Below are 57,671 nucleotides of genomic sequence, written 5' to 3'. Positions count from 1 at the left end.
TTACCAAGAAGTAAAAGGTCCATTAATGATGGATCGCGTACTTTGGGAACGTTCTGGTCACTGGGACAAATACGCGGATGCGATGTTCACAACCTCTTCAGAGAACCGTGAATACGCAATCAAGCCAATGAACTGCCCAGGTCACGTACAGATCTTTAATCAAGGTTTGAAGTCGTACCGTGATTTACCATTGCGTATGGCAGAGTTTGGCTCATGTCACCGTAATGAACCATCAGGCGCTTTACATGGCATTATGCGTGTACGTGGCTTTACACAAGATGACGCGCATATCTTCTGTACGGAAGACCAAATTCAAGACGAAGTAAAAGAATGCATCAAAATGGTGTATGACGTTTATAACACCTTTGGTTTTGATAATATCGTGGTTAAATTGTCGACACGTCCTGAACAACGTGTCGGTAGCGATGAAATTTGGGATAAGTCAGAAAGTGATCTGAAACTGGCTTTGGAATCGATGGATATCCCATACGAGATCCAAGAAGGTGAGGGGGCGTTTTACGGACCTAAAATTGAATTTACATTGCATGACTGTTTAGATCGCGCATGGCAATGTGGCACGGTTCAACTTGATTTCAATTTACCGGGTCGTTTAGGTGCTACTTACGTGGGTGAAAATAACGAACGAGTCGTTCCAGTTATGATTCACCGCGCAATTTTGGGTTCATTAGAACGCTTTATCGGTATTTTGATTGAAGAATATGCTGGTTTCTTCCCAACTTGGTTAGCACCTGAGCAGGCAGTCATCACCGGAATTACCGATAAACAAGCCGATTATGTGCAACAAGTTGCACAAAAACTGCAAAAATCTGGCTTTAAAGTGAAAGCGGACTTGAGAAATGAGAAGATTGGCTTTAAAATCCGCGAACATACTTTAAAGCGTGTACCATATATGCTTGTTTGTGGTGACCAGGAAATGGAAGCTGGCGAAATAGCTGTACGTACACGAAAAGGCAAGGACCTCGGTAAATTCAAAGTTGAAGATTTCATTTCTTATCTTCACGCCGATGTTTCAAGCCGTAAGCTCAATCTGGAGGAATAACCTATTAAAGGCGGAAGAAAAGGCCAACAACCGGCCAAGCAAAATCAGCATCGTTTAAACGATGAAATTCGCGGCGTCAAAGAAGTACGCTTAACAGGTGCAGACGGCGAACCAGTAGGTGTTGTCACGACTGAAGAAGCACTTGAAATGGCTGTTGAAGCTGGTATGGATCTGGTAGAAATCAGTCCAAACGCTGAACCACCAGTCTGTCGTGTGATGGACTATGGTAAATTCCTCTTTGAAAAGAGCAAAGCTGCTAAAGAGCAGAAGAAGAAGCAAAAACAGGTCCAGATTAAGGAAATTAAATTCCGTCCTGGGACTGATATCGGAGACTATCAGGTAAAACTACGCAACCTGACACGTTTCCTTGAAGACGGCAACAAAGTGAAAGTAACTATTCGCTTCCGTGGTCGTGAAATGGCCCACCAAGAAATTGGCGTGGACGTTCTAAACCGTTTGAAAGCCGACACTGAAGAGTTAGCAGTGGTTGAATCTTTCCCAACGCGTATAGAAGGTCGCCAAATGATTATGGTATTGGCGCCGAAAAAGAAGTAATTAACGGCCTACAAGTAATGAAACCTCACTGCCTACTGTAATAGGTTAGGTGGAGGGGTTTTATTCGCCCTAATTACATATTATTAACCGATATGTTTATTAACACTGCGTTTTTTAAAGCTATTTTTAGCACGTAGAACGATTAATACATACAATGCGGAGTTATTCATCATGCCTAAGATGAAAACAAACCGAGGCGCTGCGAAGCGTTTCAAAAAAACTGGTGGCGGCTTTAAATTCAAGCACGCTACAAAACGTCACATCCTGACTAAACGTACTACTAAAAACAAGCGTCAGCTTCGTCCAAACGCCATTCTTCCTAAATGTGAAGTTGCTGGTGTTAAACGTATGCTTCCATACGCTTAATTTTTTTAGTTTATTTAATAGTTTAGGAGAAGCATAATGCCTCGCGTAAAACGTGGTGTACAAGCTCGTGCACGTCATAAGAAAGTTCTAAAGCAAGCTAAAGGTTACTACGGAGCACGTTCACGTGTTTACCGCGTAGCTTTCCAAGCAGTTACCAAAGCTGGTCAATACGCATACCGTGACCGTCGCAATAAAAAGCGTACGTTCCGTCAATTGTGGATTGCTCGTATTAATGCTGCATCTCGTCAAAATGGTCTATCTTACAGCCGTTTCATCAACGGTCTTAAGAAAGCATCTATTGAGATCGATCGTAAGATCCTTGCTGACATCGCTGTATTCGACAAAGTTGCTTTCGCAGTACTTGTTGAAAAAGCGAAATCTGCTCTTTAATTAGAACAGTAAAGCTATATTGAAAAGGCAGACTTCGGTCTGCCTTTTTTTATGCTTTTGGTTTTGTTGGTGATGTTAACTCACCATGCTCGCTAATTCTTTTAAAGCAATTATGTCTTTTCTCAATCAGGCAATGGCATTAATGGACAGATAATAGCCACAGATGTACTGTTAAATTTGTCGTTACTCCCACAAGGAATAGCAATGAAAATCATCAAAGTAAGCATGGAAGAAGTCGGCTTAGTTACTCCTTTATTTGATATGTATCGAGTATTTTACGGCCAAGAATCAGATATAAAACTTGCTGCCTCATTTATAGAAGAAAGAATAATTAATAATGACTCGATCATTTTTCTTGTAAAAGATGATCAGGGATTGAGCATAGGTTTCACACAGCTTTATCCATGTTTTTCTTCGGTATCAGCAAAACGCACTTGGATACTGAATGACTTGTTTGTGGTTCCTAAATCACGAGGGCTCGGTGTAGGAAAATTGCTATTAAATACAGCCAAAGAATTTGCAAAAAGTACTCATTCAAAAGGGATAGCACTAGAAACAGCTCATGATAATGTGGGTGCTCAAAAACTTTACGAGTCGTTAGGATATAAACGAGATAGTGGGTTTTACAGCTATTATTTAAGTTTGAATACCGAACAATAATATTGAGTAAGCGTAAGTAATATGACATTTGAAGAGTTTAATCAGTTTTGTGGTTCATTTGCCGCATCAACCCATGTGATTCAATGGGGGAACTCTCATGTTTGGAAAGTAGGTGGCAAGGTGTTTGCTATTGGTAGTCAGCACAATACTAAGCAGCCTGCCTATACATTCAAAACATCACCGTTAAACTTTGAATTTTTGAGTGATCACCAAGGCTACAAGCCTGCACCATACCTCGCGAGCCGGGGGTTTAAATGGATTCAGCAAGTTGATTCATCAGATGAAAGGTCGGAAGAATTAGAATATTACCTCACAGAATCTTATCGTCTGGTGGTGTCTGGTCTTTCTAAGGTCAAGCGAAAAGCGTTAGGTCTCGAGGGTATGGACTGAGTTTGCTCGAACTCTCGTCGGTCCTGTCATTACAAGTTTGATTAGCGTACCATGCAACAATCAATCTCAATCTAGTATTTTATGACTTTAGATATAAAAAATATCACCGAAGCTGTACCACATCCTGAACTGACGTGTACGACATGCCATGCTTGTTGTTGTCGCTTAGAAGTGATGATTATTACCGACACAGGCGTGCCTGAAGAGCACATTGCTTATGATAAGTGGGGTGGCGAAACCATGCTTAGATTAGACGATGGTTGGTGTTCGGCATTAGATCGTGAAACGTATATGTGCACCATTTATGAAAATCGACCATGGATTTGTCGAGAGTTTGAAATGGGATCTTATGAATGTAAAACCGAACGTACCGAGCAGATGTAACAAGCACGATAAATACTAATGCCTCGCTATTTTGATTTAGTCTTTAAATAGCGTGTTAATACAGACCGATTGGTAAGCCTTAATAATCGGTTGAATTATTTCTGATTGGCTCAGTAACATGCGTTGGTAATGCTGAAGTGTTTTAGTTAAGTATTGTTGCGCGATTTTTTCTTGTTGTGGGGTGCTAGCATCCCAAATCCGTTTTCCGACTAAGCTGATTTGTTCAGATGATTCAAACGATGCTACAGGGTGGCTCGAAAGTAAAATCACTTCATAAAAACGCTGATTGTCTTCGATCAGTACTTCATCTAGTAAAGATAAGTTGAGCATGTTGAGTTGTTTGCGTACTGCGTATTGTTGATACACAGGGCAAATCAAAAAATCAATATCTAGGTGTGAATATTGCACCTGTAAGGCGTTGATAAAGCGTGTCATCAAATCACCACCTACGCCAGCAATAATTACCAGATGCCTTCCTGAATAAGTTTCCAATGGCAAGGCCGCGACATCTAAACAATGGGTATGCCACGTTGATGCTGAATTAGAAAAAAACTGTTCTAAACGAGTTGCTACGTTTTGCATTAATTCAGGGACGATATCCACAAAATGAATATTAGGTGCCGCATGGCGAGTCAGTAACGCCGCACCTAGAAAACCATGGTCACAACAACAATCCCAAATATGGTCATAATCATCGGCTACCATGTCATCAATTTGCTTTAATCTTTTGCTTAATTTCACGTACTGCTCATTAGATTGGGAAACCGCAGTATTGTAATGGGTTTGATGAGGTAAGCGAAGGGAAAATGAGGAAATAAAGGCTGTGATTCTGACCGTAGTTTCACTGGTTCATCATGTCAATTTTAACGCGTCTCATCTATTATCAATATGTTATTAATACCGATAATGGTCAAAATTAAGGAATAGCATGATTAAGAAAGTCGGGAATACGGATATTTTATCTAAGCATAAAGCTACCTGTCATTGTGGCACGGTTGAGTTAGAACTGAGCTTACCCAATGGTATTGAAAAACCGAGACGTTGTGATTGTTCCTTATGTCGCCGTCGAGGAGCTATTGCGGCTTCTGTGAAATTAGATGGTATTAAGATTATTAAAGGGCAAGAAGCTTTACGTTTATATCAATTTAATACCCGTACGGCGAAACACTATTTTTGTTCTGTTTGTGGTATTTACACTCATCATCAAAGACGTTCTGATCCGACGGAATATGGGTTTAATGTTGCTTGTCTTGAAGGTGTGAATCCATTCGATTTGGGTGACGTTGTCACTAGTGATGGAGTGAATCATCCATCAGATCGATAACGGAATCAATAACGGCGCAATTGACAACATGAAAAGAAGAGGTTGCTAAAATGAAAATCGATTTTCAACATTCGAATGTGAATGCGTTAATTTTAGGTTTGTTTATTTGTGTAGGGTTAAGTGTATTAGGTTACCAACTTGGTAGCGCTGCTATTCAATACAAACAATTTGAACGTAGCGTAACAGTGAAAGGTTTGGCAGAAAAAGAAATGACGGCAGATGTAGTCATTTGGCCGATACAATTTACCGCCGCCAATAATGACTTAGAAGGTTTGTATAATGATGTTGATCGTAATACCGAGAAGATTAAAGCCTTCCTATTATTAAAAGGGGTTTCACCCGATGCGATCAGTTTTAGTACGCCCTCTATTGTCGATAAATCCGCGCAACAATGGGGTAATGATGCAAGAGCTGAGTTTCGTTATTCAGCGACTCAATCTGTGACGGTATATTCAAATAACATCGGTATCGTGCGAAATGTGATGGCTGAACTTTCAGAATTAGGTAAGCAAGGCATCGTTTTTACTGGAGACAGTTATGCTGCACAACCGGAATACATTTTCAGTGACTTAAATGCAATTAAACCTGCAATGATCGAAGAGGCTACTAAAAATGCTCGTGTTGTGGCAGAAAAATTTGCGAAAGATTCAGACAGTCAATTAGGTAAAATAAAAAATGCGTCACAAGGGCAATTTACAATTTCATCCAGAGACAGAAACACGCCTTATATAAAGAAAATCCGAGTGGTTTCTACGGTTCAATATTACTTGTCTGATTAAGGCTAAATAACGAGAGTTTTCTATGAAAGAAATCATCACATTGAGCTCAACCGTCGTCTATCAAAATAAATGGATGACGGTAAGAGAAGATAAAATCAAGCGAGAAAGTGGAGCCGAAGGGATTTTCGGTGTGGTTGAAAGGCCTGATTTTGTTGTGGTTATTCCCATTGATGGTGATGATATTTACTTAGTTGAACAATATCGTTATGCCGTTGAAGAGCGTTTATTAGAGTTGCCGCAAGGGGCTTGGGAAAGTGAGCCCAATGCCGATCCATTAACTCTCGCGGTCGGTGAATTGAAAGAGGAGACAGGTTTAGTTGCCGAAAAAATGCAATACGTTGGTTTTCAGTATCTAGCTTATGGATATTCCAATCAAGGTTATCACATATACCTTGCCACAGGCTTAACGCAACAAACGACTCAATTGGATTGTGAAGAAGAAGGCTTAGTGGCGAAAAAAATACCGTTATCGGAATTTGAGCAACGGATTATTTCCGGTGAAATTAAAGATGCAACCAGCGTGAATGCGTATGGTTTAGCTAAGTTGAAGGGATTGTTAGTATAACTCACAATAATCACTTAATTATGAAACCCAAGAGTAAGCCGTCTTGGGTTTTGTTTATTCAAATATCAACTATCCCTGTGGCGTGATTCGATACAACTTACCGCTATCAGTCGAAAAATAAATCCAGCCTTGATCATCAATAATGATATCTCGAACTCTTTGCTTAAGATCTTCAACCAGTCTTATTTCTTGCTTAGGCTGTAACTGTTCATCGAAAGTCACCACATTGATATGAGTGCCCGCTAAAGCGCCGATAAGCAAAGCACCATTGAGTTCAGGAAAAGCGTTACCTTGATAAATCACCGCCGAACTTGGGGCAATGGAAGGGATATATACCTTTACTGGATCTTCAATATTCGGCAGTGTTTTTGCATCGCCAACATCCAGTGGCCCCCAATACTCTTTTCCATGTGAGGTTTTCGCCCAGCCGTAATTTAAGCCGGGTTTAATAATGTTGATTTCATCGCCTCCACGCGGGCCGTGCTCGATTTCCCATAATACTTTTCTATGATGGTCATACACTAACCCTTGAGGGTTGCGATGGCCATAACTCCATATTTCATCTAATGCCTTTTTATTACCGATAAATGGATTGTCTTTCGGTATAGAGCCATCAATGTTTAAGCGCAGTAATGTTGCCGCATGGTTTTGAGGGTTTTGCCCATTATCACGCTCACCACGATCGCCAACGCCAAAGAAAACGTGCCCAGAATCATCAAAAGTAATTCGACTGCCAAAGTGTTTGCTGCTGTTGTTGGCAGAATTCGTTACTAATAAATCTTGCCAGTGAGTCAGCTTTTTATTGGTAGTGTCCAATTGGGCCCGCGCAAGAGTGGTCGCAGAATCGCCGTTGTTTAATGGCTTAACGTAAGTAAAATAAAACCATATTTTCTTGTTGGAATCGGTAAAGCGAGCGACATCTAATAAGCCGCCTTGTCCTGATACTTTGATATCAGGAAGCCCATTAATTTCAATTTTTTGCTTACTTTTTAGATCGAACAGATACACATGACCGTTACGTTCGCTCATCAGTAACTGTTGTTCATCTACCCAATCCATCCCCCAAATAACCCCTAAATCATCGGACACCACCGTGGTGGTATAGGCTTGCTTGAGATCGGAATTAGCTTGAGCGGTGGAAAATGAAAATAAAAGGGTTGTGGCACTCAAGACAGCAATAGCGGAATAGTGTTTACATTGAGAAAAGACAGAAGGCATCGACATAAAATCACTCGCAGTTTCATTCTGGATATTATTACTTTGGTCGCTCAGTGGGTAAAAATCGAGCGCGAAATCGTAAATAGACGTGACAATTTGAATTGCAGCGAAAATAAAGCCTTATTTCTGATGATTTCGGTTTGGCTTTAGGGGCCGCATTCATTACTATATAGGGCTATTTTTATCGGCTTTTTATCATTCCAGATTTTATCTGAAGAGTCAGTTTGCCATTTTGCATAACTTTTTGATTCGTAAGTTAACGATAAAGATGTTGAGCAAAATGGCAGTATAAATCGCCTTATTTATGACATTACCCACAAAACTACCCATCGGTAGGTGAGGAAACGATGCAATTAGAACAAATCATTGCCAACGCAACGGCAGCAATTGAACAGGCACAGTCTGTCGCAGCACTCGAAGATGTGCGTGTTCAGGTTCTAGGTAAGAAAGGGGATTTAACCCTACAACTTCAAAGCCTAGGTAAACTTCCACCAGAAGAGCGTCGCACTGCGGGTCAAGAGATCAACAAAGCGAAAGGTGTCGTTCAACAAGCCATCGCGGATCGTAAAGATGCACTGCAACGCGCAGAACTTGAAGCCAAGCTTGCAGCTGAAACGATTGATGTTTCTCTGCCTGGTCGTCGTATCGAAAATGGTGGTTTACACCCGGTTACGCGTACTCAAGAGCGTATTGAGCAATTCTTTGGTGAACTTGGCTTTAGCGTAGAGTCTGGTCCTGAAATTGAAGATGCCTTTCATAACTTTGATGCATTGAATATCGCACAAGATCACCCAGCACGTACGGATCACGACACCTTCTTCTTTAACCCTGATTTAATGCTACGTACGCATACGTCAGGTGTTCAGATCCGTACCATGGAAAATGGTAAACCACCATTTCGTTTCATCGCTCCTGGTCGTGTATATCGTAACGATTATGACCAAACTCACACGCCAATGTTCCACCAAGTGGAAGGCATGTTAGTGGATGAAAATGTTAACTTTGCTCAACTAAAGGGCATTTTGAACGACTTCTTATGCAATTTCTTTGAAGAAGAAGTGGAAGTGCGTTTCCGTCCGTCTTATTTCCCGTTCACAGAGCCTTCAGCAGAAGTGGATGTAAAACGTAAAGATGGCAAATGGCTAGAAATCTTAGGCTGTGGCATGGTTCACCCTAACGTGCTTCGCAGTGTTGGCATTGATCCTGAAAAATATTCAGGTTTTGCATTCGGTATCGGTATTGAACGTTTAACCATGCTTCGTTATGGCGTAAATGATTTACGTGCGTTCTTTGAAAACGATCTTCGTTTCCTTAAACAATTCAAATAACCGATAGGATTAATCACAATGAAATTTAGCGAATCATGGCTTCGTGAGTGGGTTAGCCCAGCGGTTACGACTGACGAACTAGCACATCAAATTACAATGGCAGGCTTAGAAGTCGATGACGTGCTTCCTGTAGCTGGCAGCTTTACTGGTGTTAAAATCGGTAAAGTAGTGGAGTGTGGTCAACACCCAGACGCCGACAAATTACGCGTAACTAAAGTTGATGTTGGCGCAGAAGAATTATTAGATATCGTTTGTGGTGCATCAAACTGTCGTTTGGGTATCAAGGTTGCAGTTGCCACTGTTGGCGCAGTATTGCCTGGCGATTTCAAAATCAAAAAAGCCAAATTACGTGGTCAACCTTCACACGGTATGTTGTGTTCATTTAGTGAGCTAGGTATTGATGTCGAATCTGACGGTATTATGGAACTGGCAGAAGATGCGGTTATTGGAACCGATTTCCGTGCATTCCTTGGCCTAGATGACGTGACCATTGATGTGGATCTGACCGCAAACCGTGCCGATTGTTTCAGCATCCGTGGTATGGCGCGTGAAGTTGGCGTATTGAACCGCACAGATGTTGCTCAACCGAATACCGATGCCGTGGCAGCAACCATTAACGATACGGTTTCAATTGCAGTGAAAGCGTCAGCTGCGTGTCCACGTTACCTTGGCCGTGTGGTTAAGAATGTCAACGTACAAGCGCAAACCCCACTTTGGATGCAAGAAAAACTGCGTCGTTGTGGTATTCGCTCTATCGATCCAGTGGTTGATATCACGAATTTTATCTTGCTTGAGCAAGGCCAACCAATGCACGCATTCGATCTTGCTAAGATCGATGGCGGCATCGTGGTTCGTATGGCGGAACAAGATGAAAAACTGACGCTACTTGATGGCACAGAAGCGAAGCTTAATACCGATACACTCGTGGTGGCTGATCACTCTAAAGCACTGGCGATTGCCGGTATCTTTGGCGGTCAAGATTCAGGTGTGAGCACAGAAGCCGAAAGCGAAACGAAAGACGTTCTATTAGAATGTGCGTTCTTTGCACCGGATCATATTCGTGGTCGTGCTCGTAACTATGGTTTGCATACGGATTCTTCTATGCGCTTTGAACGTGGCGTGGATTACGCACTGCAAGCAAGCGCAATGGAACGTGCAACAGCGTTATTGGTTGAAATCTGTGGTGGTGAAGTGGCTCCAGTGGTTGCGGTTGAATCAGACGTTGAATTACCAACACCAAATAAAGTGGCTTTACGTCGCACCAAACTAGATAACTTATTAGGTCATCGTATTAGCGACAGCGATGTGGTTGAGATCCTTGAGCGTCTAGGCATGAGCGTTGAAACCACCAATGAAGGTTGGACAGCGGTTGCGCCAACATGGCGTTTTGATATTGCAATTGAGCAAGATTTGATTGAAGAAGTGGGCCGTATTTACGGTTACGACAATATTCCAAATCAAGCACCTGTTGCAGCGCTTAGCATGAATGAACATAAAGAAGCGAATCTACCGCTGAAACGTGTTCGTAATCTGCTGGTTGACCGTGGTTATCACGAAGCGATCACATACAGCTTTGTTGAACCAGAGCAACAAAAATTGGTTGTGCCAAATGTTGAGCCATTGATCTTACCATTCCCAATTTCTGCGGATATGTCAGCAATGCGTCTTGGTTTGATCCAAGGTTTGTTGAACACAGTGGTTCACAACCAAAAACGTCAACAACCTCGTGTTCGTTTATTTGAACATGGTTTGCGTTTTATTCCTTGTGAATCAGCTGAAAATGGCATGCTTCAAGAACCAATGCTGGCGGGCGTCATTGCCGGTACTCGCAGCGAAGAACATTGGGATATTGAAACTAATACTGTCGATTTCTTTGATTTAAAAGGCGATCTAGAAGCGATTCTTGAATTGTCGGCGAATGATAAAGCTTATAGCTTTGCGTCGGTCAGTCACCCAGCGCTTCATCCTGGTCAATCGGCAGCAATCATTGTTGATGCAGGCTTGGAAACTGAGCGTCCTGTTGGTGTGATTGGTACGGTTCACCCAGAGCTTGAGCGTAAGTTTGGCTTGAATGGTCGCACTATCGTATTTGAAATTGAATGGTCTGCGATTGATTCTCGCGTGATCCCAGAAGCCGTTGCGGTTTCTAAGTTCCCTGCAAACCGTCGTGATATCGCTGTTGTAGTTGATGATTCTGTCGCCAGTGGTGATGTCGTTAATGCTTGTCTTACACATGGTGGCGAGTTATTAACGGGCGCGCAATTGTTTGACGTTTACCAAGGCAAAGGCGTAGAAGAAGGTAAGAAGAGCCTTGCTATCGCACTAAGCTTGCAATCGGTTGAACGTACACTGGAAGATGCGGATATTGCATCATCCGTTGATGCGATTGTAGCGGCGTTAAGCGAGCAGTTTGGTGCTCACTTGCGTGATTAGCTTGTATATAAATTGAGATGATTGGTTTTGCTATCCGATTTATCTGAGTAAATACGATAACTGGATAGTTACATAAATCTTGGTTACATCGAACCCGCTTTTGTTTCGACAAAAGCGGGTTTTTTATTGTATGCGTTAAGAAGTTGCGACCATTAATTGGAACAGAACGACAATTTAGAAATAAGTAATAAAACTGAAAGTTCTTTGTTAACAATTATGTAACATATATCTCAGTTACTTGAATTAAAAAAAGATATAAAGTGACCGCAGTTTTCATTAGGAAGTTGAACAACTGTCAGCATTGCTGTTCATCGAACGAAGAGTCGAGAGGGTAATGTGATTTTGCTGTACTTAAGAAAGTGCTAAGTATGAGCTTAAAATATAATAAGGAAATCAGATGCAAAAAATAACAAAAACGCTATTAGCCACAGCCATTGGTTTGTGTGTTACCGCGCCCAGCTTTGCCGCACAAGTGCCTGAAGGGGTGCAATTAGCGGATAAGCAAGAATTGGTGCGTGGAAATATGGATGAAGTACCCACGCTTGATCCTAGCATGTCTTCAGATACAGCAAGTTCACGAGTGATTGTCGATATGTTTGATGGGCTAGTCACTGAGGATTTACAAGGGAACGTCATTCCAGGCTTGGCTCAAAACTGGGATATCTCTGAAGATGGTACACAGTATACTTTTCATTTACGTGATGCAAAGTGGTCGAATGGCGATCCGATCAAAGCCAGTGACTTTGTGTTCAGCTTCCAGCGTGTTGTTGATCCTAAGACTGGAGCACCATATTCGTGGTATGTGTCAATGGCCAGCATTGTGAATGCCGATGCAATTACCAAAGGTGAAAAGTCAGCAGATACTTTAGGTGTTAAAGCTTTAGATGATCAAACTCTGCAAATTACGCTGACCAAACCAGTACCGTATTTTACCAAGATGCTTGCCCATGAAACCACGTTTGCATTGCCAGAAAAAATAATAAAACAATATAAAGAAACTTGGACAAAACCTGAAAATATTGTGGTGAGTGGGGCATATAAACTCTCTGATTGGGTGATTAATGAAAAGGTGGTTTTAGAGCGTAATAGCCGCTATTGGAATGATAAAGAAACGGTTATTAATAAAGTTACTTATCTACCGATTTCAGATGTGAATGCAGAGTATAATCGTTTCCGCACTGGTGAAATTGATATTACCTCAGTTGTTCCACTTGAACTTTATCAAACGATTAAAAAAGAACGACCTGATGAATTGCTAACGATGCCATCGTTAGGAACCTATTACTATTTGTTTAATATGAATAAAAAGCCGTTTGATGATCCAAGAGTTCGTAAGGCGCTGGCTTATTCTATTGATAGAGATGTTGTGGTTGAACGTATTTTAGGTCAAGGGCAATTACCCGCTTATAGTAATACACCTCCAGCCGTTGCAGGGTTTGAAGTACCAAAGCTTGAATGGGCTGAAATGTCACAAAAAGATCGTAACCAAAAAGCCAAAGATTTATTAAAGGCAGCTGGGTTTGATAAGGACAATCGACTTAAGTTTGAATTAGACTATAACACCAGTGAAGCTCATAAAAAGCTCGCTATTGTTGCTGCTTCTATGTGGAAAAAGAACTTGGGTGCAGAGGTGGTGATTGCAAACCAAGAATGGAAAACCTTTTTACAAACCTTATCTTCAAAAAACTTTTCTGTTGCACGATACGCGTGGATTGGCGATTACAATGAAGCCTCCACTTTCCTTTCTTACTTTGATTCAACAGGGTTGAATTATGGTGGTTGGAGCAATCCTGACTATGACTCTACGTTGAAAATGGCCTCATTTGCTAAAACAGAAGTGGAGCGAGCAAAACTTTATCAACAAGCAGAAAAAATCTTTGTGAAAGAAATGCCTGCGATTCCGGTCTATTTTTATACTCGTTCCGTATTAAAGAACGCAAAAGTAGGAGGGTACAGTAAAAATAATGCTTCTGAACGTCGGTACACTAGGGACTTATATATTGAAAAATAAGAGATAATTGACGGTATGCTAACCAATCACTTACTTGACTTGCGTAAGGTGTCTTTTTACAGCATTTATAATTTAGCTTTTTTATGAATAGATTGTAAGGCGAATCTGACTTTCAACTTTTTGTTAATTAGATCTCAATTAAGCAATTGAAAAAACGCTATAAAATAGTTGGTCTTATAGCAAAGTGGCCTCAAGGGACTTTCCCCAGTTAAGGTTGGAAATTGTCTCTTCCGATTGCTTGGCTAATTATTTAGATGATGAATATTTAATATTTTAGTTTTTTAGTCAAACTTTATTAACGTGTTAATTATTTTATTGCTCTGAGTAAAGATCAAACGAAGTGAATGATTTAATAGTGAAAATTTTGAGCTGTCAGCGGTAAGTCTCAATATTGAGCATGTGGATAAACAAGACGAGTTTCATGATGTTCGGATAGGACTATGAACATAAAAATGGAACTTTATTCACGATGATTACTCACACTATTTTGCTTTAGTAGTTAGTGAAATGCTAAATTTAAGTATTTGCTTTTATTAGTGAAGTTGGTATAAAAGCAAGATTTTTTTTGCTGTAGTATGAATTTTTAATGAATTTGATCTTGATCGCCTGGTTATGACAATTAGTATTTAATGTTGTTAATTTAATTATTGTCGTGTTAATTATCTAACTATTACGGTAAGTGTGGTTTTAAGTATATAATTTCCGCTTAATTTTAGCTTAATTTGAAACTTATCACTAATGACGAGAACCATGCGTAATTAAAAAAATTTGGCGAAAATCATAAGGTTGGCATACACTTTCGAGGTTATATTCAGCTTTAAGCTTGCTGACTATGTTAATGCTATAAATACCACATAATCTGTGGTGATAAATGAGGGATGTTTTATGGCGCTCACTAAGGCCGATTTGGCTGAAAACCTGTTTGAGAAACTTGGTTACAGTAAACGTGATGCCAAGGATACTGTTGAAGTGTTTTTTGAAGAAATTCGTAAAGCTCTAGAGGATGGAGAACAGGTTAAATTGTCTGGTTTTGGTAACTTTGATCTTAGAGATAAAAGTGAACGACCAGGACGAAACCCTAAAACTGGTGAAGATATTCCAATTTCTGCACGCCGGGTTGTAACGTTTAGACCGGGTCAGAAACTTAAAGCTCGTGTTGAAAATATTAAGATAGAAAAATAACACAGACTGAGATTGGAACTAAAGAAGGTCACTACGGTGGCCTTTTTCTTTAACTTTTTTAAATATAGGTTTGGAATATGCAAGATCAAGAATTTTGGCATAGCCGTTGGGCTGAAAATCGTATTGGCTTTCATTTAGAGGATGTGAACCCATTATTACCAAAATTTTGGCCGCAACTTGCGCCAACCAATGAACAATCCGTTTTAGTCCCTTTATGTGGTAAATCGGAAGATTTAATTTGGTTGGCTAATCAGCATTCTTCCGTCACGGGTGTTGAACTGAGCAATATTGCAGTTCGTTCATTTTTTGCTGAACATTTTTACACACCCATGGTGGCCTCTTTAAATGGTCAACATGAGTTGTATCAATTTGATGAGCTCTCTATTTTTGCGGGTGATTTCTTTACAGCACCACTTGAAACTTACGATTTAATTTATGATCGTGCGGCTTTGATTGCTTTGCCACCTGCAATTCGATTGCAATATGTTCAACGCATTCGCAGTGTCTTAAATTCAAACGGTAAAATACTACTCATTGGGTTAGATTACGTTCAAAGTGAAATGCAAGGACCTCCATTTAGTGTGCCTGAAAACGAAATTGCTGAACTTTTCTCGGGCATGAAGATTACACGTTTAAATCGTGATGAAGCCAGCGCTAACCATCCTAAAATTCAAAATGGACTCTCTCGTTTTGCAGAAGAAGTATGGTTGATTGAACGTTAAATTAACCTCCGATTTGGGTTGTGATGTTTTCATCGATCCAAATCGGAAACTAAGAAACTAAGAAACTAAGAAACTAAAAAGTTAAAGAAGCGAAATAGTGACGAATGTTAAAAACTTACTTTCACTTTGCTAGCCGCATTGACCGCATCTTTTATGGCCAAATCGATAGAATCTCGACGTGTCAGTGCAACACCTAAGCGACGACGGCCTGCAATCTCCGGTTTACCAAATAAACGAACTTGAGTTTGTGGTTGAGAAAGGGCATCCGTTATTCCACTAAAGGTCATAGAGGTTGAGGTTCCTTCTGCTAGCACAACAGCTGAAGCGGATGGGCCGTATTGGACTATCTCGCTGATTGGCAATCCTGTAAAGGCACGTACATGAAGCGCGAATTCTGATAACTCTTGAGAAATGAGCGTTACCATTCCAGTATCGTGTGGACGTGGTGAAACTTCACTAAAGATGACATTATTGCCTTTGATGAAGAGTTCGACGCCAAATAGACCAAAACCGCCGAGTGCATTAACCACTTTTTCTGCCATTGCTTCTGCAGAGCGCAGAGCTGTCTCTGACATAACCTGTGGCTGCCATGACTCACGATAGTCGCCATCTTCCTGACGATGGCCAATAGGGGCGCAGAAATGCACACCATCAACGGCACGTACAGTCAATAATGTGATTTCATAATCGAAGTCAACAAACCCTTCGACAATCACACGACCAGCACCAGCACGGCCACCTTCTTGTGCGTATTGCCATGCAGCTTCAATATCAGCTTCGGTTTTAATAACGCTTTGACCTTTGCCTGAAGAGCTCATGATAGGTTTGACTACACATGGCATTGAAACAAACTCGATAGCTTGCTTGAATTCTTCAAAGGCGTCACAAAATCGGTAAGGAGAGGTCTCTATAGAAAGCTCTTCTGCAGCCAAGCGTCGAATACCCTCACGGTTCATTGTGAGTTTAGCGGCATTGGCCGTTGGAACGACATTTAAGCCTTTTTGTTCTAGTTCAACGAGTTTATCCGTTGCGATGGCTTCAATTTCAGGAACGACGTAATCAGGCTTTTCTTTTTCAATGATAGCTTCAATCGCTTCGCCATCTAACATATCAACCGTGTAGCTACGATGAGCTACTTGCATGGCTGGTGCATTGTCATAACGATCAAGAGCAATGACTTCTAAGCCAAGTCGCTGACATTCAATGGCAACTTCTTTTCCAAGCTCGCCTGAGCCTAGTAATAATACTTTTGTTGCTGAAGAGGTGGTTGCGGTTCCAAACATTTCTCGGCTTCCATCGTTACGAATTGACTTTGATGGGAGGGATTCTAACGCCCAAGCAAACGTTTGCGCAATAATTTACAAGGAGTTTTTTCTAATTGATTAAATATTACCCACTCATGATTATGGTGGGCAATGTTTTATAGGGAAAGATAAGTGACGGTGATGTCTGGATTGATGGCTTCAAGTGTGGATTGTGTTTCCGCAAGGTGACTGATTGTGGCTTTAGAGTTTTCAGCTAATACTGCGCTTTGTATGTCATCCAAGGAATAACCAGATAATAACAAAAGGTTAATCGCTACTTGAAGTGGAGGTAAGCTTGGGTTGAAAGCCGCATTTTCTGCGTAACTACCTTGGAATATTTCACCGCTTGTCAGCATAAGTGCGACACCACTGTGATTATTGGTATAAGGAGCATGGCTTATATTTAATGCTTTGATGGCTTGTTGTATGAAAGATGAGGCTTCGCTAGATTGATAATTATGTCTAGTGCTGTCCATCAGGCGAGCTTTGATCCCAAGATCTTGTGGGCCAAAAGAATCTGGCAATAAGTCTTGTAACGTATAGGCAGGGCGATTGGGTAACTGAATCGCTAATTGTTCTATACCGTTTAATTCATTCATAAACTGACGGCAATGACCACATGGTGTGTAGTTTATCGTGATATTTTTAATCCCGGTTTCGCCTTTCATCCATGCATGACTAATGACGGATTGTTCAGCATGAACCGTTTGTCCTAATTGGACGCCCGGAATTTCGATATTAGCGCCGAAATATACAGAGCCAGAGTTGCCTTCTGCAATTGCACCCACGTGAAAGTTAGAAATAGCGCAGTAAGCTCGTGAGGCTGCGATAGGCAATAGTGCCAATTTCAACTCAGTATCGGATAAATTCGAGTTATTAAGAAGGTTTGAATATTGCTCGGCGGTGAAGTGACCAGTAAAGTGCTCACTTTCTAATAGGTCTTTTAATTGTTTTGCGATGTCACTTGGTAAATGATCAAATACACAAGATTCAGTTTTAATGGTCATGTCCGTTCTCTTTAATTTTATCGCCAAAGTAGTGACTATTCTCACGTTTATTGTGTAATAAATGTATAAGTTGCATTGTAAATCAAATTTAGATCAAAATATGGGGTCCAGCCGATAATTTTACTCATTCATCGCCGCAAAATTTTATCTGCGTCTAAAAATATTGATTTACCTACCTCATTGTAGCTTTTAAATGATTGAAGCTTCTAAAATACAAAAAGGAGCCGAATAGGGCTCCTTTGATAAGGTTTAAGCTTATTTATGATTAATTAGTAAATACATTATCCAATAATACCGCCTACCCATAAACAAAATGCAAAGAATAAAGGTGCGAGTATCGAGGTGATGATCCCACAAGTCACTAAAGCCAACGAACTGAAGGCGGCATCTTCAGCATTTTTTTCTGCGCAAGTTGCGGTTCCTAGTGCATGTGAAACAGTACCCATGGTTAATCCTCTTGCAATCGGGTGTGTTACCCCTAACGCACTATAGATTGGATAGGCGAATACCGAACCAAATACCCCAACGATTAACACTAATATCGCAGCAATCGCTGGTTCTCCACCTAAACTACTACCAATTTCCATGGCAATGGGAGTGGTGACTGATTTCCCCATAAGACTAGCAACTAAAGTGGGATCAGTGTGCAATGCTACGGCAATTAAACCAGCGGAAAGCATCGACATACAGCTCCCCACACCGCACGCAAGAAATATGATTTTCCAATTTTGTCTTATTTGAGGAAGTTGTTCATAAAGCGGATAAGCCAATGCAACCACAGCAGGTTGTAATAAGTAAGTCATCCAATCGTTTTGTGCATAGTACACTTTATAAGGTACATCTAACGCCATCAAAATTGGAATAATGATGATAATGCTCAGCAAGAGTGGATTGGCTAAAGGGCTTTTTACTTTGTGGGCAAACCAACGGACAGCAAAAAAGACTACAAAGGTAAGAGCTAACCACATGATCAGGATTCCTTATTCGTCTTAGCTGTTAGGATTTTTTGTAATCCTAATGCAAGTAAAACGAGTACTAAAGTCGTCGCGCCAACACTGCTGGCAAAAATAGATAGTGCATTAGCAGCCAGTAAAGGGAAGTGATCCATTAGGCCAACGCTGATAGGCACAAATAAAACGATCATATAACGGATGAAGAATTGTGCACCTGGTTTGATCCAATCAACTTTAATCAGCCCTGAAACTAAGAGAGCGAATAAAATTAACATACCAAAAATACTGCCCGGAACGGTCAGTGAAAAAAAGTGTTGGATAGTATTTCCTGCCCATAAGCACATCATGATGAGTGCAAAAGAAAGGGCATAATTTAAAATTTTCTTGGGCAAGTTAAACCCCTTGGAAACAAAACGAATAAAAATAGTGCTCTGATGAGAGTGAGCACCAGTGAGTATTACTTAACACCTGTTTTCTAATCGGTATGTTCTAATCATATTGCCTAAGAATACTTAAGAGAATAAATACGTTATAGAAAACAAAGACTCAAATTAAGAAACTAAAGACTCAACATACTGATAGACCGATTTTAAAACATCAATTTTTGCAGCATCACTTTCATGCTCATGAGCTAAGTTTTCCAAGTTCAACATATATTCTTCGATGTTGCCTTCGTAGTATTCACGGCAATGAGCAAGCCATTTTTGCTGTTCGGTTTCTGTGAGAGTCCACGGAAAGTGACGCGCACGATAGCGGAATAATAATGGCTCAATACGGTGGTCTTTTACCGATAAATCTAACGCCCCCAATTTATCAGGCTCTGTTTCACGAATAATATCAATGGTTGCTTTGTCGGCAGGCGAGAAAAAGCTACTGTACAGTTGTGTATCAACATTATTATTTTGAGCATATTCACGCTCGATATTGTAGATAGTAATGAGTTTCTCTCTGATCTCTGGGTGTGATTTTAAGCGTGCTAGATTATCTAAACATTGTTTACGATCAATCCCAATGCGCTCTGCGTTCTCGGCGGTCAGGGTTTTTGCCGGTGCAAGAACAGGGCATTTATTAATGTGAACCAGTTTTAATGGAACGGGAAGCTCATCAGGTGCAAGTTCATCACGCTTTGTGTATAAACGTTGATGCAAGGCTTCCGCATCCATTTCAATTAACGGTGTTGGATCCATTGCAAGATTCACAGTAATGACAGCATTGTTGTTTGTTGGGTGCCAAGCCATAGGAACAATCCAACTAATATTGGAACATTGCACGCCAAACATGCCCGAAACATGCACTAAAGGGGTCATATTCACAATATCAATTAACTCATTGAGTTTGCGTTTGTGGCGCATACTTAATAAGTAATTAAACAGTTTAGGCTGCGCTTGTTTAATTTTCTTCGCTAATTCAATGGTAGCAATAACATCTGCCATAGCATCGTGGGCATTCTCATGCTCAATGCCATTAGCTACGGAGAGATGTTCTAGCTTAAAGCTTGGGAAACCTTCATCATTCTCTGGCCAGTGAATCCCTTCAGGTCGCAAGGCATAACAAGTACGCATAATATCGAGTAAGTCCCAACGAGAATTACCATTTTGATAAGCCCAAGCATACGGATCGTAAAAGTTACGATAAAGCGTATAGCGAGTGACTTCATCATCAAAGCGAATGCTATTGTATCCTAACGATATGGTATTGGGGGTTGATAACTCGTGATGAATACGACGAATAAATTCAGGTTCTGGAAGACCATCTTTAACCGCTTTTTGTGGTTTTATACCAGTGATTAATGCAGCTTCAGGTGAAGGCAGGTAATCACTTGGTGGTTGACAGTAAATAACCAAGGGTTCGCCAATGATATTGAAGTCCATGTCCGTTCGAACGCCAGCAAACTGACTCGGTCGATCTTTCGCTGGACTGACACCCCAAGTTTCGTAATCTAAGAAGAAAAAGGTTGGGGCGTTTTCATTGCTCATGCGGGCTTCCAGAATGTTAATATCTTTAATAATGGTATATTACCTGTATCCACACCGTAAAGGAATGGCACAGCGAAGGTTCAAAGCGGTAGGTGCTTTTATGCTGACGGTGCAACTGACAATTTGGCACGTATAAAGTCACTGTGATTAACATACAACAGTTCTGCTACTTTTCGGATAATAGCTTCTTCTATTGGGTCTAGGTGATCATCTGCATACGCTACTTGCCACATCGATTGGATAAGTTCAAAACGCTGCTGATGTTCCAGATCACGTAGTTTATCGGTGAATTCGTATAGTGATGCTGAATTTTCAGAACGAACAGAAGCTTGGGAAAGCAATTCAGTTGCCTCTTGCTCGGTAATCGTCAGCAATTTTGTGAGCATAAGCGTTTGAGCTTGCAGTTCGGTATCATCAACGTTGTGATCAGCTTGTGATACTTGGCACAATAATGCAGCAATGGCAAGGTTGCTGTCGGCTGCATTCATTGTATGACGTTCACTCGTATCAACCATTTGGTTAAAGAGAGACTTTAAGGATTTGATCATAATTATCTTCAACGTTGTTCATAATATTTACACACTAATGTTTTATCAGCAGAATTCAAGAAAACTCTTATTATTCTCATTGAAATTATCCTCAGACATGTCTGATAAGCATTAACGGTCATTAATCTATTGATTCATGAATTTTATCGAGTGTATATATAACCTTAGGTAGTGTAAAATCCCTTTTTTGTTACCCATTTTGGAATAGTATGTTCGAATTAGATAGCACCGTTTTTATCGCAATGGGAATCATCTTTCTCGGTTCTTTTGTGCAAAGCGCAATTGGTTTTGGTTTGGCGATAGTGGCAGCTCCCTTGTTGTTCTTAGTGTCGCCAGATTATGTACCAGCACCAATTGTGATGATGGCTTTGTTTAATTCATTCTTTAACGCTTATAAGTACCGTAAGAACATTGCGATTGGTGGCTTGAAAATGGCCATTTATGGTCGTATTCCGGGATCTATTGCTGGTGGGGTTTTATTGCTTTATGTCTCAAGTTCAATCTTATCTTTATGGCTTGGGGGCATGGTATTAATTGCGGTGTTAATTAGTTTACTGCCCATACGCTTTGAACCAACTTCTGGCCGAATGGCGGCCGCGGGTTTCTTTTCTGGCTTTATGGGAACCAGTTCTAGTATTGGCGGGCCACCTATGGCGCTTATTTTACAACATCAAGATGCTCATTCGTTACGCGGTAACTTGGCGGCATTTTTTGTGTTTAGCTCTACAATGTCTTTGATTGTGCTTTATTTTATTGGCCATCTTACGTGGAATCATGTGCTCTTAACGATGCCATTATTGCCAATGGGGTGGCTCGGTTATGTGGCGGCCCAAGTGGTGGTGAAGTATGTGTCAAAAGAGTGGATTCGAATCTTTACTTTAGTCATTTGTTTAGTGAGTGGGATCACCGCGATTGTCCGTGGTCTGCAATAAAACTCAGTACCGTTAAGCTTTCTTATTCATTTATTTTTTAGATAGATTGCTATTAATATCGACAGCCAAGTTTCTCCATGAAATCTGGCTGTGATACAATCCGCGCATTGCTTTAATTTCCATATCGATAGACTCAATATCGTCATGTGTAGCCTCATTTTCAATAGGAATTGTTTTGACCAAGCCTGTTTCTAACCAGCATCATGTCCAATCTCCAGCCGACTCTCATTCTTCCAAGCAAGATAATGCCGCAGACAACAGCGCGCAGGGCAACTCGGCTGGCAGTTTACGTGCTGCATTAAAAGATTGTATGATCCGTGATCGTTTTCGTTTAAGTAAGCGCATTCACGGCGCCAGTAAAATCAAAAAACCAGAAGCAAAAGCGGCAGTGTTTGATGAAATTGCCATGGATATTGCCAAATCTATGATGGTGGTACAAAACCGCAGCCTGCATAAACCTCATATTGAATACCCAGATATTTTACCGGTTAGTCAAAAACGTGACGATATTGCAGAGGCCATTGCTAATCATCAAGTGGTGATCATTGCCGGTGAGACTGGTTCAGGTAAAACCACACAGATCCCCAAGATATGCAGTGAATTAGGTCGTGGACGCACCGGTTTAATTGGTCATACTCAGCCACGTCGTTTAGCGGCGCGTTCAGTTGCTAATCGTATTGCCGAAGAGATGCAAACCCCATTAGGTGAGTTTGTTGGTTATAAAGTCCGTTTTAACGACCAAATCTCGGACAACACCCAAATTAAATTAATGACCGACGGTATTCTGCTGGCGGAAATTCAACACGATCGATACTTAAATCAATACGACACCATCATTATCGATGAAGCGCATGAGCGTAGTTTAAACATCGATTTTATAATGGGATATTTGAAAGAATTACTGCCAAAGCGTCCGGATTTAAAAATCATTATTACTTCGGCAACCATTGATCCGGAGCGTTTTTCTACTCACTTTAATCATGCGCCAATCATTGAAGTGTCGGGGCGGACTTATCCGGTGGATGTGCGCTATCGTCCGCTTAATCCAGATGAAGCTGATCAAGACCATGATCAGCTAGAAGGTATCTTCCAAGCAGTGGATGAGCTGTGTGATGAGCCGGGTTTGGGCGACATTCTGATCTTTATGAATGGTGAGCGTGAAATTCGTGATACTGCGGATGCGTTAGAAAAAAGAAAGCTACGTGATACCGAAGTAGTACCTCTATACGCACGCTTATCATCAGCGGAACAAAATAAGATTTTTCAATCGCATACTGGTCGTCGTATTGTATTGGCAACCAACGTCGCTGAGACGTCATTAACCGTTCCGGGGATTAAATATGTGATCGATCCCGGTACGGCGCGTATTAGCCGTTACAGCTACCGCACCAAAGTACAGCGCCTGCCGATTGAAGCAATCTCTCAAGCCAGTGCAAATCAACGTAAAGGGCGTTGTGGGCGTGTCAGTGATGGTATTTGTATTCGCTTGTATTCCGAAGAGGACTTTACCTCTCGTCCGGAATTTACCGATCCTGAAATTATACGCACCAACTTAGCCTCGGTTATTCTGCAAATGACCTCGCTAGGTTTGGGGGATATTGAAGCCTTCCCATTTGTGGAAGCGCCAGATAAACGCAACATTCAAGATGGCGTACGTTTGCTGGAAGAATTAGGGGCCATTAATCCTAATTCATCCGACCCGAAAAAGCGTTTAACCGCGATAGGCCGCAAGTTAGCTAGATTACCGATTGACCCGCGTTTAGCACGTATGGTGCTGGAATCGGTTAAATACAATTGTTTGAAAGAAGTGATGATCATTGCAGCGGCATTGTCTATCCAAGACCCACGTGAACGTCCATCAGACAAACAACAAGCCTCGGATGAAAAACACAAACGTTTCTTCCATGAAGATTCGGACTTTTTAACTTTTGTGAATGTTTGGGATTACTTAAAAGAACAACAACAAGCGTTATCAAGTAACCAGTTCCGCAAGCAATGTAAGCAAGATTATTTAAACTATTTACGCGTGCGTGAATGGCAAGATGTGTATTTCCAAATTCATCAAGCGATGCGTGAAATGGACACTAAGCTCAACAGCGAGCCGGCGAATTATGAAGCGGTTCACAGCGCATTATTGGTCGGTTTGTTGTCGCATATCGGTATGAAGGATGTTGAAAAGAGTGAATATCAGGGTGCGCGTAATGCTCGTTTTCATATTTTCCCTGCATCGGGTTTATTCAAAAAACAACCCAAGTGGATCATGTCGGCTGAATTAGTGGAAACCTCCAAATTGTGGGGGCGTATTATTGCCAAAATTCAACCAGAATGGATTGAACCATTGGCGCCACATTTGATTAAGCGTAGTTACAGCGAACCGCATTGGTCGAAAAAACAAGCTGCGGTGATGGCGCATGAAAAAGTCATGTTATATGGCATCCCGATTGTACCGAAACGCACCATTAACTATGGTTCGATTGATCCGACTATTTGCCGTGAAATCTTTATCCGCAGTGCTTTAGTGGAAGGTGATTGGGAGACGAAGCACAACTTCTTCAAACAAAATCGTCAGCTATTACGTGAAGTGGAAGAGCTTGAGCATAAGTCACGTCGTCGCGATATTTTGGTCGATGACGATGAACTATTTGATTTTTACGATCAACGTGTCAGTACCGAAGTGGTATCCGGTCGTCACTTTGACGCCTGGTGGAAGAAAGCCCGTCAATCTGAACCCGAATTGCTCAACTTTGAAAAAGCCATGCTGTTTAGAAATGATGCAAGTCATGTTACGGATCTCGATTACCCGAATTTCTGGCATCAAAATGGTTTGAAGTTAAAACTGAGCTATCAATTTGAGCCAGGACAAGACAGCGATGGTGTGACTGTTCACATTCCTCTGCCGATTTTAAATCAAATAAGCCCAGATGGATTTGATTGGCAGATCCCCGGTTTACGCCATGAATTAGTGGTCAGCTTGATTAAATCCCTGCCAAAAACGCTACGCCGTAACTTTGTGCCTGCACCAAACTACGCCGATGCCTTTCTCTCCAGAGTTACCGCAATGGAAATGCCATTGTTAGATGCGCTAGAGAAAGAACTGCGCCGCATCACAGGCGTTGAAGTGAAGCGTGAAGACTGGCAGCTGGAACAAATTCCAGAACATTTAAAAGTGACGTTTCGCGCTGTAGATCACCGTAAACGTAAGCTAAAAGAGCATTACGATTTATATGAGCTCAAAGAAAGCTTAAAAGATAAAGTGCAAGAAACCTTATCCAAAGTGGCCGATGATGACATTGAGCAACAAGGTTTACATACTTGGAGCTTTGGCGAGCTGCCAACCGTGTACCAACAAAAGCGTGGCGGCTTTGAAGTGAAGGCGTATCCTGCGCTGGTGGATAGCAAAGACAGTGTCGAAATTAAACTGTTTGAAACCGAGCAAGAGCAACAGCAAGCAATGAAAGCAGGGCAACGTCGACTTATTTTGCTGAATGTGCCTTCACCCATTAAGTACTTACACAGTAACTTACCTAATAAATCCAAGTTAGGTTTGTACTTTAATCCATACGGTAAAGTGCTGGATTTGATCGACGATTGTATCGCTTGCGGCATTGATAAGTTAATCGAACAAAAAGGTGGCATCGTTTGGCAACCCGAGCAGTTTGAAGCGTTAAAAGAGCATGTCCGGGCTGAATTAGGGGATACGGTTGTGGATATTGCTCAGCAAGTAGAAACCATTTTAACCACGGCGTTTAACATTAATAAAAAGCTAAAAGGTAAAGTGGATTTTACCATGGCGTTTGCTTTATCTGATGTTAAAGCCCAAGTCGAAGGGCTTATTTTTAAAGGCTTTGCGACGGAATGTGGTTGGAAGCGCTTACCGGATATTTTACGCTACATGAAAGCGATTGAGCGTCGAATGGAGAAACTGCCACTTGATCCAAACCGTGACCGATTACACATGCTTAAAGTGGAATCGGCAACAAAAGATTATAAAGAGCTGTTGAATAAGATCCCGAAAGGGCTTGAAGTCCCAGATAATGTAAAAGAAATTCGTTGGATGGTAGAAGAACTGCGAGTGAGTTTCTTCGCTCAACAACTTGGAACACCGTACCCGATATCGGATAAAAGAATTAAGAATGCCATTGATGCATGTTAGGACAATTAATTGTTATAACTCATGAATAGATAAGATTTTTTACTTGATTTTGAGTATCATCTCACTAATTATGTTGGTAACGATAAATAGTAAACTCTCAGTCATGTGAATTTACATTTCAGTGTGAAATCGAAGGATTCGAAGGTAAATAATGAAAAAAACACTTTTAGCTCTTGCTCTTTTAGGCGCAGCATCACCGGCTTTTGCTGATTCATGGATTTATGCTGGTGGTAACATCGGTAGTGTAGATTACTCTGAATCTGGTACCGATAGTGATACGGCTTACGGTATTAATGTTGGTACTGGTATTCTACCTTTTATCGGTGTTGAAGCTGGTTATTGGGATCTTGGTAAGGCTGCAGATGCAGACTTAACGACCCTTTATATTGGTATTAAACCAAGCATTAATTTTGGTCCAGTTGAGGTTTACGGTAAACTTGGCGCTAATAAATATGATGTAAGTGGTGGTACTGTTATTCAAGACGACGATGGCTACGATATGATGTATGGCGTCGGTGTTGAATACACAGTATTAGATGGTATTCCACTTGGTTCACTTTCGGTTGGTCTTGCATATAATAACTTTGGTTTTGACTCTTTCCATGCAGATACCTACACGTTAAGTGCTACATTCCACTTTTTATAATCAAGATTGTGCTATAAGTTGAATGTATAAAACGCTGCCTTTGGGTGGCGTTTTTTGTTTTTTGGTATGACCAGCATTATAGTTAAATTGTGGAACGATGGGTCAAAGTAAAATTCACAGTATATGAAATTATCACTTCACTCTGTTTATTCGTACTTGGTCTTGCTTTTGAAATGCAAAATAAATATGTCAGATTGTTGTATATCAATATTTAAATAAGGTCTGTATGAATATCACTTTAACGGAAATGGAACGACAACAATTACAACAAGCTAAACAGTTGCTAGAAAATCCGGGATTGGCCGCGAAGATGTCGAATGCGATTGGCTCGCCAATTGAAAAGGGTTTGAAAATGCTACCTGAAAACTGGAATCAATCTTTAGGTACAGTGACTCAAAAAGCACTGATGAAAGCTTCCGATGCAGCCATGTATTCGATGAAAGACATTCCCGGAGAAATATCGTCTAATCGACTTCATAAGCTTGGTGTTGCTGTGAGTGGTGGTGTGGGTGGCTTTTTTGGATTGGCCGCCATTGCCGTTGAATTGCCCATTTCAACAACGATTATGCTGAGATCGATTGCCGATGTTGCTAGAAGCGAAGGGGAGTCGATTGTAGATTTAGAGACTAAGCTTGCTTGCTTAGAAGTGTTTGCATTAGGTGGGAACAGCCAAGAAGATGATGGCAGCGATAGCGGTTATTATGCAGTGCGTACCGCATTAGCAAAATCGGTAATGGATGCCACTGAATTTTTAGCCAAAAAAGCGTTCACTGACAAAGGCTCGCCAATATTAGTGCGTTTTACTGCGGAAGTGGCTAAGCGTTTTGGCATTCAGGTGACAGAAAAAGCAGCTGCGCAAGCAGTACCTGCGATTGGCGCAGTTGGAGGGGCTGTTATAAATACAATCTTTATTAACCATTATCAAGATATGGCAAGAGGACACTTTATTGTGCGACGTTTAGAGCGTTTGCATGGTAAAGACGCCATTAAATTAGCTTATCAAGCTTTGCCTAGTTGAGTTTTTCTCTATTTGCCATTTATGCATAGTGAATCCAAGATGATTCATGAAATTGCGGTTGGGTTATTTACTGATCTTGGTTTACCCTCCAATTTGGATTTTGAATACAAACATAAAGCGATTATTGATCAATTTGGCCGCGATCCTCATCGAAATGCTATTTTAGGCCGAGCGTCGACAGAGGCTGAGATTGAGTTTTTAAAGCAGCCAGGATCTGGGTTTTAATCGCTTAAATTAATTAAGGAACTCGATGGAACAGCAGCAGCTTCAACAGCAGTTATCAGATATGCAAACAGAAATGGATGCGATGAAGGTTGAAATACACACGTTAAAGCAACAACTCGCTCAGCTTCAAGGTATAAAAAATAAAGAAGCAGAAGAGAGTATGAGAATGCCAATTAAGGATTCTCGACCAAAGAATGAATGGTTAAAAATAGCGGTGGTCTTAGGCGGTATTTTGCTGTGGTTACTCTTAGAAAAATACCATCTTTTATAAAGTGACGACTATATCAAAAGTAGTTGAAGCTCCATAGATACGGCAAATACAAGTAAGACTGGTATATCCGGTTGGTTCACTGCTCACTTTAAATACGAAACAATCCACAATCGCGTGTCGATAGATTGTGGATTGCATTGATGAAAGCCGCTGTAGTTCTTATTTACTTCTTAACGTTTCTACACCGTACTAATCTTTAGAGGTACCTCGTTTCTAAATGGGTTTTGAAGTGTTGGGCATTTAATGTCTCTCCGGTGGCTTGTTTCACCAAATCATCGGTCATGAATTGACTGCCTTTATTCCAAATGTTCTCACTTAGCCAAGCGAAAATTAAACTTAAATCACCAGATTGAATGGCCGCTTGAACATCAACTTGCTGACGCATACTTGCCATAAACTGCGCAGCGTACATCGCACCTAGTGTATAGCTTGGAAAATACCCAAAGGCACCGTCAGTCCAATGAATATCTTGCATACAACCATTTTGATAATTCCCTTTGGTTGAAAGGCCAAGATAATTTTGCATTTTTTGATCCCAAAGTTCAGGGACATCTTGGAAGCTAATCGTGCCATTCATCAAGTCACGTTCAATTTCATAGCGTAAAATCACATGAGCAGGGTATGTGAGCTCATCGGCATCGACTCGAATAAAGCCTTTTTCCACTCGGGTATACAGTTTGTGAAAGTTTTCCGCGCCGAATGCAGGATCGCTTGTCGCATTGAATTGTTGGCTTGCAAGACGAGATAGGTGATTGATGAATTCAGAGCTTCTACCGAGTTGCATTTCAAAGAACAACGATTGAGATTCATGAATACCCATTGAACGAGCTTCGCCTACCGGTAAACCAGCATATTCTTTAGGAAGGCCTTGTTCATAACGAGCGTGTCCAGTTTCATGGATCGTACCCATTAAAGATTGGACTAGATCGTTTTCATCATAACGAGTGGTAATGCGAACATCTGTCGGAACGCCACCACAAAAAGGGTGAACACTTTCATCTAAGCGACCATGGTTAAAGTCAAACTTCAAAAATTGCATGATTTGTAAACCAAGCGCTTTTTGATTGGCAGTATCAAATGGCCCTACTGGTTGAATAAAACTTTCTTGGTCTTGTTTATCAATCACTCGATCGATAAGGTTAGGGAGCCAAGTTTTTACATCATTAAAAACAACATCTAATGATGAGGTAGTCGTCCCTGGTTCATACAAAGCAAGCATAGCGTCGTAAGGTGTGGTATTACTGGCTTCTGCGCGGATTTGAGCTTCTTGTTGCGATAAGCTGACCACTTCTTGCCAGTTTTGTGAAAAACCCTTCCAATCGTTTTCTTTTCGCTGAGTACGCCAAGCATGTTCACATTTAGATCCTGCAAGAGATTTGGCTTGAACGAGATCTTGAGGCAGTACATTGGCTTGCTGCCAACGTTGCTTCATCTCACGTAGGCTAGCTTTCTCTATTGGGCTTAAGTGCTCTTGTTCTGCTTCATGAAACCAATCGGCTAATTGTGATTCAGTATTAAGTTGGTGCAACAATACGGATAGTTCGGCCATCGCTTTGGAACGAGCATCGTTACCACCACTTGGCATGACAGCCGCTTGATCCCAACCAGAAATCGCGGCTAGGTGGTTAAAATTGGCAATCTTTTGTGCATGCTGCACTAGCTTTTGATAATGACTCATAGCGTTCCTTTTATAGTGGTTATACCTTTTTTGCTTGAAGCAGCAGTTTTGTTGACTAGGTTTATTCACTCCAATCTGATTGTAATAACCCTCTCACCTTCACCTCCAAAGGTCAATATTTCTAAATTGTAAATCCTTGAGCATAGAATGCTTTCCTTCTTTATTATTCGCTGATATAACAAATGAAGTTCATCAGGATTGTAGGGTAAAGATAAATGGATTTTTATATTGTCAACACAGGCGCGTTTTTAATCGCCATTACTATACTAACGTTAACTCCAGGGTTGGATACGGCACTAGTAATACGCAATACAACTCGAAGCGGTAGTATCGATGGTTGTGTGACCAGTTTAGGTATTTGCTGTGGATTGTTTGTACATGCTGCGTTATCGGCAATAGGGATCTCTGCGATTTTATTACAATCTGCAGAGCTGTTTCATGCCATGAAATTACTTGGGGCTGCTTATTTGATTTACTTGGGTATTACTGGATTAATATCGGTATGGAAAGGGCAAGGTAAGCTAGATGTAACCAGCGGAGCTGTGGGTAAACCCTTATCCGTGAAGCGTTCATTTCGCGAAGGTTTACTGTCTAATGTACTAAACCCTAAAACAGCGGTGTTCTATTTGGCATTTTTACCTCAGTTTATTAACCCGGAACATTCTCCGTTGCTACAATCGCTGTTTATGGCTGCCATTCACTTTGTCATTGCTATGATATGGCAGTGTGGCATCGCGACAATGATACATTCAGCAAAAAACTGGATACAAAATTCCTCTATGATGAAATGGATGGAAGGGGTGACCGGTGCTGTACTGGTAAGTTTAGGGCTAAAATTAGCCTTGGATAACAATTAATGTTGGAGATAAATGACGCTTAGGAAACAAAACTTGAGTTATGCTAAGGTATTTTTACTGCGAACATGTTATTAATCTTAGGCTTACGGCATTATGCCTAATGCATTCTTGTTAAGATGGAATATTGTTTTAAGGGATAAAATGACTAGACTGATTGCTATCGCGATTTTCATTGTTCTCGCATATTTATTAATTCGCTATCGTGCTAACGCCAAACTTCAAAAGTGGGTGGCGATTACGTTATCAAGTGGCTTTTTGCTTTACATTGTGTATGTCGTTGTTAGCGAATTGATACGATAATGTGACTATAAAATTAGCCACGAGCTATTTGAGATAAAACTTAGGATGCAGTATGCCAACCTCAATCAATAAACTTCATGTCAGTATTGCCGCTGTTGTCGGTATCATTCTTGGCTCTTCAGTTACGTTTGCTGCGCTTAATTCTGGTGCTCAACAGCAAACCGCTCAACAAGTTGAACTTAGCCAAAAAAATGAACAATTACGGTCAGATATTCAGCAATTACAATCGACTCTTGATGAGAATAAACAAAGTGCATCTCAAACCTCACAGCAACAACAAGAAGCCATTCAAGCGTTAACGCAAGAGCTCAACCAACTTAAAGACCAAAAGAAAAAAGTAGAAAAGACTCTAGTGGTTCAAAAGAAAAAAGCGGTCACGTTGAAAACTGAAAATAAAGAGTTAGCGAAAACGACAGAGCTTCAAAGCGACTTATATGATCAGTCTCATGAGCTATTTGAAAAGCAAACTACATTGGAAGATCAAGTAGCGAAGCTTTCAACAACGCGAGATAAGTTAGCGACCCAAAATGAAAAATTTGCGAAAGAATGCAAATTGTTTAAAGAAGGTACAAGTTGGGATCCAAAGTCGGATTCTTGTGACAAAGAAAAACTGGCGACAGAACAACTCGTGAAATTAAATACTAGCATTACCAAGAAAACGCAAGAGCTAGCCGATGTGAATGCCTTAATAAGTAAGCTAGGTGTGAAGGATTAATACCTTCATTCTTGCTGCTATTACAGGTTTGAGCAAAAGGACAGGATAAATTAAACAAGCCACCTAACCAACGGGTGGCTTGTGTGGTTTTGATAGAAGATAAATGTATAGGGCTTAGATATGGATATCAATGTTGCAAAGAATACAGAACACTCAATTTATCATTTAATGACTCAAACGGTGATACCGCGTCCGGTTGCCTGGGTATTAACTGAATCAGGGGATAATAATTATAATCTTGCCCCATTTTCTTTTTTCACACCTGTTTGTAGTGAACCACCGCTATTGATGTTCTCTGTGGGCAATAAACCTAATGGGAGTATGAAAGACACTGCAAATAATGCGATGCGGACACATAAAATGGTGATTCATATCGCTGATATGACACTTGCTAAGCAGGTGACTCAAACATCCGCCACATTAGAGCATGGTGATTCTGAATTAGATGCCAATCACTTGAGTCTAACGGAGTTTAAAGATTTCTCACTTCCAAGAGTAAAGGGTTGTAACATTGCGTTAGGTTGCAGCTTATATAAAACGGATACGGTAGGCGATAATGATCAAACCCTCGTTTTTGCACAAGTGGAACACATTTATATTAATGACAGCGTAATCGATGATTCTAATCAAAGTAGATTAATTGTAGATGCTCTAAAAGTAGATCCATTAGGCCGTTTAGGTGGGATCGAATATGGTTCTCTCGGGGAGATTTTAGCCGTTCCTAGACCGGTTTAATAATAAAATGATAAAGTTTAAAATGACTTTAAGTTACGCTGTGACTTTTTATGGTGGGTGAAAAAATCAGGTGAATATTAATTAGTTACTGATTATCTTGATGTTTAGACTCAATCAAAAAAGGCCATTGAATTATTCAATAGCCTTTTTAGTTTTCTATTATGTGCTTTCGATTGGTTTAATCTTTGAAGTTATTAAACTGGAAAGGTTGCTCAAGTTCGGATTGTCGAACCACAGCCATAGCTTGTTGTAAATCGTCACGTTTTTTTCCGGTAACACGGACTTTATCACCTTGAATTGAAGCTTGAACTTTTAGTTTTGCTTCTTTAATGATCTTAACGACTTTCTTAGCGACATCCGTTTCGATACCTTGCTTAAAGCTTGCTTCTTGAGTGTGAGTCTTGCCTGTTTGCTCGGCTTTCTTCAAATCCACAGCATTGGCATCCACACCACGTTTAGCCAATTGACCACGAAGCATCGTCATCATTTGACCCAGTTGGTAGTCATTTTCCGCAGAAAGCTTAACGATGTCATTTTTGAATTCAAAACTGGCTTCTACATTACGGAAATCGAAACGGGTATCCAGTTCGCGGTTAGCATTTTCGGCAGCGTTGCGTACTTCAACGCTATCAACTTCAGAAATTATGTCAAATGAAGGCATGGTTAGTTCTTCTCCGATGTTTTTTTGATTTGATTGTTAATGGCACCTGCAAGCATGTCGAGCATAGTCACGGTGTCTTGCCAGCTTAGGCATGGGTCGGTGATCGATTTACCATAGGTTAGGGCACTTAAGTCCGTCATTGGTTGATTACCTTCCTCAATAAAGCTTTCCGCCATGATTCCTGCAATGTAAGTTGACCCAGATTCGATTTGCTGACAAATATCTTTAGCAACATCTAATTGTTTGCGATGCTCTTTTTGACAATTAGCGTGGCTAAAGTCGACAACTAAGCGAGGTGTTAAACCAACGTCACTTAGTTGCTTACATGCGGCTTCTACAGAGTTCGCATCAAAGTTTGGCCCAGAATCACCACCACGTAAAATAGTGTGTCCGTATGGGTTACCTGAAGTGCGATAAACTGTCATTCGGCCATTTTTATCTGGTGAACAAAAATAATGAGAAGCTTGTGCCGCACGAATGGCATCGGTTGAAATCTTCACATTTCCGTTCGTGCCATTTTTAAAACCAACAGGGCAAGAAAGTGCCGAGGCCATTTCACGGTGAATTTGTGATTCAGTGGTTCTAGCGCCAATCGCGCCCCAAGAGATAAGATCGGCGATATATTGCCCTGTGATCATATCTAAAAATTCTGTCGCGGTCGCTAAGCCTAGTTTATTGATGTCTAATAGAAGTTTGCGGGCTTTATTTAAACCGGCTTCAAGAGCGTAGCTGCCATCTAAGTTAGGATCGGTAATTAAACCTTTCCAGCCAACAATGGTACGAGGTTTTTCAAAGTAGGTACGCATAACAATGAACAATTGATCTTTATATTGTTCTTGCAAGGCGTTTAAACGTTGGGCGTAGTCGAGAGCGGCTTCTGTATCATGGACAGAGCAAGGGCCAACGACAACGAGTAATCTTGAGTCTTGCCCTGACAAAATATTCTCGATCTGTCGACGAGACTGTTCAATACGCTCGGCGACTTCATCGGAAAGTGGGTGAGCTTGCATAAGCTCCATTGGGGTTGGCATTGGGCCTAATGCTTGGGTTCGTAATTCGTCTGTTTTAACTAAAGGCATGTTGTTTTCATCTCAAATATACACATGGGTAAGATAGCGGAAATAGTGTGCGGAATAAACGCTACAAGCTCTTTTATTGTGCTTTTTTCTTTTAACTGGATAGTTTTGTTGGATTATTAAACGGTTAAGCATTTTTCTACTTGTTTTGTCGGGTGTAACTCAGTACTTTCGGAGTCAGTAATTAATGAATATCAATGGAGTAGTCATGTCTCAATCTCATCAAGGAAGTATCCCCACAAATGCGTTATTAGGGGATGTGCTTCCATCGCCAACGTCGTCTCAAATTGAAAATGCGTCACATTTATTTGTGTCATTAAGTGAGTTGATTCAAGACAATATTTTTTATCACCCAGAAATTGGTCAACACTTAGATACTTTAAGTGCGGAAGATAAAGCGCATTTAGATACATTACTCAATGGGCACACAGTAGATGAACATTTTGTTTCCACGTTGGGTAAATTAATAGAAACGGCGATTAAACCTCAACATAAGCATATTCGAATTTGTTTATCGGATGCAGACAGTTATGCTTATCGTGCCTTGATCGGTGGAAATATTGAAAAAAACGAAATTAATCCTGCCATTGGTTTGCGTGGTGTTTCTCGTTTCGCTTCGGATGAGCATACGCATTCTTTTGAATTGGAATGTAAGGTCATTAAAGCGTTACGTGAAAAGGGTATCGATATTGAAATCGTCGTACCATTTGTTCGTACCCTTAGTGATGCGGCAATGATCATTGATCGTCTTGCCGTTCAACGTCTCCCAAGAGGTTTGAATGGCTTGAAAGTTCTGTATTGTTGTGATGCACCTGCTGCCGTATTAATGGCAGATCGTTTATTGCAATATTTTGATGGTTTAGTGGTGAATACAGGGAATCTAACGCAGTTAACATTAGGGGTTGATCAACACAATGAATCGCTGACCTCGCTATTCAATCCAGAGCATGAAGCGGTGTTAATGTTAATGACTCAAGCCGTTAAATCAGCCAGTAATGCGAATAAGCCTTGCATCGTATATTGTCAAAATTTAGCACAATATCCTAAAGTTCAAGACACACTCGCAGAATTAGACCCAGTACAGCTTCTTGCCGCGGTTTAATGGTGTCGTTAACTTGTCTTAGGTCACAGAAAACCGAACATTGCTTCGGTTTTTTTTATACTTATAACAACTTCTACTACCATGTATTGACATAAGTATCACCAGTGGGTTAACTGGTCGGATATCATAGCCTGAAAGGAAAGAATATGGATATTTTAGCAGCCGCGAATCAACACCTTCATTATTTTGGTGAGAAACTGGTGCCTATGATCGGCTACTGCGAGCCTGAGATTATTAAACTGACTCAAGAGAGCGTGGAAATAAAAATCCCTCTTAATCATTCAACTAAAAATCATCTTAACAGTATGTATTTTGGTGCGTTGGCGGTAGGAGCAGATGCTGCAGGTGGCTTTTTAGCGATTAGTAAATCAGAGCAGATGGGAAAGAAGATTTCACTTGCGTTTAAAGCTGTAAAAGGTGAGTTCCTTGCACGGCCAGAAGCGGATGTTGTGTTTGTCTGCAATGATGGGTTACTGATTGATAAAATGCTAGCGGAAACGATGGAAACTGGCCAGCGTGTTAATCAACCAGTGACAATTACAGCTTTGTGTCCAAGTTTGAATGGCGATGATCCTATGGCAGTGTTTGAGCTTACCTTATCAGTGAAAGTGGTGGGTTAAACTGAATACAATATAGAGACTTAAGTGGTGAGATGATAGCGCAGCGCTTAGTGGTTGCTGATTTTTTGCACATATTTATTTATTTCTTTTTATAAAAGAACAATATGTTTATATACAATAAAGAATCTTTATGAGAAAACATTAATATACACGTTACATTGAATCTTCACTTGTGGAGTTCAATCTTGAATATATAACGTGATTATTTAGTGTTTATTTTCAATGGAATTTATTATATGACCTACATTCATCAAACTATTTCTGGTCTGCAACAAACTAGCCCTGCCCAAGCTGAGTTTTATCAAGCGGTGGAAGAGGTTTTGGAATCTCTAGCCCCGATTTTAGAAAGTAATCCTATTTATCAACAGCAAGCGATTATCCAGCGTTTAGTTGAACCTGAACGTCAGATTATTTTCCGTGTGCCTTGGGTTGATGACAATGGTGATATTCAAATCAACAAAGGCTATCGTATTGAGTTTAATTCGGCTTTAGGTCCATACAAAGGCGGGCTTCGTTTTCATCCTAGTGTGAATGCTGGCATTATCAAATTCTTAGGGTTTGAACAAATCTTTAAAAATGCATTAACGGGCTTACCCATTGGTGGCGGTAAAGGTGGGGCTAACTTTAATCCTAAAGGGAAATCCGATGGCGAAATCATGCGTTTTTGCCAGTCTTTCATGACCGAACTGTATCGTCATATTGGACCTACAACGGATGTACCCGCTGGCGATATAGGTGTTGGTGCTCGTGAGATTGGTTATTTATTTGGTCAATATAAGCGTCTTACCGGGCGATATGAAGGCGTATTAACCGGTAAAAGCTTATTGTGGGGCGGTTCATTAGTACGTAAAGAAGCGACTGGTTATGGCGCGGTTTATTTTGCCAATTATATGCTTCAAGATCGTGGTCAAAGTCTGCAGGGTAAACGCTGCTTAGTGTCTGGTGCGGGTAATGTTGCTATTTATGCAATGGAAAAACTGTATCAATTAGGCGCATTGCCAGTGAGTTGTAGTGATTCGTCAGGAACGATTTATCATGCTCAAGGTATTGATCTTGATTTGGTGAAAGACATTAAAGAAAAATCTCGCGCCAGTCTTGAGCGATATATAGAAACGCATGCAGACGCTCAATATATTCCAGTCTCAGAATATCCTGAAAATGGGCATGCGGTGTGGCACTTAGATGGCGATGTGGCTTTCCCGTGTGCAACGCAAAATGAATTAACTGAAACTGATGCGAAAGTGTTGTTAAGTAATGGCTGTATAGCCGTTTCTGAAGGCGCAAACATGCCCTCTACGCAAGATGCGGTTAACACTTTCATTGATGCAAAAATTGCTTACGGTCCAGGTAAAGCGGCGAATGCTGGTGGTGTTGCAACCAGCCAATTAGAAATGGCACAAAATGCCAGTATGCAAAGTTGGACATTTGAAGAAGTGGATCAAAAGCTTCAACAAATTATGAAAAATATTTTCAATACCGCCAATGATACTGCTATGGAGTATGGTCAACCTGGTAATTTAGTTCTTGGTGCCAATATTGCAGGCTTTAAACGCGTAGCGGATGCCATGATAGAGCAAGGCGTGGTATAAGATTTTAAATCTTTAAAGTTAGCTTTATTAAAACCCAATGATTCGCGTCATTGGGTTTTTTATTATGCGAATTTAGCTTTAAGAAAATCGATTAACAAACGTAATTTCTTTGATTTTGCTGCACCGGATGGAAACACTGCAAATACTTCAATATTGATTAAAGTATAGTTTGTTAAGAGTTGTACGAGTTTTCCACTTCTTACTTTAGGTTGAGCGTCGTAATAGGGGATCCGACCCAATCCATGACCACCTTCGACAAATGCCGTTCGAGAGGCCGCATTATTGGTCGCCATTAACCCTTCCATTTTGATACTGAATGAACGTTGTCCTTTGTTCAGTTCCAATAAGCGTGATGCTGGTTTGTAGATAACCCACTTATGCTGCTGCAGATCGGTGGGTGTTGTTGGCGTTCCAAACTTATTTAAGTAATCAGGGGAAGCAAAAATACCGGTAGGTAAAGACATTAAATGAGAAGCTTGTAAGCCTGAATCATACAAAGGTGCCCCACGGATCGCTAAATCGATGCCTTGCTGAAGGATATTGACGACATCATCGGTGAATTCAATATCCAGTTCAATTTTAGGATAGAGCGCTCTAAACTCATTTAATGCGGGGATCATAAAGGCCATGCCAACATTAATGGGGCAGGTGATTTTGAGTAAACCTTCTGGGACGTGCTTGAAATTGTCCATTTTTTGCTGAGCGTTATGCGCTTGTTCAGCAATAGTTAGGCAGTTCTCATAAAAGGATTCGCCAGCTTCGGTTAATGATAAGGTACGTGTCGAGCGATTTAATAGCTTGATTGAAAAATGCTGCTCTAGTTTTTTTACATGATAACTCACCACTGCACGAGTTAACCCTAATTGCTTGGCGGCCGCCGTAAAACTGCCTTGTTTAACCACTTGAGAAAACACAACCATACTTTTTAATTGTTCAAATGAAATATCCATCACGCACCTTTGTATCAAATATTGATACATAGTAGCTTAATTTTAATGCATTGTTCATATATATAAAGTGAACTACACTCTATCCTTATTCATTGAAATGGCGAATTAAGGAACGAAATAATGACAAAACAAAACATACTAATGGTGCTGACTTCTCATTCAGATCTTGGTAACACAGGCGAGAAAACCGGTTTTTGGGTTGAAGAATTTGCCGCTCCTTATTACGCCTTTTTAGATGCAGGTGCCACAGTAACGCTTGCAACACCGGCTGGTGGGCAACCACCGATTGATCCAAGCAGTGAATTACCTGATTTTCAAACTGCCGCAACGCAACGTTTTGATAATGATGAAAGTGCAAAAGCAGCACTTGCGAGCACGTTGAAATTATCGGATGTCTCTAGTGATAATTTCGATGGTATTTTTTATCCTGGTGGACATGGGCCACTTTGGGATCTTACCGAGAGTAAGCAATCTATTGCTTTGATTCAGAGCTTCTTAAAACAAGATAAGCCAGTGGCTTCGGTATGTCATGCGACAGCGGTATTGTTGAATGTTACTGATGAAAATGGTGATGCGATCGTAAAAGGTAAAGCCGTTACAGGATTTAGTAATACTGAAGAAGAGGCGGTGGGCCTTATTCAGATCGTTCCATTTCTATTAGAAGATGAGCTTAAAAATAAAGGTGGCGACTACCAAAAAGTCGATGATTGGAATGTATTAGCGGTTCAAGATGGATTGTTAATCACGGGGCAAAACCCAGCAAGTTCAGAAGCTACAGCTGAAAAATTACTTGCTCATTTAGCAAAGTAATTCCTTAATAGGTCGGTAGCACAAAACCATCTAAGACTACTTAAGCCCAATAATGATCATTTCATTATTGGGCTTCATTTTTTGTATCTCTATTTGATTGAATATTATTATTTAATGGAATAACGCAGGCAAGCCTGATTTATATCGCGTATAATCACCGCGTCATTTACGTTAAGAATAAGAGTTTTCATGATTAAAATTGGTCAAATCAACACACTTCCTGTCACTAAACAAACAGATTTTGGGTATTTTCTTGATGCCGACGATTTTGGCTCTGTATTACTGCCAAATAAGTTCGCACCTGACGATATTGTGGTCGGTGGCGAGGTTGATGTTATGTTGTATTTTGATTCAGATAATCAACTTTCTGCAACCACTGAAACGCCTATCGCACAAGTTGGCCAATGGGGCATGATGCATGTGGTTGGTGTCAATAACATTGGTGCTTTTGTTGATTGGGGAATTGATAAAAAAGATCTACTTATTCCGTTCAGCAATCAGCGTGTACCACTACATGAAGAACAAAACATTCTGGTTTATGTGTATTCTGATTCAGCTTCTGGCCGCATAGTGGGTACCACTAAATTTAATAAATTATTAGATAAAACACCGGCAAACTATGAAGTTAACCAACAAGTTGAGCTATTAATCGCGGAACGTACTGATTTAGGTTTTAAAGCGATCATTCACGGTGAGCATTGGGGCGTGATTTTTAAGTCTGATGTGTTTGGTAAGTTGTTTGTTGGTAAAAGGCTGAAAGGCTACATCAAAGCAATCCGCGAAGATGGGCGTATCAATTTATCATTACAAAAGATTGGTGTGGCTAAAATGGATGACTTGAGCGAAAAAGTCCTACACGTTTTAGAAACCAAAGGTGGCTTCTTACCGTTAAGTGATAAGTCTACACCAGAAGCGATTTTTACGGTTTTCCGTACCAGTAAAGGCACGTTTAAAAAGACCATTGGTGGCCTTTATAAACAAGGCAAAATCAGAATTGAACACGATGGTATTTATCTGATTTAACAGAAAATAGCGTTTAAAATTTTTCGTTGAAACTGCAGCTTTGTTGCCTACATTTATTCACTGCAATTTCAATTAATTTAGGTACAAGTGAAACGTATAGCTGAGAGGTTATACGTTTTTTTTACATGAAAATTAGTTACTTTGGTGTCAATCACAAATAAAATCGCTCGGGTATTAGTGATTTTAGCTTAGTAAGCTTATGTGAATTTCAGACTGGAAAAACGGCTAAGGGAATACATGGGAAAATATTTATGGGGTTTAGTGTTCGGCTTGGTATTCATCTGGTCAGCGATTGAGCCTAAAGATAGCTTTACTTGGTTATTAGAGGTACTGCCTGCATTGATTGGCGCTGGTATTTTATTGATTACTTATAAGCGTTTTCCACTAACGCCATTACTTTATTTCTTTATTCTAGTGCATTGCGTGATATTAATGATAGGCGGCCACTACACTTATGCGGAAGTGCCATTTTTCGACCATTTATTTGGGGCAGCAAGAAATAACTACGATAAATTAGGACATTTTGCGCAAGGCTTTGTGCCGGCGCTCATTGCAAGAGAGTTAATATTACGATTACGTATTGTTAACGGCAAAACTTGGATGAATGTTTTTGTTGTATCTGTATGTTTAGCTTTTAGTGCTTTTTATGAATTGATTGAATGGTGGGTAGCGTTGGCGACAGGTGAAAACGCAGAAGCATTTTTAGGTACGCAGGGTTATGTATGGGACACACAATCGGATATGGCTTTTGCTTTAGTTGGAGCAATGTGTTGCTTGTTACTGCTGTCTAAATGGCACGATCAGCAACTCAAAAACCTGAAGTGATCTGAGATTAATTTTGAGGTAAGTCGGGCTTAATTGAAACAAAGCAAAAGAGACTATACTTAACTTAGTTGCGGATAAGTAAAATCACTTAATAGTTGTAGTGAACGACTAGCTACACTGTGTTGAATAAATATTTACTCCATTAATGCATTCACATGAAACTGAATGCATTACCTTAATAGGTTTTAGTGTTTACTCGGGATTCTTATTCGCATCTCAACTTGCTATGAAAAGTGAATCGCGCATTTAAGTAAAGTAAGGAGTAATATGATTCATGTACATGCGATAGACCATGTGGTTTTTCGGACCAATAATTTAAAAGCGATGATTAGCTTTTATGTGGATGTTCTTGGTTGCCATGTTGAAAGAGAATTACCTAAAGAATCAGGACTGGTTCAATTAAGAGCTGGAAATGCTTTGATTGATTTAGTGCGTTTTGACAGTATTTTAGATAAGGTCGGGGCTGATTCTCCCTCCCAAAATGGAAGAAATGTGGATCATATTTGTTTACAGATCCAACCTATTGATAAAAGGCAGTTAATTGGTTTTCTTATTCGGCATGGTATTGAATATTCCAAATTTGAACAACGCTATGGCGCTGAAGGGTTTGGAGAATCGTTATACATTGATGATCCAGAAGGAGATACTATTGAGCTTAAACCCATTAAGCATGTTGAATGATGATACGGCTCTAAAATTTCCATTAAGGCCAATCCAATATAATGATTTGAAATATAAATAAATTTTATGATGCTAGTATAGCCAAAGCTTATATTGTTCGCTTATATTAGATGTGTTACTTGGGTATATATTAAACAATGGATGTAAATACGAAATATGTATAAAGAGAGCAGGATGCTGAAAATTAAAGGTTGGTTTTTTATAGTAAGTTTGATGCTAGTTTCTCACGTTACTCAAGCTCGTACATGGGATGAAATTGTACAAAGCGGAGAGCTAAGAGTCGGAATGGCAGGGGATTATTCGCCTTTATCGTTTCGTAATAAACTTGGTCAACTCGTTGGGTTTGATGTCGATATGACTAAGCAGCTTGCCAAAGCATTAAACTTAGAAATACAGTTTGTACAAACAAGTTGGCCTACTATATCGAAAGATCTGGCAGAAGATAAATTTGATATTGCTGCGGGAGGAGTGACCTACACGGAGAACCGAGCCAAGCAATTTTCTTTTTCTAGTTCAGTTGCTAAAAACGGAAAAATCATTCTTTCGCATTGCAACCAAGCAGCGCGTTTTGAAACACTTGAGGAAATCGATCAACCCGATGTGAAGGTGATTGTGAACCCGGGTGGTACTAATGAGATATATGTAAACTCCCATATTAAGCAGGCGAGAGTTATTCGAGTTAAAGATAATTTTGCTAACTTACAAGGCATTCGCAATAAAACGGCTGATGTGATGATCACGGATTTGATAGAAGGGCACTTTTATCAACTGCATGAAAAAGGTGTTTTTTGTATTTCATCTTCCGATATTCTCGATGGCACGATGAGCTTTAAAGCTTATATGATGAAAAAAGATAACCCAGAGCTACTTGAAAAGGTGAATCATTGGTTAGATTCTGGAAGTAAATTTGTTCTCGCTAAGCAGTGGCAAGTTGTTCAGTAGAAAGGTGAATCATCCTATCTTGCTGAGAACTCAACTCTCCCAGTTTTTAGGTTTTGTGATTTATATGAGATAAAAAAGGACTCGTAACCATAAGTGTTACGAGTCGAGGGGAATGCTCTTTACAGAGCTTGCGTTAATCGTTTACTGGCTAACGGCTTAATGGAAGTAACCATTCAGCTGGTCAATAAAGGGTAGCGCATTACTCATTTTTATCCAGTTCGATTAAGGCTCAAAATCTGATGCTTTTGAAATTTCAAACGTTTTACATTCAATGAGAGTGTAATGTATAGGATTAAAAAAGGTTTTTATCTCGAACCAACTCTCTAGGGAGTCCATTCTTTATTCTGTTACCCACCCATTTACCTAATCCAATGACCGCCCCTGAAAAACCAACGATAACTTCACCAGATCCAGGCGTGATATCTGGGCGAATATCACGGCCCATAAACCACTCACGAGCATCTTCAATACTTAAATCAATTAATAGTGAGTTGTTTCCATCCGCTAATGCCATGACTGCTTCATGTTGCCAACGAAACATTGGACCTGATTTTTTTGATGCTTTAAGTGTTTCTGCTAATTTAATACCGATTCGGCTAAACCGAAGCTCGCCGATCATATTGGTCATTGCACTCGGAAATAGCCACACTTCTTTATCACGGATCCAAAGCTCACTGCTGCTAGGAAGGTTTAATGCCAATGTCTGATTAAGTTCATTGGAAATTTGTTCAATTAATTTGTTATTGGCTTTTTCGAATGGAAACTTACCTAAACGTTTTAACACTTCTGGTGGTGGTACAGATGACACTTTTTTCAATTTAGCGACAAAAAAACCTTCACTATCGAAAATTTGTGGATAAATGTGTAAAAAACCATGCTCTGTTAATGCTTGCTCAGCATTTTCAAATAGATCCCCTAGAGCTATGAATTCAACAGCTTCTGAGAATGTTTCTTTGAGATGTAAGCAGACTTCTTGGTTTTCTTGAAGGTTGAGTGTACAAGTGGAATACACTAATGTGCCACCGGGTTTTAGTGCATGAAAAGCACTTTCTATCAGATCTTTTTGAGTTGAAGCGATGTCGCAAATAGAGTCTAGATCCCAGTTAGACATGGCATCTGGATCTTTACGAATCGTCCCTTCACCTGAACAAGGAGCATCCAATAGTATGGTGTCAAATTGCTCCGGAAGCCACGCACCAAAGACTCTGGCATCAAAGTTGGTTAAGGCAGTGTTATAGACGCCACAACGTTGTACATTCGCGCTGAGCACTTTTACACGACTTGCTGCATATTCGTTGGCCACCAACGCGCCACTATTTTTCATCAATGCTGCTATCTGGGTGGTTTTTGAGCCGGGGGCGGCTGCCATATCCAAAACGACATTCATTTCATTGTTGTCTTTTACTAGAGCTGTAACCGGTAACATAGAGCTAGCTTCTTGAATATAAAACAAGCCTGATAGGTGTTCAGCAGTATTGCCTAAAGGAACACTGTCATCCTCTCGTTCAATCCAAAAGCCTTCATTACACCAAGGTACAGGAGAGAGAGACCATTTCTTTTGCATCGCTATAATTTCAAAGTCGGCTACCGATATCTTTAATGTATTTATACGAATACTACGACGCAAAGGTCTTTGACAGGCAGCAATAAAGTCTGTCATGGATAAATGACTTGGCATGGTAGATTCAACTAATTGTAAAAAGGCTTCTGGTAGCTTGATGTTTGGGTGCAAAAGGTGGACCTCGGGGAATAAAATGTAAGGGCGGATTTTATGCTTAAAACAAAAAAAATGCAGCTGAAATAGCTGCATTTTTTCTTACGTTAGTTTTTCGGTATGGCAGTTTGCCAGCTTAACCATTCTGATTGTGCTTCTTTATGAAGGACAAACGTCGATTTTGCTGTTGCTTTTGGTTGTAAGGCCCCATCTTCAGGTGTTGAAAAGGCAATGCCACCTCTTAAAATACTATCAACTGTGCCAGCCTTAACACTTGCACCTGAGAGGCCAACACTAACATTAACACCTGATACATCCCAAAATATCGAGTTTTTACGAACGAGGTACGTATACTTAGGTTGAATTTCAAAGGTGGTAATGACTCTGTCTGACAAGTCACCTAACTCAACATTGGTCACTCGGCCTACTTCAAAGTCACGATAAAGAATCGGTGTCCCAATTCTTAATGAATCTTTATTCAAGCTCTGTAGGTAGAAGGTTGTACCTGCCGTTATCTGTGGTTGGGTATCTAAGTCAAATTTATATTGGGGGTTACCTGTTGCGGATGGGTCAACTTGAATATAAGGACTTAATAACGTATCAATATTTTTAGCACCAGTTGTTAGGCTTATTTCAGGCAAGACAACCCAAAAGTGGCTGTTGTCTTTTGCTATGTTAGTAACGTATTCTGGAAAAATTCTGGCTGTAATTTCAACATTTTTTAGTTGGAAGTTAGGGTGGACAAGCGTAACTTCACCCACTTGAACGCCTTGGTATTTAATAGGCATACCTTTAGTAACACTCTTGTTAACAGGAGCAATTAGGGTAATTTGACGTCCAAATTGGCGAGCTGATTTGTAGTCATCATATAAAATCCAGTTGTCATTTAATTTGTTTTCAACACCTGATAGGTTATCAAATGAAATCCCACCTTTCAGTAAACTGGCTATTGGTGACGCTGTCACGCTTAATCCGTTAAGGCCGGCATCCACTTTAATGCCAGAGTGGTTCCAAAAAACAGTTTTGTTAGTAACGAGGTGTTTATAGCGGTTTTCAATTCTAGCTTGTATTTTCACACCGCCATCAACAAGGTAAAACTTCGAAACTTTACCGACTTCAAGATTTCTATATAAAATAGGGCTACCGATGGATACAGGAGGTAGGCTAGCGGCATAAAGCGTTAAACTAGTTGATCCTGATGTCTCATATTTTGCCAGTTCAGCAAGAGATTTACTGGCGTATAAGTGATATTCAGAATTGATTTTATTTTCACCTTTGCTATCAAAGCTGATAGAACCAGCAAGTAGGTGCTTAATTGGAGGCATAGAAATGCTTACACCTGAGCTGCTCAAATTAGCGTCGACACTACCTGAGATGAAGAATCGACTTTGAGATTTTACTAAGTTTTGATATTGAGTATCAATTTGTGCATCAAACTGAACGCGTTCACCATTTAAGTGCACTTTATTGACACTGCCGACTGGAATACCGCGATAAAGAATTTGTGTCCCCACATCTAAACCATAAGCATCGTCAGCAAATAGTGTAATAGGTTTAGTCATGTGATTAGCGCGTAATAGATCATTATTACGGATAACATCAAACTGACGAGTTTTGCTACCCACACCAGGTACTAACGTGACAAAGTTTCCACGAATAAAGTTAGACACATTTTTCATTTCAGTAAGCGATAATTTTGGTTCCTCTAGAACAAATTGAGTACCACTGTTTAAACTATCTAGAAATGCAGGTTGAACAGCCGCTGAGGCTTCAACAGAGGATTTATCTTCTGCTAGATGTACCGCTGTGATTTGCCCAACCTCAATACCCTTATACATGATTGGAGCATTAGGTGAAATGTTACTGTCGTCTGGTAAGCTCATAGTAATACGAATACCACGACCTGCAGTTTTGATATCTGGGTACAGTTTGTAGGTTTTGTTCGATTCGACTTTCTCTCCACCTTCTGGAGAGTCGACAGCAATGGCTCCCATTAGTAGAGCGTTTAAGCTATCCAGTTGAATATCAACACCATTAAATCCAACACTGGCGTTCACACCGCTGACATTCCAAAATCGGCTGTCAGAATTTACAATATGGGCAAATTCACGCTTGATAGATACTTGAATCTTTACCGTACTTGAATCAGGCGCTAATGTGTAGCTAGTGACTTCACCGATAGCGATCTTACGGAACATAATCTTAGAACCAACCGAAATGGAGCCTAAGTCTTTTGATGTTAAGGTTAAATTAAATCCATTTTGTCCTCTCATATCGAGAGGTTCTTCTTTTAAAGCTGTGTAATTTGTTGAGAACGATTCATTTTTCTTTTTATCTAAATCGCCTGCTTCTGGTTGAATTGCAATGTAATTACCTGATACTAACGCATCAAGACCCGTGATGCCGCTTAAACTTGCTTGTGGCTTAACTAACCAAAAACGAGTGTTAGCGGAAAGCAACTTAGTCGCTTTAGGGTAAATATCCGCGCTCACATAAATATCATTCAGGTTATCAGATAGACTGATTTTTTTTACTATACCAACTTCTAATCCTTGATAGCGAATGGTAGTACGTCCTTCCACTAAGCCTTGAGCATTAGAAAAATGAATTTGAACCCTTTGACCCATATTGGTATAGGTTTGATAGCCCAGCCAGCCTGCAAGACATAACGCAATAATAGGCAGTATCCACAACGGAGAAATTCTACGTTCTTTTTTTATCGTAATGCCATTATTCGGCAATGAATCATTTTTCATAATTAGGTTCATTTTTATTGTTAGTTGTAGGGTAGTTAGTCCAAATTAATCGAGAATCAAAACTTTCAGCAGCAAACATGGTGAATACCACCACACCTGCAAATGCAAGGGCAGCAGGCCCAGGGGAAAAGTCTAGAATTTGGTCTCGATCAACGAGGGCTATAGTTATGGATATAACAAATAAATCTAAAATTGACCATTTGCCAATCCATTTTACAAATTGAAAAAGTTTCATTCTCTGGTAGTGGTCATCCAATGTTTTGAATTGAATGCAAATTAAAATGTAAGCTAATCCAACCACTTTTGCTATCGGAACCAAAATACTGGCTACAAAAATAACGATAGCAATTTCCATCATGTTAGTTTTTACCAGTGATACGACGCCAGAGAAAATCGTGTCTTCATAGCGTTTTCCGTTACTGAATATGACCGATATATCTAAAAAGTTTGCTGGGATTAAAAAGATTGAAGCCGAAATTAGAAAAGCCCATGTTTTTTGAATGGAAAGGGGCTTTCTTGTTGTAATGGTATGTTCACACCGTAAACAAGTGTTGGTTGCAGGCTGGGATAAATGGCAATGGTCGCAATGCACATCTACATCTGAAAACTTAAAGTCTTCAGCGGTTTTCCAAATTTCCCAGTAACGCCTAACGCTGACCTTCGAAACTAAAGCAATCGCAATTACTTGGGATAACACGATGCAAGCTAAACCCATTTTGGGGTTAATGGTTGAGTATTCTTGTAATTTAAAAAAAGCAACCGCAATACTTAACAAGAAAACATCCAACATCAGCCAATGTTTTAATTTTTGATAAGCAGATAGCGATAACTGAAAAATAAAAAAGTTCTTTTTTTTGAGAGCCCAATGAGTGGTAAGAATTGAACCAAAAGCCAGAAATGGTGTAACGGCGCTACAAAAAACAACAATAAGCCCAAGTAAAAAGAAACCTTCTTTCATTAATGAGTATGAACCGGTAATAAGGTCAGCGGAGAAATTGACATTAATAAGACGGATCGTCACAAAAGGAAGGAATAGGCTAGGGATGAAGAAAAACAACCCACTGATTGCAAGAATGAGATTACTGTTTATATTCATTTCTTTGCTACGATAAAGTTGTGTATCGCAGCGAGGGCAATGAGCATTATTACCGTTAGGTAAGCCGCCAGTTTTTACTTTTAAATCACAACCAGAGCAAATAACAACAGGTTGAGGAGGTTGTGCTAGTGGCGTACAGTGCAAATGCTTAGGATCAGCTTGAGCACGATGATCTTTTTCAGAAAACGTGCTCATAATTGGCCCTTTGGCTTATAGTTGCTTTTGTTGTAAATTAAGCCATCACTAAATAGGTGTTGCGGCAGAGGACGCCGAGTTTCCATATAAAGTTTGATAAAGCCCTTCTTGTTTGACCAATTCACCATGCGTTCCTGTTTGAATGACATGTCCATCTTCTAAAACGTAAATTAAATCGGCTTGTTGTACTGCCGAGAGTCGATGAGCAACAATTAACGTTGTTCGGCCTGCTAAAAATGTATTCATTGCCTTATGTAATCGAGATTCAGTTGCGGTATCTAAGGCAGAAGTTGCTTCGTCTAAAATAACAAACTTCGGATTGGAAAGTAACATTCTGGCAATGGATAATCGCTGGCGTTGCCCACCAGATAGTCGAACACCTTGACGGCCTATCTGAGTATCTAATCCATCTGACAATTGGCTGATCACATCATCTAACTGCGCTATGTGGAGAACATTCCACAATTCATCATCAGAATGTTGGCTACCTAGAGTTAGATTTTGTCTTAAAGTGTCATTAAATAAAATAGGTTGTTGTAACACAACAGCAATTTGTTCACGAATTATTTCAAAACCAATATTATCAACATTCGTACCGTTAAACAGTAGCTGCCCAGATTGTGCGCGGTACACACCAATTAAGAGTTGAATTAATGTTGATTTACCGCCACCGCTAGCCCCAACTAAGGCGACTTTCTTTCCTGCCGGAAGAGTTAAGTTTAAATTATTAAGTACTTGTGACTCATCATTATAAGCGAAATTTAGATTCTTTACTTCAATATCAATTTCTTGGTTGTCAATAAACGGATTAATCTGACATTTTGGACGATATTCTTCTTCCATTTTCAGCAGGTAATTAATTCGTTGTAATGCCGCTTTAGCGCTATACCATGAAAATTGAACACCGAGAAGCTCTTGAACAGGGCCAAGCATAAACCACAAATAGCCAAATACCGCAAAGATTTGTCCAATAGTGAGATCACTAAATAATACCATTAGCATGGCAGCAGCTCGAAACAGTTCAAACCCTAACAAAAATAAAAGGAAGGAAAGTCGGCCAGCGGCTTCCGATTGCCAAGCGTATTTATCGGCATCATGGCGAATCTCATCTGCTTGATGTTTTAATTCATTAAGGTAAATTTTTTCTTTATTCGCTGCTCGAAGTTGATAAATGCCATCTAAAACTTCGATGAGCCTATTTTGGAATCGTTCAAATGAGTGGTTTTCTTTTTGCTTTAAATGTTTGACGTTATTGCCAAGTTTGCGAGAAAAGTAGATAACAATCGGGTTCACTAATAGAATAAACAAACCTAATCGCCACTCTAGCCAAAGCAGAACGATAGCCGTACCAAATACAGTAAGAAAGCTGATGATAAACTTACTTAATGTCGTACCAATAAATTTATCTATAGTTTCTATATCAGTAATAATGTGTGAATTTATACCGCCACTTCCTTTCGTTTCATACTGTTGAATACTGATCAACCCAAGTTTATCGATCATACGACAGCGGATCTGATAAGTGATGGTTTTTGATACCAAAGTAAATTGTCGGCTCTGCAATATATTGAGCAGTTGGCTAATTGAGCGCATCAGCACGATTAATAAAAATGCTAAAGCAATATAACCTGTAGGTGTTTGTAAAGCTTCAGGTAGTATATGATTCATCATATTGATACCGGAAGAGGGGTTGTTGAGTAAAACTTCATCAACCATTAAAGGCATCAGCAAAGGAATAGGGACACTAACAAATGTTGCTATTATTGCCACTATATTGGCGAAAATGAGCTTTGCTTTGTGTTTCTTAACTTGAGAAATTAACCAGTTTTGGTTAATGATGTGATTATTATTACTATCCATTGTCGATAATGATTCCTATTTGCAATATTTCTCATTGTACGTAATTTGAAAAAAGATGGAAGAGAGTATGAGTCTAAAGATGTACCAGCGCATTACTGCCCAAGTGACGGCTTTAATTGAATCTGAACCAGATATGATTGCTAACTTAGCTAATATTAGTTCGTTATTGAATATGGAGCTGGAAGACATTAATTGGGTTGGTTTTTACTTATTAAAAGGTGATGAACTCGTATTAGGACCCTTCCAAGGCAACCCTGCTTGTGTTCGAATTCCTGTTGGTCGTGGTGTATGTGGTACAGCAATTTCAGAAAACACTGTACAACGTATCCATGATGTACATGAATTTGAAGGGCATATTGCGTGCGATGCACAAAGTAATTCAGAGATTGTTATCCCATTTACTCTTAATAAACAGGTTGTTGGGGTTCTTGATATTGATAGTCCAAGTATCGGTCGTTTTTCTCAAGAAGACGAACAAGGGCTAGTTGAATTGATGAAACAAGTAGAATTAATACTTCAAACACACATTTAGCAGTGTTATTTTGCATGTGTTGGTGGTTTTTCCTTTCCATCTCACTATAATAGCCTGAATTATTTATATGAACACCCGTGCGAAAATGTGCCGCACCAACCAGGAACCCTCATGGAAAACACTGAAAAGTTAAAGAACAGCAAAGAAGTCATCGCCTATATTGCTGAACGTTTCCCACAATGCTTTACTTTAGAAGGCGAAGCGAAGCCTTTAAAAATTGGTATCTTTCAAGATCTTGCTGAACGTCTAAGTGAAGATGAGAAAGTAAGTAAAACCCAATTACGTGCTGCTTTACGTCAATATACGTCTTCTTGGCGTTACCTACATGGCGTGAAGTTAGGTGTAACTCGTGTTGACCTTGATGGTAATGCGAGTGGCGAGTTGGAAGCCGAACATGTTGAGCATGCTCAAGCGACATTAGCTGAAAGCAAAGCTCGCGTTCAAGCTCGTCGTAAAGAACAAGCGGATAAAAACCGTGAAGAGAGAGCTGCTAAGGCAAAAGCAAAAGCGACCCCTAAAGCGCCTCGTAAGCCTAAACCAGAATCGAAAAAACCTACGGCAAAAGTTGCACCAGTTGAAACTCGTGAGTTGAAATCTGATGAAGTCGTCATTGGTAAAGACATCAACGTCAACATGGGCCAAGGAAACATGGCAGCTACGATTGTTGAGATCAATAAGGACGACGTACGTGTCCGCCTTGCAAACGGCTTACAAATGGTCGTGAAAGCGGAGCACTTGCGCGTATAAAAGGGATAATCCTACGCATGAATTGCCGATTTAAAGTATCACTACTTGCTGCTAGCTTAACGCTAGCGGCACATTCAGTATTTGCTGCACAAGCAACTATTAGCGAGTCTCAAATACCGACGCTTGCTCCTGAAGTTCAACATGCGATTGCCAGCCAACGAGTTGCCAATCGCTTTATGCGTTCTCATTATAAGCACTTCAACTTAGACGATGCATTTTCTCAAGGTATTTTCGACCGCTACTTAGAATCGCTCGATTACAATAGAAATATTTTCACTCAAAGCGATATTGACAGCTTTAAATCATATACAACAGAAATAGATGATCAGCTTAAATCCGGCGATACTTCTGTGGCGTTTAATATGTTTAATCTTTCAATGAAACGTCGATATGAACGTTTTTCTTACGCTTTGACACTGCTTGATCATGAAATTAAGTTCGACAGTGATGAAACAATGGAATTGGATCGTTCTGAAGCTGCTTGGCCAAAAAATACCTCTGAAATAAATGAACTATGGCGTCAACGTGTTAAATATGATGCATTGAATCTTAAATTGACAGGTAAAAAATGGCCTGAAATTAAAGAGTTACTAACAAAACGTTATAACAATGCAATTAAACGCATTACTCAGGCGCACAGTGAAGATGCTTTCCAAATTTATATGAATGCGTTTGCTCGTCAAATTGACCCGCATACCAGCTATTTATCACCACGTTCGGCTGATGAATTCCAAGCAGAAATGAGCTTATCCCTAGAAGGGATTGGGGCAGTTTTGCAAGCAGAAGATGACTACACCGTTATCCGCTCTTTGGTCACAGGAGGCCCTGCGGCAACCTCTAAAGAACTGGCTGAAGGTGATAAGATCATTGGTGTTGGCCAAGATGGTAAGAAGATCGTTGATATTATTGGTATGCGTTTAGATGATGTGGTGCAATTAATTAAAGGACCAAAAGGGACTAAGGTTAATTTGCAAGTATTACCTGCTGGTAAAAATGCTAAAAGTCACGTTGTCACTATTGTTCGAGATAAAATTCGTTTAGAAGATCGTGCTGTTAAATCAAAAGTAATTGAAAAAGACGGTAAAAAAATTGGTGTACTTGAAGTCCCTAGTTTTTACGTTGGTTTATCGAAAGATACTAACAAGCTGTTAGCTGAATTCAATAAAGAAAAGATTGACGGTGTTGTGGTAGATTTACGCAACAATGGTGGTGGTGCGTTAACTGAAGCGATTGCTTTATCTGGTTTGTTTATTCAACAAGGCCCAGTAGTGCAAGTTCGTGATAGTTATGATCGAGTTAAAGTCGATAGCGATACTGATGGAATTGAAAATTATTCTGGTCCTTTAACTGTATTGATCAACCGCTACAGTGCTTCTGCATCCGAAATTTTTGCAGCAGCTATGCAAGATTATGATCGCGCAGTTATCTTAGGTGAAAACTCTTACGGTAAAGGATCGGTTCAGCAGCATCGTTCGCTAACGCATATTTATGATACGTTTGATCAAGAACTGGGTTATGTTCAGTACACGATTCAAAAATTCTATCGTATAAGTGGTGGTAGTACTCAGATGAAAGGTGTCGCACCAGATATTCCTTTCCCATCTGCAATTGCTCCTGCCGATACCGGTGAAAGTGTTGAAGATAATGCCTTGCCTTGGGATCAAATTCCAGCCGCAAGTTATGAACCTGTAGAGTCTGAATCTCAGCATCAAGCTGAAATTAAGCAACTTTCCGCCAATCATGATAAGCGTATCGCTAATGATGTTGAATTCAAGTTTATTGATCAAGACATTAAAAAGTATCAGCTTGAAAAGGATGATACGACTATTTCATTAAACGAAAAGCATAGAGAGCAAGATGCTGATAAAGCGGATCAAGAATCTCTAAATCGCATTAATGAACGTCAAAAATTAGCGAAAAAACCGGAATTCAAATCTTTAGATGACATACCTAAAGATTACGAAGCCCCAGATGCTTATTTGAATGAAGCTGTGGCAATTACTGCGGATTTATCAAAAATCTAATCCTCAGTTATAAAATAAGAAACGAGACCATTGTGTCTCGTTTTTTTTCATCTGTGCTTTTTATACCAATCGTATTTTGCGGGTCATCTCACATGCAACTATGCTTGAAGTAATCAAATGTATAAGCATGGGTGGCGTGGTGATGAAAAGTTTAATCATATTATTAAGTTGCTTAACATTAGGCGCTGCTGCATTCGAATCTCCGAAAAAATATGATATGAATTTGTTTGATAACCCTTTTCTGGTTGGTCAATGGAAAGTGATTAATCCTTCGCCGGACTCGATACCAGATGATTTTTTATCGATCAGTCTGAATTTGGAGTCTAATTATTTATTTGATATTCACATTGAGCGTAAAGACAAAACTATTGATTCTTGGAATGGGCAATATGAAGTGGATGGTCAGAATTTGGTGCTAGGGGCAAATTCTGAAGCGCCTCAGCATTATAGTTATGATGTGAATGCGAACCAGCTTTACTTGAATGGTGTGGCTTTTCAAAAAATACAACCGCAACATCTGGCTGGGTTTTGGCGAAGTACGGAAGTGAAAGGAGAAGATGTCATTTCAAGTTTTGTTTCGAATATAGATCTGATCCTATATCCCAACTTTTTTTTTACTATTCAAACCTATAATTCAAAAGGGAGTAACAAGTACCGAGATGGAATTTATTACTTAGAAGATAATTATATTTATTTCATCTATACCGATGGAGAGCAAAGTTCTCAATACATGATTGATTATAATCGATTGGTTCTATCCAGTAATGATGCTGATATGTATATCGCTTTCAAGCGAAGAAAACTAACTCTCGAATAGGTTTGTGTTCATTTATTTTTATTTTGTAACGAACAATGGCATTTTACCTTGCGGTGAATGGGAAAAGTTGAGTAGATGTGTAAGAATGTTGTTTCAGCTTTGTTTAAAGCGTTAAGTTGAAAGACCAGCTTTTTAAACAAGATTGAGAGATTGTTCGAGCCAGCATCTTTAAAACTCTGGTTCGTTTTTAAAGATAAACAAAAGGATTGATAATGAGTCAGCAGCCGCAAGCAAAGTACCGCAAAGATTACACCTCTCCAGAGTTTACCATTACCAATATTGATTTAACTTTTGACCTTTTTGATGAAGAAACAAAAGTCACTGCCGTTTCAACTGTGGTAAAGCAGGGTGCTAGCTCAACATTAATTTTAGATGGTGAGCACATGGACTTAATCAGTGTGCATGTTGATGGAAACAAATGGTCTCAATATGAAGTGACGAAAACGCAGTTACATATCCATGAATTACCTGATCAATTTGAGCTGACATTGGTCACAAATATCAATCCGTCGGCCAATACTGCGCTTGAAGGCTTATATAAATCTGGCGGCGCATTTTGCACACAGTGTGAAGCAGAGGGTTTCCGACGTATTACTTACTTTTTAGATCGTCCTGATGTACTAGCCAAATACACAACAACCGTTATTGCTGATCAACGTGAAAATCCGTATTTACTAAGTAATGGTAACCGAATTGATAGTGGTGATTTGGAAGGTGGACGCCATTGGGTGAAATGGTCTGATCCACATCCAAAGCCATCTTATTTGTTTGCCGTTGTTGCAGGGCAGTTTGATGTTCTTCGCGATCAATATATTACAAAGTCTGGGCGTAAAGTGGATCTTGAGATCTTTGTTGATCAAGGTAATTTAGATCGTGCCCCTCATGCCATGACGTCATTGATCAATGCTATGAAATGGGATGAGGGGCGTTTTGGATTAGAATATGATCTCGATATCTACATGATCGTTGCGGTTGATTTCTTCAATATGGGTGCAATGGAAAATAAAGGCTTAAACGTCTTTAATTCAAAGTATGTATTAGCAAATGATCAAACTGCGACGGATACAGATTACCTTGGTATTGAGGCGGTAATTGGCCACGAGTATTTCCACAATTGGACAGGTAACCGAATCACCTGCCGTGATTGGTTCCAATTAAGCTTAAAAGAAGGTTTAACTGTATTTAGAGATCAAGAATTTTCATCGGATCTTGGTTCTCGTGCGGTTAATCGAATCAACAATGTTCGTATTATCCGTGGCCCACAGTTTGCTGAAGATGCGAGCCCAATGTCACACCCAATTAGGCCAGACAAAGTAATAGAAATGAATAACTTCTATACCTTAACAGTCTATGAAAAAGGAAGTGAAGTAATACGCATGATTCATACCTTACTTGGTGAAGATAGCTTCCAAAAGGGGATGAAATTATACGTTGAACGTCACGACGGAACAGCAGCAACCTGTGATGACTTTGTAGCGGCAATGGAAGATGGATCAGGTGTGGATTTAACGCAATTTCGTTTGTGGTATAGCCAATCGGGTACGCCATTAGTGAAAGCGAATACCAGCTATAATGCTGATGAGAAAACCTTTGTTCTTGAGCTAGAACAGGTAACAGAACCAACATTAGACCAACCACAAAAACAAGCACTGCATATTCCAATGAATGTTGAATTATATGCATCAAATGGAGCTGTAATACCATTATACATCGATGGAAAATCAGTCGATAATGTACTTGATTTCAAACAAAGTTCTCAACGCTTTGTATTTGAAAATGTACAAGAAAAACCTGTACCATCTTTGTTAAGAGAGTTCTCAGCACCGGTTAAATTTGAATACGATTATTCTGATTCGGATTTAATGTTTCTAATGGTAAAAGCGACCAATGAATTTGCTCGTTGGGATGCTGGACAAAACTTGATTGCGAAATACCTACGCAATAACATTGAGTTTTACCAATCTAAACAAGAGTTGGTCTTTCCACAAAGCGTGTTAGATGCCTTCAAAGGGATCTTATTGAGTGAAAAACTTGAGCCAGCATTTATTGCTGAAATGCTAACTCTTCCAAGTCAAAATGAAGTGGCAGGCTGGTTTAAACCTGTTGATGTGGATGCAATTTCAGAAGTATTAGGCTTTATGAAAAAAGCGATTGCAGCTGAATTGGTTGATGAACTTACCGCGATATATCATAGCTTGAATCAAGACGCATACATCGTTGATCATCCATCCATCGGTAAACGTGCTTTACGTAATGTTTGTTTATCGTATCTTGCTACGACGGATGATGGTGAAAACTTGGTTAAGGCTCAATACCAGTCTGCAAATAATATGACGGATACTATGGCGGCAATGAACGCTGCAAATCAAGCGCAATTAGACTGCCGTGAAGTTATGATGAATTCATTTAGTGATAAATGGAGCCATGATGGGTTGGTGATGGATAAGTGGTTTATGTTGCAAGGAACTAATCCAGCCAAAGATGCATTGACTAACATTAAACAAACAATGTCACATCCTGCATTTAGCTTAAAAAACCCGAACAGAACTCGCAGTTTGGTAGGAGCCTTTTTTAATCAAAACCCAGTTAACTTTCATGCGGTAGATGGTTCAGGCTATCGATTTGCCAGTGAAATATTGGTGACTTTAAATGAGAGCAATCCACAAGTAGCGTCACGTATGATTGATCCATTACTAAAATACCGTCAATTTGATGAAGTTCGCCAAGACTTAATTCGAACCGAGTTAGAGAAATTGTCTCAGCTTGAGAATTTAGCGAAAGATTTGTATGAAAAAATCACTAAAGCACTAGAAGCATAATCTGATACCCAAGTTACCACGTGAGTGTATAACAACGAAAGCAGCCTTCGGGTTGCTTTTTTATTGTAGGAAATTTATTTAAAAAATTATCGGATAAAGTGATTCATTAATGATGAGTAATAGTTTATTCAATGGCTAAATATCTCA

At 40.0% G+C, this 57,671-nt stretch carries 53 protein-coding genes and 1 pseudogene (1 of these 54 running past the window's edge); 38 read left to right on the top strand and 16 right to left on the bottom strand.

What is annotated here, in order from left to right; translation table 11 throughout:
• The 7 genes from thrS to A1QC_RS10705 all read left to right on the top strand — a co-directional run.
• A protein-coding gene (gene thrS / locus A1QC_RS10735) for a threonine--tRNA ligase (RefSeq protein WP_017025039.1) crosses the window boundary here: on the top strand, positions 1-1,060 show its 3' portion. Its footprint begins 866 nt before the window's first position; only the last 1,060 of its 1,926 coding nucleotides appear in the window; the start codon falls outside the window, past its left edge; its stop codon occupies positions 1,058-1,060.
• A gap of 3 nt (positions 1,061-1,063) precedes the next feature.
• Positions 1,064-1,615 (top strand): translation initiation factor IF-3, encoded by a 552-nt coding sequence (gene infC / locus A1QC_RS10730; protein WP_084021877.1) that lies wholly within the window; start codon positions 1,064-1,066, stop codon positions 1,613-1,615.
• A 171-nt stretch (positions 1,616-1,786) separates the two neighbouring features.
• Positions 1,787-1,981 (top strand): 50S ribosomal protein L35, encoded by a 195-nt coding sequence (gene rpmI, locus A1QC_RS10725; RefSeq protein WP_017025037.1) that lies wholly within the window; start codon positions 1,787-1,789, stop codon positions 1,979-1,981.
• A 36-nt stretch (positions 1,982-2,017) separates the two neighbouring features.
• A complete protein-coding gene (gene rplT / locus A1QC_RS10720) occupies positions 2,018-2,371 on the top strand; it encodes a 50S ribosomal protein L20 (RefSeq protein WP_017025036.1) in 354 nt (117 codons plus the stop codon).
• A 204-nt stretch (positions 2,372-2,575) separates the two neighbouring features.
• Positions 2,576-3,031: a GNAT family N-acetyltransferase gene (locus A1QC_RS10715; RefSeq protein WP_017025035.1), complete on the top strand. Its 456-nt coding sequence runs from the start codon at positions 2,576-2,578 to the stop codon at positions 3,029-3,031.
• A 21-nt stretch (positions 3,032-3,052) separates the two neighbouring features.
• Complete coding sequence (locus A1QC_RS10710; RefSeq protein WP_017025034.1) at positions 3,053-3,421, top strand: MmcQ/YjbR family DNA-binding protein; 369 nt, start codon at positions 3,053-3,055, stop codon at positions 3,419-3,421.
• Between the two features lie 81 nt (positions 3,422-3,502).
• A complete protein-coding gene (locus A1QC_RS10705; RefSeq protein ID WP_017025033.1) occupies positions 3,503-3,805 on the top strand; it encodes a YkgJ family cysteine cluster protein in 303 nt (100 codons plus the stop codon).
• Positions 3,806-3,841: 36 nt separating this feature from the next.
• Here the strand turns inward: A1QC_RS10705 and A1QC_RS10700 are convergent, their stop codons facing one another.
• Positions 3,842-4,546 carry a tRNA (adenine(22)-N(1))-methyltransferase gene (locus A1QC_RS10700; protein ID WP_017025032.1) on the bottom strand — a complete coding sequence of 235 codons (705 nt, stop codon included), beginning with the start codon at positions 4,544-4,546 and terminating at the stop codon, positions 3,842-3,844.
• 187 nt (positions 4,547-4,733) lie between these two features.
• On the opposite strand from A1QC_RS10700, the gene A1QC_RS10695 reads away from it, so the two are divergent.
• From A1QC_RS10695 to A1QC_RS10685, 3 genes are read left to right on the top strand one after another with little or no spacing between them, the layout of a single operon-like run.
• On the top strand, positions 4,734-5,129 hold the full coding sequence (locus A1QC_RS10695) for a GFA family protein (protein ID WP_017025031.1): 396 nt from the start codon (positions 4,734-4,736) through the stop codon (positions 5,127-5,129).
• Positions 5,130-5,179: 50 nt separating this feature from the next.
• A complete protein-coding gene (locus A1QC_RS10690; RefSeq protein WP_017025030.1) occupies positions 5,180-5,908 on the top strand; it encodes an SIMPL domain-containing protein in 729 nt (242 codons plus the stop codon).
• A 22-nt stretch (positions 5,909-5,930) separates the two neighbouring features.
• On the top strand, positions 5,931-6,473 hold the full coding sequence (locus tag A1QC_RS10685) for an NUDIX domain-containing protein (RefSeq protein ID WP_017025029.1): 543 nt from the start codon (positions 5,931-5,933) through the stop codon (positions 6,471-6,473).
• A 69-nt stretch (positions 6,474-6,542) separates the two neighbouring features.
• On the opposite strand, the gene A1QC_RS10680 is transcribed toward A1QC_RS10685, so the two are convergent.
• The gene (locus A1QC_RS10680; RefSeq protein ID WP_017025028.1) at positions 6,543-7,697 is read right to left on the bottom strand and encodes a PQQ-dependent sugar dehydrogenase; all 1,155 of its coding nucleotides are present in this window, start codon (positions 7,695-7,697) and stop codon (positions 6,543-6,545) included.
• Between the two features lie 341 nt (positions 7,698-8,038).
• On the opposite strand from A1QC_RS10680, the gene pheS reads away from it, so the two are divergent.
• The 5 genes from pheS to A1QC_RS10655 all read left to right on the top strand — a co-directional run bounded on the left by pheS (position 8,039) and on the right by A1QC_RS10655 (position 15,367).
• Positions 8,039-9,019, top strand: a complete 981-nt coding sequence (pheS, locus tag A1QC_RS10675) for a phenylalanine--tRNA ligase subunit alpha (protein ID WP_017025027.1) — start codon at positions 8,039-8,041, stop codon at positions 9,017-9,019.
• 18 nt (positions 9,020-9,037) lie between these two features.
• Positions 9,038-11,452: a phenylalanine--tRNA ligase subunit beta gene (gene pheT / locus A1QC_RS10670; RefSeq protein ID WP_017025026.1), complete on the top strand. Its 2,415-nt coding sequence runs from the start codon at positions 9,038-9,040 to the stop codon at positions 11,450-11,452.
• A 397-nt stretch (positions 11,453-11,849) separates the two neighbouring features.
• Positions 11,850-13,463, top strand: a complete 1,614-nt coding sequence (locus tag A1QC_RS10665) for a peptide ABC transporter substrate-binding protein (protein ID WP_017025025.1) — start codon at positions 11,850-11,852, stop codon at positions 13,461-13,463.
• 885 nt (positions 13,464-14,348) lie between these two features.
• On the top strand, positions 14,349-14,645 hold the full coding sequence (gene ihfA / locus A1QC_RS10660; protein WP_017025024.1) for an integration host factor subunit alpha: 297 nt from the start codon (positions 14,349-14,351) through the stop codon (positions 14,643-14,645).
• Positions 14,646-14,722: 77 nt separating this feature from the next.
• Positions 14,723-15,367, top strand: a complete 645-nt coding sequence (locus A1QC_RS10655) for a thiopurine S-methyltransferase (RefSeq protein WP_017025023.1) — start codon at positions 14,723-14,725, stop codon at positions 15,365-15,367.
• Between the two features lie 107 nt (positions 15,368-15,474).
• Here A1QC_RS10655 and purT read toward each other — a convergent pair whose 3' ends face one another.
• The 6 genes from purT to A1QC_RS10625 form a co-directional block, all read right to left on the bottom strand.
• Complete coding sequence (purT, locus tag A1QC_RS10650; RefSeq protein ID WP_017025022.1) at positions 15,475-16,650, bottom strand: formate-dependent phosphoribosylglycinamide formyltransferase; 1,176 nt, start codon at positions 16,648-16,650, stop codon at positions 15,475-15,477.
• A 137-nt stretch (positions 16,651-16,787) separates the two neighbouring features.
• Complete coding sequence (gene cdd / locus A1QC_RS10645; protein ID WP_017025021.1) at positions 16,788-17,678, bottom strand: cytidine deaminase; 891 nt, start codon at positions 17,676-17,678, stop codon at positions 16,788-16,790.
• A gap of 281 nt (positions 17,679-17,959) precedes the next feature.
• Positions 17,960-18,646: a CidB/LrgB family autolysis modulator gene (locus tag A1QC_RS10640; protein WP_017025020.1), complete on the bottom strand. Its 687-nt coding sequence runs from the start codon at positions 18,644-18,646 to the stop codon at positions 17,960-17,962.
• 2 nt (positions 18,647-18,648) lie between these two features.
• Complete coding sequence (locus tag A1QC_RS10635; protein WP_017025019.1) at positions 18,649-19,023, bottom strand: CidA/LrgA family protein; 375 nt, start codon at positions 19,021-19,023, stop codon at positions 18,649-18,651.
• A gap of 159 nt (positions 19,024-19,182) precedes the next feature.
• A complete protein-coding gene (gene sbcB / locus A1QC_RS10630; protein ID WP_017025018.1) occupies positions 19,183-20,607 on the bottom strand; it encodes an exodeoxyribonuclease I in 1,425 nt (474 codons plus the stop codon).
• A gap of 98 nt (positions 20,608-20,705) precedes the next feature.
• On the bottom strand, positions 20,706-21,155 hold the full coding sequence (locus A1QC_RS10625; RefSeq protein WP_017025017.1) for a TerB family tellurite resistance protein: 450 nt from the start codon (positions 21,153-21,155) through the stop codon (positions 20,706-20,708).
• 209 nt (positions 21,156-21,364) lie between these two features.
• Here A1QC_RS10625 and A1QC_RS10620 point away from each other — a divergent pair, with 209 nt between their 5' ends.
• The 6 genes and pseudogenes from A1QC_RS10620 (at position 21,365) to A1QC_RS10595 (ending at position 28,400) form a co-directional block, all read left to right on the top strand.
• Complete coding sequence (locus A1QC_RS10620; protein WP_017025016.1) at positions 21,365-22,087, top strand: sulfite exporter TauE/SafE family protein; 723 nt, start codon at positions 21,365-21,367, stop codon at positions 22,085-22,087.
• A 175-nt stretch (positions 22,088-22,262) separates the two neighbouring features.
• Complete coding sequence (gene hrpA, locus A1QC_RS10615) at positions 22,263-26,240, top strand: ATP-dependent RNA helicase HrpA (RefSeq protein ID WP_017025015.1); 3,978 nt, start codon at positions 22,263-22,265, stop codon at positions 26,238-26,240.
• A 151-nt stretch (positions 26,241-26,391) separates the two neighbouring features.
• Positions 26,392-26,886, top strand: coding sequence for an outer membrane beta-barrel protein (locus tag A1QC_RS10610; protein WP_017025014.1), 495 nt, complete (start codon positions 26,392-26,394; stop codon positions 26,884-26,886).
• Between the two features lie 226 nt (positions 26,887-27,112).
• Positions 27,113-27,904, top strand: a complete 792-nt coding sequence (locus A1QC_RS10605) for an EcsC family protein (RefSeq protein WP_017025013.1) — start codon at positions 27,113-27,115, stop codon at positions 27,902-27,904.
• A gap of 3 nt (positions 27,905-27,907) precedes the next feature.
• Positions 27,908-28,129: pseudogene (locus A1QC_RS10600) on the top strand (DUF924 family protein); the annotation flags it as partial.
• 25 nt (positions 28,130-28,154) lie between these two features.
• The gene (locus tag A1QC_RS10595; protein ID WP_017025011.1) at positions 28,155-28,400 is read left to right on the top strand and encodes a hypothetical protein; all 246 of its coding nucleotides are present in this window, start codon (positions 28,155-28,157) and stop codon (positions 28,398-28,400) included.
• 196 nt (positions 28,401-28,596) lie between these two features.
• Here A1QC_RS10595 and A1QC_RS10590 read toward each other — a convergent pair whose 3' ends face one another.
• A complete protein-coding gene (locus A1QC_RS10590) occupies positions 28,597-30,078 on the bottom strand; it encodes a carboxypeptidase M32 (RefSeq protein ID WP_017025010.1) in 1,482 nt (493 codons plus the stop codon).
• Between the two features lie 215 nt (positions 30,079-30,293).
• On the opposite strand from A1QC_RS10590, the gene A1QC_RS10585 reads away from it, so the two are divergent.
• From A1QC_RS10585 to A1QC_RS10575, 4 genes are all read left to right on the top strand, one after another.
• Positions 30,294-30,935, top strand: a complete 642-nt coding sequence (locus A1QC_RS10585) for a LysE family translocator (RefSeq protein ID WP_017025009.1) — start codon at positions 30,294-30,296, stop codon at positions 30,933-30,935.
• Positions 30,936-31,076: 141 nt separating this feature from the next.
• On the top strand, positions 31,077-31,235 hold the full coding sequence (locus A1QC_RS15630) for a hypothetical protein (protein WP_017025008.1): 159 nt from the start codon (positions 31,077-31,079) through the stop codon (positions 31,233-31,235).
• Between the two features lie 52 nt (positions 31,236-31,287).
• Positions 31,288-31,950, top strand: coding sequence for a hypothetical protein (locus A1QC_RS10580; RefSeq protein ID WP_017025007.1), 663 nt, complete (start codon positions 31,288-31,290; stop codon positions 31,948-31,950).
• Positions 31,951-32,070: 120 nt separating this feature from the next.
• Positions 32,071-32,685, top strand: coding sequence for a flavin reductase family protein (locus A1QC_RS10575; protein WP_017025006.1), 615 nt, complete (start codon positions 32,071-32,073; stop codon positions 32,683-32,685).
• Positions 32,686-32,863: 178 nt separating this feature from the next.
• Here A1QC_RS10575 and A1QC_RS10570 read toward each other — a convergent pair whose 3' ends face one another.
• Entirely contained in the window at positions 32,864-33,346 is a 483-nt protein-coding gene (locus tag A1QC_RS10570; protein ID WP_017025005.1) for a YajQ family cyclic di-GMP-binding protein, read from the bottom strand.
• Positions 33,347-33,348: 2 nt separating this feature from the next.
• Complete coding sequence (locus tag A1QC_RS10565; RefSeq protein ID WP_017025004.1) at positions 33,349-34,425, bottom strand: 3-deoxy-7-phosphoheptulonate synthase; 1,077 nt, start codon at positions 34,423-34,425, stop codon at positions 33,349-33,351.
• A 205-nt stretch (positions 34,426-34,630) separates the two neighbouring features.
• On the opposite strand from A1QC_RS10565, the gene A1QC_RS10560 reads away from it, so the two are divergent.
• From A1QC_RS10560 to gdhA, 3 genes are all read left to right on the top strand, one after another.
• Positions 34,631-35,524 carry a putative PEP-binding protein gene (locus A1QC_RS10560; protein ID WP_017025003.1) on the top strand — a complete coding sequence of 298 codons (894 nt, stop codon included), beginning with the start codon at positions 34,631-34,633 and terminating at the stop codon, positions 35,522-35,524.
• 146 nt (positions 35,525-35,670) lie between these two features.
• A complete protein-coding gene (locus A1QC_RS10555) occupies positions 35,671-36,144 on the top strand; it encodes a DUF4442 domain-containing protein (protein WP_017025002.1) in 474 nt (157 codons plus the stop codon).
• Between the two features lie 236 nt (positions 36,145-36,380).
• The gene (gene gdhA, locus A1QC_RS10550; protein WP_017025001.1) at positions 36,381-37,733 is read left to right on the top strand and encodes an NADP-specific glutamate dehydrogenase; all 1,353 of its coding nucleotides are present in this window, start codon (positions 36,381-36,383) and stop codon (positions 37,731-37,733) included.
• Between the two features lie 62 nt (positions 37,734-37,795).
• Here the strand turns inward: gdhA and A1QC_RS10545 are convergent, their stop codons facing one another.
• A complete protein-coding gene (locus A1QC_RS10545) occupies positions 37,796-38,683 on the bottom strand; it encodes a LysR family transcriptional regulator (RefSeq protein WP_017025000.1) in 888 nt (295 codons plus the stop codon).
• Positions 38,684-38,803: 120 nt separating this feature from the next.
• Here A1QC_RS10545 and A1QC_RS10540 point away from each other — a divergent pair, with 120 nt between their 5' ends.
• From A1QC_RS10540 to A1QC_RS10520, 5 genes are all read left to right on the top strand, one after another.
• Positions 38,804-39,493, top strand: a complete 690-nt coding sequence (locus tag A1QC_RS10540; protein ID WP_017024999.1) for a type 1 glutamine amidotransferase domain-containing protein — start codon at positions 38,804-38,806, stop codon at positions 39,491-39,493.
• A gap of 189 nt (positions 39,494-39,682) precedes the next feature.
• Positions 39,683-40,516 carry a CvfB family protein gene (locus A1QC_RS10535; RefSeq protein ID WP_017024998.1) on the top strand — a complete coding sequence of 278 codons (834 nt, stop codon included), beginning with the start codon at positions 39,683-39,685 and terminating at the stop codon, positions 40,514-40,516.
• Positions 40,517-40,753: 237 nt separating this feature from the next.
• Positions 40,754-41,341, top strand: a complete 588-nt coding sequence (locus tag A1QC_RS10530; RefSeq protein ID WP_017024997.1) for a DUF2238 domain-containing protein — start codon at positions 40,754-40,756, stop codon at positions 41,339-41,341.
• A gap of 267 nt (positions 41,342-41,608) precedes the next feature.
• Entirely contained in the window at positions 41,609-42,022 is a 414-nt protein-coding gene (locus A1QC_RS10525; RefSeq protein ID WP_017024996.1) for a VOC family protein, read from the top strand.
• Between the two features lie 174 nt (positions 42,023-42,196).
• Positions 42,197-42,964, top strand: coding sequence for a transporter substrate-binding domain-containing protein (locus A1QC_RS10520; RefSeq protein WP_017024995.1), 768 nt, complete (start codon positions 42,197-42,199; stop codon positions 42,962-42,964).
• Positions 42,965-43,256: 292 nt separating this feature from the next.
• Here A1QC_RS10520 and rsmF read toward each other — a convergent pair whose 3' ends face one another.
• The 4 genes from rsmF to A1QC_RS10500 form a co-directional block, all read right to left on the bottom strand.
• On the bottom strand, positions 43,257-44,696 hold the full coding sequence (gene rsmF / locus A1QC_RS10515) for a 16S rRNA (cytosine(1407)-C(5))-methyltransferase RsmF (RefSeq protein ID WP_026025800.1): 1,440 nt from the start codon (positions 44,694-44,696) through the stop codon (positions 43,257-43,259).
• Between the two features lie 89 nt (positions 44,697-44,785).
• Positions 44,786-47,434, bottom strand: coding sequence for an MlaD family protein (locus A1QC_RS10510; RefSeq protein ID WP_017024993.1), 2,649 nt, complete (start codon positions 47,432-47,434; stop codon positions 44,786-44,788).
• Positions 47,424-48,725, bottom strand: coding sequence for a paraquat-inducible protein A (locus A1QC_RS10505; protein ID WP_017024992.1), 1,302 nt, complete (start codon positions 48,723-48,725; stop codon positions 47,424-47,426). The genes A1QC_RS10510 and A1QC_RS10505 overlap by 11 nt, the downstream gene beginning before the upstream one ends.
• Before the next feature lie 48 nt (positions 48,726-48,773).
• On the bottom strand, positions 48,774-50,585 hold the full coding sequence (locus A1QC_RS10500; protein WP_017024991.1) for an ABC transporter ATP-binding protein: 1,812 nt from the start codon (positions 50,583-50,585) through the stop codon (positions 48,774-48,776).
• Between the two features lie 67 nt (positions 50,586-50,652).
• Between A1QC_RS10500 and A1QC_RS10495 the strand changes: the two genes are divergently transcribed.
• The 5 genes from A1QC_RS10495 (at position 50,653) to pepN (ending at position 57,524) form a co-directional block, all read left to right on the top strand.
• Positions 50,653-51,117, top strand: coding sequence for a GAF domain-containing protein (locus A1QC_RS10495; protein WP_017024990.1), 465 nt, complete (start codon positions 50,653-50,655; stop codon positions 51,115-51,117).
• 111 nt (positions 51,118-51,228) lie between these two features.
• Positions 51,229-51,864 (top strand): RNA chaperone ProQ, encoded by a 636-nt coding sequence (gene proQ, locus A1QC_RS10490; protein WP_017024989.1) that lies wholly within the window; start codon positions 51,229-51,231, stop codon positions 51,862-51,864.
• 17 nt (positions 51,865-51,881) lie between these two features.
• A complete protein-coding gene (gene prc / locus A1QC_RS10485; protein ID WP_017024988.1) occupies positions 51,882-53,888 on the top strand; it encodes a carboxy terminal-processing peptidase in 2,007 nt (668 codons plus the stop codon).
• A gap of 142 nt (positions 53,889-54,030) precedes the next feature.
• The gene (locus tag A1QC_RS10480) at positions 54,031-54,705 is read left to right on the top strand and encodes a hypothetical protein (RefSeq protein WP_069575553.1); all 675 of its coding nucleotides are present in this window, start codon (positions 54,031-54,033) and stop codon (positions 54,703-54,705) included.
• A 212-nt stretch (positions 54,706-54,917) separates the two neighbouring features.
• Complete coding sequence (pepN, locus tag A1QC_RS10475; RefSeq protein ID WP_017024986.1) at positions 54,918-57,524, top strand: aminopeptidase N; 2,607 nt, start codon at positions 54,918-54,920, stop codon at positions 57,522-57,524.
• The last annotated feature ends 147 nt before the right edge of the window (positions 57,525-57,671 follow it).

Origin of the sequence: Vibrio rumoiensis 1S-45 (assembly GCF_000286955.2) — a bacterium.
Lineage (GTDB): Bacteria > Pseudomonadota > Gammaproteobacteria > Enterobacterales > Vibrionaceae > Vibrio > Vibrio rumoiensis_A.
Note: the sequence above shows the minus strand (reverse complement) of the source record. Positions and strands in the feature narration are given on the sequence as shown.

What these genes read in the sequence shown, in the direction of transcription:
- rpmI (WP_017025037.1), top strand. Translation starts at nt 1,787, where the DNA reads ATGCCTAAGATGAAAACAAACCGAGGCGCTGCGAAGCGTTTCAAAAAA.
- rplT (WP_017025036.1), top strand. Translation starts at nt 2,018, where the DNA reads ATGCCTCGCGTAAAACGTGGTGTACAAGCTCGTGCACGTCATAAGAAA.
- A1QC_RS10715 (WP_017025035.1), top strand. Translation starts at nt 2,576, where the DNA reads ATGAAAATCATCAAAGTAAGCATGGAAGAAGTCGGCTTAGTTACTCCT.
- A1QC_RS10710 (WP_017025034.1), top strand. Translation starts at nt 3,053, where the DNA reads ATGACATTTGAAGAGTTTAATCAGTTTTGTGGTTCATTTGCCGCATCA.
- A1QC_RS10705 (WP_017025033.1), top strand. Translation starts at nt 3,503, where the DNA reads ATGACTTTAGATATAAAAAATATCACCGAAGCTGTACCACATCCTGAA.
- A1QC_RS10695 (WP_017025031.1), top strand. Translation starts at nt 4,734, where the DNA reads ATGATTAAGAAAGTCGGGAATACGGATATTTTATCTAAGCATAAAGCT.
- A1QC_RS10690 (WP_017025030.1), top strand. Translation starts at nt 5,180, where the DNA reads ATGAAAATCGATTTTCAACATTCGAATGTGAATGCGTTAATTTTAGGT.
- A1QC_RS10685 (WP_017025029.1), top strand. Translation starts at nt 5,931, where the DNA reads ATGAAAGAAATCATCACATTGAGCTCAACCGTCGTCTATCAAAATAAA.
- A1QC_RS10680 (WP_017025028.1), bottom strand. Translation starts at nt 7,697, where the DNA reads ATGTCGATGCCTTCTGTCTTTTCTCAATGTAAACACTATTCCGCTATT.
- pheS (WP_017025027.1), top strand. Translation starts at nt 8,039, where the DNA reads ATGCAATTAGAACAAATCATTGCCAACGCAACGGCAGCAATTGAACAG.
- pheT (WP_017025026.1), top strand. Translation starts at nt 9,038, where the DNA reads ATGAAATTTAGCGAATCATGGCTTCGTGAGTGGGTTAGCCCAGCGGTT.
- A1QC_RS10665 (WP_017025025.1), top strand. Translation starts at nt 11,850, where the DNA reads ATGCAAAAAATAACAAAAACGCTATTAGCCACAGCCATTGGTTTGTGT.
- ihfA (WP_017025024.1), top strand. Translation starts at nt 14,349, where the DNA reads ATGGCGCTCACTAAGGCCGATTTGGCTGAAAACCTGTTTGAGAAACTT.
- A1QC_RS10655 (WP_017025023.1), top strand. Translation starts at nt 14,723, where the DNA reads ATGCAAGATCAAGAATTTTGGCATAGCCGTTGGGCTGAAAATCGTATT.
- purT (WP_017025022.1), bottom strand. Translation starts at nt 16,650, where the DNA reads ATGTTTGGAACCGCAACCACCTCTTCAGCAACAAAAGTATTATTACTA.
- cdd (WP_017025021.1), bottom strand. Translation starts at nt 17,678, where the DNA reads ATGACCATTAAAACTGAATCTTGTGTATTTGATCATTTACCAAGTGAC.
- A1QC_RS10640 (WP_017025020.1), bottom strand. Translation starts at nt 18,646, where the DNA reads ATGTGGTTAGCTCTTACCTTTGTAGTCTTTTTTGCTGTCCGTTGGTTT.
- sbcB (WP_017025018.1), bottom strand. Translation starts at nt 20,607, where the DNA reads ATGAGCAATGAAAACGCCCCAACCTTTTTCTTCTTAGATTACGAAACT.
- A1QC_RS10625 (WP_017025017.1), bottom strand. Translation starts at nt 21,155, where the DNA reads ATGATCAAATCCTTAAAGTCTCTCTTTAACCAAATGGTTGATACGAGT.
- A1QC_RS10620 (WP_017025016.1), top strand. Translation starts at nt 21,365, where the DNA reads ATGTTCGAATTAGATAGCACCGTTTTTATCGCAATGGGAATCATCTTT.
- A1QC_RS10610 (WP_017025014.1), top strand. Translation starts at nt 26,392, where the DNA reads ATGAAAAAAACACTTTTAGCTCTTGCTCTTTTAGGCGCAGCATCACCG.
- A1QC_RS10605 (WP_017025013.1), top strand. Translation starts at nt 27,113, where the DNA reads ATGAATATCACTTTAACGGAAATGGAACGACAACAATTACAACAAGCT.
- A1QC_RS10595 (WP_017025011.1), top strand. Translation starts at nt 28,155, where the DNA reads ATGGAACAGCAGCAGCTTCAACAGCAGTTATCAGATATGCAAACAGAA.
- A1QC_RS10590 (WP_017025010.1), bottom strand. Translation starts at nt 30,078, where the DNA reads ATGAGTCATTATCAAAAGCTAGTGCAGCATGCACAAAAGATTGCCAAT.
- A1QC_RS10585 (WP_017025009.1), top strand. Translation starts at nt 30,294, where the DNA reads ATGGATTTTTATATTGTCAACACAGGCGCGTTTTTAATCGCCATTACT.
- A1QC_RS15630 (WP_017025008.1), top strand. Translation starts at nt 31,077, where the DNA reads ATGACTAGACTGATTGCTATCGCGATTTTCATTGTTCTCGCATATTTA.
- A1QC_RS10580 (WP_017025007.1), top strand. Translation starts at nt 31,288, where the DNA reads ATGCCAACCTCAATCAATAAACTTCATGTCAGTATTGCCGCTGTTGTC.
- A1QC_RS10575 (WP_017025006.1), top strand. Translation starts at nt 32,071, where the DNA reads ATGGATATCAATGTTGCAAAGAATACAGAACACTCAATTTATCATTTA.
- A1QC_RS10570 (WP_017025005.1), bottom strand. Translation starts at nt 33,346, where the DNA reads ATGCCTTCATTTGACATAATTTCTGAAGTTGATAGCGTTGAAGTACGC.
- A1QC_RS10565 (WP_017025004.1), bottom strand. Translation starts at nt 34,425, where the DNA reads ATGCCTTTAGTTAAAACAGACGAATTACGAACCCAAGCATTAGGCCCA.
- A1QC_RS10560 (WP_017025003.1), top strand. Translation starts at nt 34,631, where the DNA reads ATGTCTCAATCTCATCAAGGAAGTATCCCCACAAATGCGTTATTAGGG.
- A1QC_RS10555 (WP_017025002.1), top strand. Translation starts at nt 35,671, where the DNA reads ATGGATATTTTAGCAGCCGCGAATCAACACCTTCATTATTTTGGTGAG.
- gdhA (WP_017025001.1), top strand. Translation starts at nt 36,381, where the DNA reads ATGACCTACATTCATCAAACTATTTCTGGTCTGCAACAAACTAGCCCT.
- A1QC_RS10545 (WP_017025000.1), bottom strand. Translation starts at nt 38,683, where the DNA reads ATGGATATTTCATTTGAACAATTAAAAAGTATGGTTGTGTTTTCTCAA.
- A1QC_RS10540 (WP_017024999.1), top strand. Translation starts at nt 38,804, where the DNA reads ATGACAAAACAAAACATACTAATGGTGCTGACTTCTCATTCAGATCTT.
- A1QC_RS10535 (WP_017024998.1), top strand. Translation starts at nt 39,683, where the DNA reads ATGATTAAAATTGGTCAAATCAACACACTTCCTGTCACTAAACAAACA.
- A1QC_RS10530 (WP_017024997.1), top strand. Translation starts at nt 40,754, where the DNA reads ATGGGAAAATATTTATGGGGTTTAGTGTTCGGCTTGGTATTCATCTGG.
- A1QC_RS10525 (WP_017024996.1), top strand. Translation starts at nt 41,609, where the DNA reads ATGATTCATGTACATGCGATAGACCATGTGGTTTTTCGGACCAATAAT.
- A1QC_RS10520 (WP_017024995.1), top strand. Translation starts at nt 42,197, where the DNA reads ATGCTGAAAATTAAAGGTTGGTTTTTTATAGTAAGTTTGATGCTAGTT.
- A1QC_RS10510 (WP_017024993.1), bottom strand. Translation starts at nt 47,434, where the DNA reads ATGAAAAATGATTCATTGCCGAATAATGGCATTACGATAAAAAAAGAA.
- A1QC_RS10505 (WP_017024992.1), bottom strand. Translation starts at nt 48,725, where the DNA reads ATGAGCACGTTTTCTGAAAAAGATCATCGTGCTCAAGCTGATCCTAAG.
- A1QC_RS10500 (WP_017024991.1), bottom strand. Translation starts at nt 50,585, where the DNA reads ATGGATAGTAATAATAATCACATCATTAACCAAAACTGGTTAATTTCT.
- A1QC_RS10495 (WP_017024990.1), top strand. Translation starts at nt 50,653, where the DNA reads ATGAGTCTAAAGATGTACCAGCGCATTACTGCCCAAGTGACGGCTTTA.
- proQ (WP_017024989.1), top strand. Translation starts at nt 51,229, where the DNA reads ATGGAAAACACTGAAAAGTTAAAGAACAGCAAAGAAGTCATCGCCTAT.
- prc (WP_017024988.1), top strand. Translation starts at nt 51,882, where the DNA reads ATGAATTGCCGATTTAAAGTATCACTACTTGCTGCTAGCTTAACGCTA.
- A1QC_RS10480 (WP_069575553.1), top strand. Translation starts at nt 54,031, where the DNA reads ATGAAAAGTTTAATCATATTATTAAGTTGCTTAACATTAGGCGCTGCT.
- pepN (WP_017024986.1), top strand. Translation starts at nt 54,918, where the DNA reads ATGAGTCAGCAGCCGCAAGCAAAGTACCGCAAAGATTACACCTCTCCA.